Genomic DNA, 56,304 nt, shown 5'->3' with positions numbered 1-56,304 from the left:
CTGAAGACGGTCGACCACATCGCCCAGCTGGGCAACGAGCGGGCGGCGTGGTTCAACGACTCCGAAGGCAACGTGCTCTGCCTGCACGAGATCATGAGCTGACCCTCTGGGGGCGCGGGGGTGCCGCCGGCTATCGGCACCCCCGCGTGCGCAGCCATTCCTTCGCTGCGGTCTCGGCGTCCGCGGCCGGGTGGTCCGGTGGGATCGGCGTGTTGCCGTAGACCCGCCCGGTCCGGTCGACGTCACGGGCATCGGTCAACAGCAACCGCGTGCCACCGCCGAGGTCGATGACGTCGTTCCCGGTGGCGAAACCGGCGGTGGGACTACCGAACGACGGTGCGAGCCCGCGTAGCGCGATCAGCGACGCTTCGCCGGAACTCGCGGTGTAGCCGGATGTCAGCACCGCGATCGGCCGCCGCGGCAGCCGGACGGGGTTGGGCCGCGAGGACATGTTTCGGCCGTCGACCCAGAACTGCCCGTCGTGGATTTCCCAGGGCCATCGCTCGCCGTCCCACATCACGAACGAACCGGCCGGGCCGTCGCCGAGCAGCGGCGCGAGCACCGTCAGCATCGGGAACATGGTGCCGCCGATGTTCTCCCGCAGGTCGACGATCCAGCCGCACGGCGCCGGCACCCTCCCGAGCGCGGCGAAGCCGGCATCGAGGTAGCGGCGTTCTCCGGCTTCGTCGCCGATCAGGCCGGGAAGTTCGAGGGTCGCGATCCCGCCGTCGACCCGTGTCGAAGGTACCTTGATCACCGACGCGTCCGGCGCCACTCCCTGTCCCGGGTAGAGCAGCATCGTGTGCGGATCGTGCAACTCGCTGATCACGTACTGCAGGGCCGTCAGCGTCCCGACATCGGCCTGTGCGCCCCGCGCGAGGTAGGCCGCCCGCGCTTCGACGCGCGGCCAGTCGACCTGCGCGGAATCGATGGACCGCGCCCGGATCAAGGCGATCGTCCGGTTCAGGAACTCGGCAGGCGTGTGCGGGCGGACCGGTGCGGCGCCGCCCGCGAAGAAAAGCACGAACGTGACCACCAGCAGCAGAACACGGCCCCCCATGCACGCCAGGTTACGCGAGTGACGGCATCAGCTTGATCGCGTTCCCCGACAGCACCCCGCTCAGCACGTCTTCCGGCAGCCCCAGCCCGGTCAGGGCCCGGACGTTCCCCGCCACCGAAGGGACCCCGGGCCAGTCGGTCCCGAAGACGAACTTCCCGGCCAGCCGCGCGAAGTCGAACCGCTGGTAGTACTCCGGCAGCTTCTTCGGCGGCAACCCGGCGAGGTCCAGCCACACGTTGTCTCGCGCCAGCGCCAGGAACGCCGCCACGTCGTACCACCACCCGCGGCCGCCGTGGGCGAAGACGAACTGCAACGCCGGGAAGTCTTCGACCACATCGGACAGCAACTCCGGGTTGCCGAAACTGGTGCGGGACCCGGGAAAGCTCGACGTTCCGGAATGGAGGATCACCGGCACCCCGCGTTCGAGGCACAGCTGGTAGACCGGGTAAAGCTCCTTGTCCGCCGGGGAAAACGCGCCGTGCACCGGGTGGATCTTCAGCGCCACCGCACCGAGGTCCAGCTGCCGCGCGACCTCCGAAGCCGCCGGATGGTGCACGTACGGATTGACGTTCGCCACCAACCGGAACCGCGTGGGATTGTGAGAAACCAGGGGCAGGTTGTCCTCGATCGGCTGGATTCCGGTCGCCCGCGGGCTGTATTCGCAGAACAGCAGCACCCGGTCGACGCCTTCGGACTCCATCAGCTCGTCCATCGCGGCGGGGATCACCCCGCCGTCGGCCGAGTACACCGAACGCCACGGGTACGACCCCGCGAAGTCGTGCGCCCACTGCAGCCACGCGGGTTTGAGCGTCGGCAGCCGCGGCGCGTGGACGTGCGCGTCGACGACGAACCGGCCGTCGATCATGGGTGGGGGGCCACCACCCGCAGCACGTCGCGGACCTGCTCGCGGATCACGTTCCGGCGGATCTTGCCGGTCGCCGTCTTCGGCAGTTCGGCCAGCTCGACCACGCCACGCGGGCGCTTGAACGCCGCCAGTCCCTCGCGGCAGAACTCGATCAGCTCGGCCGGGTCGACCGCGAAGCCGGGCGCGGCCACCACGCACGCCACCGGCTTGTCGAGCCCGTCGGCGTCCGGCGCGGCCACGACCGCGACCTCCGCCACCGCCGGGTGCTGCCGCAGCCGTTCCTCCACTTCGGACGGCGACACCCAGATCCCGCCCGCCTTCAGCATGTCCCCGAACCGGCCCAGGCAGCTGTAGGTGCCGTCCTCGTTGCGGACGTAACTGTCGCCGGTCCGCAGCCACTCGCCCTGGAACACCAGTTTCGTCGCGTCGTACCGGGCCCAGTAGCCGGTCGCCGTCGACGGCCCGGCCACGAACAGCTCCCCCGGCTGCCCGGCGGCGTCGATCACCGCACCCGCCTCGTCGCGGAGCTGGACGTCGTACCCGTACACCGGGACGCCGGTGCTGCCCGGCCGCACCTGGCCGGGCCGGTTCGACAGGAAGATGTGCAGGGCCTCGGTGGACCCGATGCCGTCGAGGATCTCCAGCCCGAACCGGGCGCGGAACCGCTCGAACAGCGACGCGGGCAACGGCTCGCCGGCCGAAACCGCGTACCGCACCGAGGAAAACGAGTCATCTGGGACGTCGCTGGCGAGCAACGCGGCGTAGAACGTCGGCACGGCGAAGAACAACGACGGCTGCTCTTCGCGAGCACGCCGCGCGAACAACGCGGGCGTCGGACGCGAAGGCTCCAGCAGGGTCGTGCCGCCCGCGCCGAGCGGGAAGAAGCAGGAATTCCCCAGCCCGTAGGCGAAGAAGAGCTTCGGCACCGACAGGAACCGGTCCGCGGCCGACGCCGCCAGCACGTCACGGGCGTACGTCTCGCAGACCGCGCGAATGCTCGCGTGGCGGTGCATCGCCCCCTTCGGCTTTCCCGTCGTCCCCGACGTGTACAGCCACAACGCGGGCGAATCCGCCCATGTATGTCCACCGAGGACAGATCCATCCAAAGAGGACCAGTCGTGCGTCCGGACGGTGAACCCGGCCGCGTCGGCGCGGTCGAGCACGACGTCGGTGACCTCGGGGGCGAGCCCGAGCGCGGTCGTCGCCTGCTCGGCGAACTCGCCGGACACGCACAGCACGCGCGCCCGCGAGTCGGCGAGCACCTGACCCAGCTCCAGCCCGGTGACCATGGTCGAGACCGGCACGGCGACCGCGCCGGCCAGCATCGCGCCGAGGATGCCGGTGAGCAGCTCGACGTCGTCGACCATGCAGAACATGACGCGCTCTTCGGGCCGCACGCCGAGTTCGGCCAGGCCGCCGGCGACCCGGCGGGACTCGGCCGCCAGCTCGGCGTAGGTGAGCGAACGGCGGGGCGAGACGACCGCGGTCGCGTCCGGATGCCCGGCCGAGAGCAGGTACTCCGCGGCGTTGAACGCTGTCGGCACCAGTCCTCCTACGTGAGGTACACGTACTCGTAGTCGAAGGGCTTCCCGTTGATGCCCTGCCGCGGCGGCGCGACCCAGCTCGCGATCTTCCCCCGCTCGTACACCGGGTGCATCAGCGAACGGACGAACGTGAGGTCCTCGGTCGTGGGCAGCCACTTGCGTTTGCCGGCCTCCCAGGTCGCCTCGTCGACGATGGTGCCGTCGGGAGTGACGTGGTGGCCGGAGTTTATGCCCACTTCGCGGTTGAAGCCAGGGTGCGGCAACCGGAACGTGTAGTCGATGCCGGCTTCGGAGAGGATCTTGTTCCACCGGTTGACGCCGGTCTGGCAGTCGGCCATGTACTCGCTGCGCAGGTCCAGGTTGAGCAGCAGGATCGCCTGCATCTCCTCGGTCGTCCACGTGCCGTCGCCGTTGGGCCGTTCGACGGTGCGGGCATCCTCGGTGAGCTTGTGGTCGTCCTTGCGGCGGGTCTCCTGCCAGCGGCCCTTCAGCCCGGCGGTGTAGTAGTTCGCGGCGTTCGTCGACGTCTCGCTGCCGAAGAGATCCAGGGACACCGTGTAGTGGAAGTTGATGTACTTCTGGATGACGTCCAGCGGGATGCCGCCGTGCGGGCCGATGTCGTAGGTGTCGTGCTCGCGGATCAGCTCGGCACTGCGGGTCACCACGCGGTCGACGCCGGTGGTGCCGACCATCATGTGGTGCGCCTCCTCTTTGAGCATGAACTCGCAGGTGCGCGAGAGCGGGTCGAAAGAGCTTTCCTTGAGCGTGCCGAGCTGGTACTTCCCGTCGCGGTCGGTGAAGTAGGTGAACATGTAGAACGCCAGCCAGTCGGCGGTCTCCTCGTTGAACGCGCCGAGGATGCGGGGCGCGTCCGGGCTGCCGGAGTTGCGCAGCAGCAGCTCTTCGGCCTCGTCACGGCCTTCGCGGCCGAAGTAGGCGTGCAGCAGGTACACCATCGCCCACAGGTGACGGCCTTCTTCGACGTTGACCTGGAAGAGGTTGCGCAGGTCGTACAGGCTCGGCGCGGTGAGCCCGAGGAGTTTCTGCTGCTCGACCGACGCCGGTTCGGTGTCGCCCTGGATGACGATCAGCCGCTGCAGGTCGGCGCGGTACTCGCCGGGCACCTGCTGCCAGACCGGCTCGCCCTTGTGCTCGCCGAAGGCGATCCGCCGGTCCGGGTCGCGCTCGGCGAGGAAGATGCCCCAGCGGTAGTCGGGCACGTTGACGTGGTCGAAGTGCGCCCAGCCCTCGCGGCCGACGCTGACCGCGGTGCGCAGGTAGACGCCCTGGGTCTCCAGCGTCGGCCCCATCTCGCCCCACCAGTGCATGAACTTCGGCTGCCAGCCCTCCAGCGCGCGCTGCAGCCGCCGGTCCTCCGAGAGGTTGACGTTGTTGGGGATCTTGGCGTCGTAGTCGATCTTCTCGGGCATCTGCGCTAGACCCGCTTCCTGTCGAAGACGGCCTTCTGCCCCGTACCGTATCGGCGCAGCGCGCCTTCCGGGCCGGACGCGTTCGGCCGGGTGAAAATCCAGTTCTGCCAAGCCGCCAGCCGGCCGAAGATCTTGGTCTCGATGGTCTCGGGACCGACGAACCGGTGGTTGGCCTCCATCCCGGTGAGCGCGTCCGGGGACAGCGACGCGCGGCCTTCGAGCGCGATCCGGATCTCGTCCTCCCAGTCGAGGTCGTCCGGGGCGTCGGTGACCAGGCCGAGTTCGAGGGCTTCGGACGCGCTGAGCTCGCGGTTCTTCTCGCGCGCGAGCCAGGCGAGGTGGTCGTCGTCGCCGTAGAACCGCGCCTGCAGGCGGGTCAGGCCGTTGCCCATCGGGAACGCGCCGAAGTTGGCTTCACTGAGCCTGATCGACGCGCGTTCTTCGGAGTCTTCGTCGTCGATCGGCGGGCCGTCCAGGATGTACTGGCGGTCGGCGGCCAGCGCGATCTCCAGCAGCGCGCCGGCGAAGCAGCTGCCGGGTTCGATGAGCGCGATCAGGCTGCGGCTGGTGACGTCGAGGCGTTTGAGCGTGCGCTTGAAGTAGTGCGTGATCTCGTTGGCCAGCCAGTCCTTCCCGCCGAGGACGGCCTGCTCGTGCGCTTCGACCTTCGCGGGGTCGCCCTGGGTCCGCAGGATCCACGTGCCCGCTTCGACCTCGTTGGTGCGCAGCCGCAGGATGGCGTCGTCGAGTTCGCGGGTCATGGCGAGGAACCAGCCGTCCGCGCCCTCTTCGTGCAGGTCACCGGGGTCGTTCTCGGGGCCCTTGATGGTGATGGTGGCCTGGTCCTCGGCAACCTCGATGTCGACATAGCGATGTTTCAGCGGCGTCAGCTCGATACCGCGTTCGCCGGTCCGGCCGGACTCGCGCGCGATCTCGCGGGCCCGTTTCGCCACGGCCTCGCGGAACCCCTGACGCGGCACCAGTTCGTCGACCAGCCGCCAGTCGACCGCGGTCTTGCCCTTGACGCCGTCCGGGCGCGTCGCGAAGACGTCGGCGAGGTCCCGGCGCACGCGCCGCTTGTCGACGACCCGGGTGAGCCCGCCGGTGCCGGGCAGCACGCCGAGCAGCGGCACCTCGGGCAGCGCGACGGTCGAGGAGTTGTCGTCGATCAGCAGGATCTTGTCGCAGGCCAGCGCGATCTCGTAGCCGCCGCCGGCGCAGGTCCCGTTCACCGCGGCCACGTACGTCTGGCCGGAGTGCTCGGTCGCGTCCTCCATGCCGTTGCGGGTCTCGTTGGTGAACTTGCAGAAGTTCACCTTCCAGTGGTGCTCGGACGCGGCGAGCATGCGGATGTTCGCGCCCGCGCAGAACACCTTGTCCTTCGCGCTGGTCACGACGACCACGCGGACCTCGGGGTGCTCGAACCGCAGGCGCTGGGTGGCGTCGTAGAGCTCGATGTCGACGCCGAGGTCGTAGGAGTTGAGCTTGAGCTCGTAGCCCGGGACCAGCCCGCCCTGCTCGTCGACGTCCAGCTCGAGCCAGGCCACCTCCCCGTCGATCTGGAGCCGCCAGTGGCGGTACTCGTCCGGACGGCGGTCGAAGGTCACCGGTGTGGTGGTGGTCACTCTCCCGATTGTCTACATGAGCCAGACGAAGGTCAATATTGTGTAGAAACTTGATCTCGCGAGGTCACCCGGTTGACGGTCGCCCACGCCCACATCAGGAACACCCAGAGCGCCAGACCGGCCGCGGCGTCGGTGAAGATCGTCGCGAAGAAGAACGCCGGAATCCGGGGCACGCCGGTCAGGAAGTGACCGAGGGTGATCATCCCGGCCAGCGAATAGACCAGCAGAAACACGAGCGCCTGGTGGTAGCGGCCTTGCCGGTACGCGCGGTAGCCGAACCAGCCGAACGTCGTGAAGAGCACCCAGCCGAAGGCGACGACGATCCCCGCGGCGAGCGCAGGGACACCCGGCAGCTGCGGGTAGTCGGCGACGCGAATGGCGTTGTGTGCGTAGTGGATCGTCGTGCTGACCAGCGAAAAGCCCAGGATCACGCGAAGCGGCGTCAGTCCCTTGTCCATCATTGCCCCCGCATTTGATAGATCGCTCTAGCGACGGTACCGCCCGGCGGCCGCGCCCGGCAAGGCACGGCCGCCGGCGGTGTCAGACGAGGTCGATGCGGTGCTGGACCACCGGGTAGCCCGCCTTGGCGAAGTTCTTCGCCATCGGGACGTTGCCGACGTCGGTGCCCGCGACGATCCGGTCCGCGCCGTAGGAGACGAGGTCGTGCGTCGCCTCGACGAGCAGGTCGTAGGCGTAGCCGTGTCCCCGCTGCTCCGGCACGACGGCGATGTAGCCGATCACGGGGTCGTAGACGTTGCGGCTCGGCAGCGTGAGGCCGACGAGTTCGCCGTCGGGCGTGTACGCCAGCCGCCACCACTCCCGCGGCCCCGGCATCCACTTCATGATGTCGAGGTCCTCCTGCGCGGCCGCATCGAGGCCGTGCTCCTCGACCGTCTTGCGCGCGTGCGCGTCGAGGCTGCCGACGTGCACGCGCTTGAAAACGTCGAGGATGACGTCGTCGTCCGGCTCGGGCCGGAACTCGAGGCGGCCGGGCTTCTCCGGCAGGCCGTTCTCCGGGGTCCAGCGGAAGCGGTAGCGCTCGACGAGCTTGCGGTAGCCCGCCTTCTCGGCCGCCTCGACCCGGCCGTTCACTTCGCGGGCGACGTCCGGATCGTCCTGCCACCCCGGTGGGGTGTGCAGCGAATACTCCGCACGCAGCGGTGCCGTCTTCAGCAGCTCGACAGCCGCGTCGAAGTCGGTGAAGTCGAACCAGTCCAGGGCGACCGGGTCTCCGCCGGGCTTGGCCCACCAGGCGGCGCGGGCCACGACGACGTCGTCGCGCAGCGCGACCCAGACTCGCTCGGGCGGGTATTCGCCTCGCTTCGCCATCTCGATGAAGTCGTCGCCGAGCAGCTTGCGGCCGACGAGACCGCGGTCGGGCAGGGAGGTGAACAGTGCTTCTTCGCCCGCTTCGAGCGGGCGGATGACCAGTTCGGTCATGGAAATCCTTCCGGGAGCGCGCTCCCGGTCAGACAGCCGGCACCCTCGCGGCGGAGTGGGAGCGCGTGATCGATGGCGTGATCATCGGTCCCACCTCCTTTCGCCTGGTCGAGGGTGCGTGCGCCACTTTAGGGGGCTTCCCGTCGAAGATCAACGGATTTTCTGCAGCACCACCCGCGTGCTGAGCCGCGGATCGGCGTAGGAGTGCGACGCCTCCAGGACGTACTCGCCCGCGATGTGCTGCCAGCCGTCGCGCCAGGCTTCGACCGACCTCGGCGTGATGACGACGTCGGCATCGACGGCCTGGCCGGGCTGGGCTTCGACGCTCGCGAACCCGGCGAGCCAGCGGTGCGGCCGGTCGCCGCGCTCGGTCGGGGCCAGGTAGAGCTGGACGACTTCGCGTCCCTTGCGCCGCCCGGTGTTGCGCACGCGGACCCGGACCCGGGCGCCGCCTTCGTCGTCCGGGTAGGCGTCGAGTTCTTCGTACGCCCAGGTCGTGTAGCCCTGGCCGTGGCCGAACCAGTACGCGGGCTGCCGGTCGGTGCGGGCCCAGGCGCTGTAGCCGATATAGACGCCTTCGTCGTACTCGAGCGCGCCGTCTTCGGGCGTCACGTTGGTGACCGGCGCGTCTTCGAGCTTCGCCGGCCAGGTCGTCGGCAGGCGGCCGCCGGGTTCTTCGCGGCCGAAGAGGACGTCGGCGAGCGCGGCACCGCCGGCCTGGCCGGGGAACCAGGTGAGCAGCACCGCGGCGACGTCGTCGCGCCACGGCATCTCCACCGGGGAACCGGCGTTGACCACCACGACGGTGTTCCGGTTGGCTTCGGCGACCCGCGTGACGAGTTCGTCCTGCCGTCCGGGCAAGGCGAGCGAAGTCCGGTCGAAACCTTCGCTCTCGACCTCGGCGGTCGTGCCGACCACGACGACGGCGACTTCCGACTTCCCCGCCAGGGCAACGGCTTCCTCGATGGCGGCGTCGGGGTCGAGCACCGGGCCGCGGTGCCCGAGCGCGAAGGTGACCCAGGCGAAGGTGCCCCGGGCGAACTCCGCCATCTCCGACGGGATCCAGTAGGTCAGGCTGACGTCCACCGGCTCACCCGCGGTCAGTTCGATCTCGCGCCGCTGTTCGTGCACCTGCATGATCGACGTGAAGATGTCCCCGCCCTCCGGCAGGTTCACGCCGTCGAAGAGGGTCTGGCCGGCGACGGTGAGGCGGAGGTCGCCGGGGCCGGTGACGCCGAAGGTGTGCGTGCCGCTCTCCTCCGGCAGGAACGTGCCGGCGATCTCGACCGACGCGAGCGTGCCGATGTCGAGGCCGGCCGGGAGTTCCCCGATCCAGTCGATTCTGGCTTTTCGCAAGGGAAATTCAGCCAATCGGGTGCCATCGGCGGCCCGGGCCGTCGCGCGGAGCCGGAAATTGTCGGTGGCCGAAGGTAGCGTCGTTCGCGGATCGGCACCGGGGGTGTAGGTGAGCTCGGTGCCCGGGGGAACGGCCGCTTCGAGGCCGTCGAGAGGGGAGACGACGTGATCGGGAAACACCGTGGCGCTGCCACCACCGAGGATCTTCGGGTCCGCGGCCAGCGCGCCGATGAGCGCGATGCTCTGCGGCTCGCGCAGCGGCAGCAGGCCGGTTTCGTTGCTGAGCAGGACGAACGACCGGTGCGCGACCTCGCGCGCGAGCGCGTCACCATCCACATCGGACTGATCGGGGACCGGGCCGCCGCCGAGCGCGCCGGTCCGGTGGGCGAGCAGGAGCACCCGGCGGACCATGGCGTCGACGACGTCGGGGCTCACCTCGCCGCCGCGCACGGCTTCGGCGAGCCGTTCGCCGAACACCGTGCGGGGGCCGGGCATCGCGACGTCGAGACCGCCGTTGGCGGAGGCGACGGTGTCGCGCGCGGCGAGCCAGTCGGAGACGACGAAGCCGTCGAAGCCCCATTCACCGCGCAGCACGCCGTTGACGAGTTCGGCGTGCTGGGTCATCGTGACGCCGTTGACGCTGTTGTAGGCGGCCATGATCCCCCACGGCTTCGCCCGCCGGACGATGAGTTCGAACGGCGCGAGGTAGAGCTCGCGCAGCGCGCGTTCGCTGACGCGGACGTCGACGGTGAAGCGTTCGGTCTCGAAGTCGTTGGCGACGAAGTGCTTGACCGTGACGGCGACCCCGCCATCCTGCACGCCGGTGACGTAGCCGGCGCCGATCATCCCGGCGAGGAGCGGATCTTCGGAGTAGCACTCGAAGTGGCGGCCGCCCAGCGGCGAACGGTGGAGGTTGACCGTGGGCGCCAGCAGCACGTGCACACCCTTGCGCCGGGCCTCCTGCGCGAGCAGGCGGCCTGTCTTGACCGCCAAGCGCGGGTCCCAGCTCGCGGCCAGCGCCGTCGGGCTGGGCAGGGTGACCGAGGGGTCGTCCGGGCTCCACCGCGTCCCGCGGACGCCGACCGGGCCGTCGGAGAGCACCAGGGAGGCGAGGCCGATCCGGGGCAACGCGGGCAGGGACCAGACGTCCTGACCGGCGAGCAGGCTCGCCTTGGCGTCCAGGTCGAGTTCGGCCAGCAGCGCTTCGACGTCGAAGCTCATGCGCACCTCCGCGGTCCGTCCTGCCCGTCACCCTACCTGGCGGCGAGTAGTGAACGTTATGGTTCCGTGACGATTTCTCCCGTAGGCTCGGGATCATGAGCCGGGCCAGGGGCACCGACCGACGGGCGAGCATCGTGCGTGCGGCGTTCGAGGTGATCGCCGAACGCGGCTACCGCGGCACGTCGCTGGCGGCCGTGGCCGACCGCGTCGGGCTGACGCAGCAGGGGCTGATGCACTACTTCCCGACCAAGGAGGACCTGCTGACGGCGGTGCTGGAGACCCGGGACGAGTGGGACCTGCTGCACTTCGGCCACGCTCCGCCGGGCGAGGAGTCGGCGATGACGGTGAACCAGCTGGCCGACCTCGTGGACTACAACGCGACCCGGCCGGGGATCGTCCAGACGTACACGGTGCTTTCGGCGGACAGCGTCACGGAGGACCACCCGGCGCGGAAGTACTTCCACGACCGCTACACCCGGGTCCGGGCGGGCATGACCGAGATGCTCGAACGCCACCGCGACGAGCTGCCGCCGGGCACCACCCCGGAGCAGCTGGCCCCGATCGCGATCGCCGTCCTCGACGGCCTGCAGCTGCAGTGGCTCCTCGACCCGGAGGAGGTCGACATGCCCGCCGGGTTCCGCACCTTCCTCACCCTGCTGGGGATCAAGCCGGACTGACGATCAGCGCATGCCCACGCTCTGCCGCTCGGGTTCGATGAGTGCGACGACGCGCTGCTGCTCGCGCGAGTAGGGCCCGCCGATGTACTTGGTGGCGATCCGGTCGACGATCTCCCAGGCGGCGTCCCCCTCGATCCACTCGACGACCCGGCCGCGGATGATCACCGGCTCGAACGGGTTGTCGACCGGGGTCAGGGAGAGCGCGACGCGCGGGTCGCGGCGCAGGTTGCGGGCCTTGCGCGAGTCCGGGCCGGTGAGGATGGCGATGCGGTCGCCTTCCGGGTCGACCCAGACCGGCACGGCGTGGGGAGCGCCGTCGGGCAGGACGGTGGCGAGGTGGCCGATGGCGGTGGTGGCGAGGACGCGGCGGACGTCGGCGTCGAGCATGGTCATCTCCTTGGTGGTTTTCAGGCGACGGCGTAGTGGAGGTGGGTGACACCGGGAGCGGGAACGGCCTCGACGAGCCGGAGCCGCACGTGGCCGGGCAGATCCCGGAAGAAGGACCGGCCACCGCCGAGCAGCACCGGCACCTGGTGGAGGACGATTTCATCGACGAGGCCCGCGCGCAACGCCGAGGTCAGCACGCCACCGCCCATGAGGCCGACGTCCTTGCCGCCGGCGGCCTCCCGGGCGGCCGCGATCGCGTCCTCGACGTTGTCGAGCAGGGTCTGCTGCTCGGTCAGCTCCGGCGCCGGCCGGTGGCTGACGAGGAAGAGCGGTGCGTCCGGATGCGGGCTGCCGCCACCGAAATGCTCGGAGTCCTCGTAGGTGTTGCGGCCCGCCACGATCGCGCCCACCCGCCCGGCGAGGGCGTCGAAGACGCGGGCGCTCGGCGCGCTGAGCTCGAAGAAGTCGAACACCCGGCTCCGGGTGTCTCCGTCGGAGTACCAGTCGAAGAGCGTCCCGCCGTCACCGAGCCCCTGGCCGGGGCGAGCGCCGCGGCCGGCGATGTACCCGTCGACCGACACGGCGTGGGCGCTGAAGACCCTGCTCATCGCGACGTTCCCTTCTGGGTTCCTTCAGGAGACTCCAGAACCGTAGCAGTTGAAGTTCCTTGAGGGAACCCCAAGTGCTAATCTGGCCTCATGCAGCGCACGAACTTCAGCGACCTGGCCGCGTGCTCGATCGCGCGCACCCTCGACGTCATCGGGGAACCGTGGTCACCGCTGATCCTCCGGGACATCTGGGCGGGGTTCAGCCGGTTCGAGCAGCTCCAGGCGGACCTGGGCATCTCGCGCAAGGTGCTCACCGAGCGGCTCAACCACCTGGTGGACGAGGAGGTCGTCGAGCGCCGCCCGTACGACCGCCGGCCGCGCTACGAGTACGTGCTGACGGAGAAGGGCACCGAACTGGTGGACATGCTGATGGTGATGACCCGCTGGGGCGACAAGTGGCTGGCGGGCAAGGCCGGCCCCCCGGTGCTCTACCGCCACCACGCCTGCGGCGAAATCACCACGGTGGACCTGCGCTGCACGCACTGCGGCAACCCCATGCACGCGGGAGACATCGACTTGCTGCCCGGACCGGGCGCCACCGGGTGAGCCCGCCTCAGGACAGCCGCGGCTGGGCCACCACTTCCCGCAGCCGCCGCAGCGTGCGCAGAGTCGTCTCCAGATCCTCCTGCGACACCTGCGCCGCCGTCTCCTCCGCCCACTCGACCTGCGCCGCCCCCAACTCGCGCATCGCCGTGCGGGCCCGTCGCGTCAAGGACAACAACGGGGCCCGGGCGTCCGCCGGGTTCGGCAAGCGGTCCAGCATTCCGTTGCGCAGCAAGCGGTTCACCGTCTCCTGCACACTCTGCCTGCGCAACCCCCGGCGCCGGGCCACCTCCGCCACGGTGGCCGGGCCGTCCTCGAGGAAGCCGAGCACCTGCCACTGCGCCGCCGTCAGGCCGAAGGGCCGCGTCAGCGCGTCGCCGACCACGAGGAACCCTCCGTTGCACGCGAAGACCGCGTCGATCACCCGGGTGAACGTCTCGGCTCGATGGGACCGCATGCGTGCTAGTCTCGCACATCGACAGGCACCTGTCGAAATGGAGACGACCATGGACATGCCCCGCCTCGGCCCCGCGCACGACGCGCTCAAAGCCTTCGTCGGCGACTGGACCGGCACCGAAGAACTCGCGGCCTCGCCGTGGGCGCCGGCCTCGACCGCGCACGCCGACTGCGAATACCGCTTGGCACTCAACGGTTTCGCCCTGATCCAGCAGTACCGCCAGCGCCGCGCGGACGGATCGGAGTTCCTGGGCCACAACGTCTTCACCGCCGATCCGCGCACCGATGAGACGCTCTGGTACGGCTTCGACAGCTATGGCTTCCCACCCGATTCACCGGCGCGCGGCACCTGGTCCGGCGCGACACTGACCCTGGAGAAGCAGACCGCTCGCGGCGTGGCCCGGCACCGGCTCACGCCGGACGGCGACGCCCTGACCCACGAAATCGACGTCCGGCTGGGCGAAGACAACGATTTCAGTCCGTTTCTGCGTGCTCGATACACCCGGAAGAACGGGTAGAGGAAACGGGCGACGCCCCTCCCCCCTTTGCACGAGGACGTCACCCGTTTCCGGTCCCTGCCAAGCACATCCGCAGACCTGTTACTCCAGGCGAGTGTGTCCCCGATGGCGGCGGAGGCCCAGGGAAATCGATTACTTTCACCCGAACGGCCGAACCGCGATCCAGAACGTGCCCGAAACTGTCGGACCCCCGGAGTACAGATGAAGGGGTGACCGGATCCGCCGAAACCACCACGGACCCGCCCCCGCTGATCGGGGTCGAAAACGTGAAGATGCCCGAGTGGGCCCGCGTCGACGAACGCGTCGCCGCGGCCGGCTTCGGGCAAGCCGTGCGCGCCTTGCCGTCCGCCATCGCGGTCGTGCTGAGGCTCGCGTGGCGGACGTCGCCGCGGCTGACGCTGCTGGCCGCCGTCGTGCACGTCGTCTCGGGCTGCGTCACGGCGTTCGGGCTGCTCGCCACCGCGAACGTCTTCACCGCGCTGCTCGAACAGGGCCCGACGCCGGACCGGGTGCTGCAGTCGCTGCCGGCGATCGCGGTCGTCACCGGGTCGTACGCCGCGCGGGCGTTGCTCGACGCGGCCGTCGCCGCCGTCGAAGGCGCGCTGCGGCCGCGTGTCACGGCGGCGGCCGACGACGCGGTGACGGCGGCAGTCGTGCGCGTCGGGTTGATCGCGTTCGAGGACGCGGACTTCCGGGAGCTCGCCCGCCAGGGCGCGCGGTTCGGCGTGCGGGCCATCGAAACCAGCCTGCGCCGGCTGGCGGACCTGACGTCGTCGGCGATCTCGCTCGCGGCGGCGATGATCACGGCCGGGCTGCTCAACCCGTGGCTCGCGCCGGTCCTGCTGCTCGCCGCGGCGGCCGACGGCTGGGCCGCCGCGCGCGTGGCGAAGCTGAACTACCGGCACTTCATCGACACCGTCGGGCGCAACATCCGCAAGTCGGTCGTCGAGGAGGTCGCCACCTGGCGCTCGATGGCGCTCGAACGGCACGCCCTGACGCTGCAGGAGCCATTGCTCGGCGAGTACCGCCGCATCTCCCGCAGCCTCACCCGGGAGGAGGTCCGGCTGGCGCACCGCAGCAACCTGGTCCGCACCACCGGCCGGGCGGCGGCCGGTTTCGGCACGGCCGTCGCGTACCTGGTGCTCGGCTGGCTGCTCTACACCGGCTCGATGGAGCTGGCCCTGGCCGGCACGGCGGTCCTGGCGATGCGCACGGCGTCGACAGCGCTGTCCAACACCATGCGCGCGGTCAACTCGCTGTACGAGGACTCGTTCTACATCGGGTTCTACAACCAGCTCCTCGTCGAGTCGGTCAAGCTGCGACCGCCGGCGACGACGGTGACGGCGCCCGCCAACCCCGCCGAGATCCGGCTGGAGGGTGTCACGTTCACGTACCCGGGTCAGGAAAACCCGGCCCTGCGGGACGTCTCGCTGACGATCCGGCGCGGCGAGGTCGTGGCGCTCGTCGGGGAGAACGGCTCGGGCAAGACCACCCTCGGCAAGCTGCTCACCGGGCTGTACCCACCGGACGAGGGCACCGTCCGCTGGGACGACGTCGACCTCGCGCGGGCCGACCCGGCGTCGGTCCACACGAACATCGCGGTGATCGCGCAGGAACCCGCGGAGTGGCCGATGACCGCGGCGAACAACGTCACGGTGGGGCGGCTCGGCCGGCCGGACCCGGATCGGCGGGCGTGGCGCGAAGCGGTCGACTACTCGGGCGCGGACGAGGTGATCGCCTCCCTGCCCGCCAAGGAGGACACGGTCCTGTCTAAGAAGTTCGACGAGGGCCACGACCTGTCCGGCGGCCAGTGGCAGCGCATGGGCATCGCCCGCGGCATCTACCGCGACGCCTCGGTCCTGGTGGCCGACGAACCGACGGCGGCGCTCGACGCCCGCGCCGAAGCCCGCGTGTTCGCCGGGCTGCAGCACGCGAGCACGTCGGGCCGCGGCCGCCGCACGACCGTGCTGGTGACGCACCGGCTCGCCAACATCCGGTCGGCGGACCGGATCCTGGTCCTGGAGAAGGGGCGGTTGATCGAAGAAGGCACCCATGACGAGCTGATCCGCGCGGGCGGGGTCTACCACGAGCTGTACGAGATCCAGGCCCGCGCCTACCGGGACGGACCACCATGACCGAGCACCTGACCCGCGTCAACGGCCTCGAGCTGTGCCACGAGACGTTCGGCGACACGGGTGGGCGGCCCCTGCTGCTCGTGATGGGCCTCGGCGCGCCGATGATCTGGTGGGACGAGGAGTTCTGCGAAAACCTTGCCGCGCAAGGGTTCCGCGTGATCCGGTTCGACAACCGGGACACCGGGCGGTCGAGCCGGCTGCGCGGCCGGGCGAACCTCGCACAGGCGTACCTGCTGCGCAGTGCGCCGTACACGCTGGCGGACATGGCCGACGACGCCGCCGGGCTGCTGGACGCGCTGGAGGTCCCCGCCGCGCACGTGGCCGGGGCGTCGATGGGCGGGATGATCGCGCAGACGCTGGCCTTCCGGCACCCGGAGCGGGTCCGGTCGCTGACGTCGATCATGTCGAGCACCGGCGGGCGGCTGGTCGGACGGCCGAGCCCGCGGGCGATGTCGATGCTGCTCGCCACGCCGCCGCGTAGCCGCGCGGACTACGTCGAGATGCTCGTCCGCACGTTCCGGCTGATCGGCTCGCCCGGCTACCCGTTCGACGAGGCCCGGATGCGGGACAGGGCCGAGCGCACGTACGACCGCGGCGTGCACCCGGGCGGCACCCTCCGCCAGCTCGCCGCGATCATGGCCGAGCACGACCGCGCGCCGCGGCTGCGGAAGGTGCGGGTGCCGGCCCTGGTGGTCCACGGCGCCCGCGACCCGCTGGTCCACGTCTCGGGCGGCCGCGCCACGGCCCGCGCGATTCCCGGCGCGGACCTCGACGTCGTCCCCGGTATGGGCCACGACCTCCCCCGGGCGGTCTGGCCGCGGCTGGTCAAGGGCATCACCCGCGTCGCCGACCGCGCCGAAGCAGCGACCTGACGTGGATCTCGCGTGATTGAAGGGACATCACTCGTGATTGGGGGGTCGACACGGTCAGGTGGCGAGGGTTAGCGAGCCCAGGTGGGAGAAGTGGGTTGCGACTCGGGAGCCTGGGCGGAGCGGGATCGCGTCCGTCATGCCGCCCGTCAGGACCAGCCAGCCCGGTTCCAGGGCCAGGCCTCGCGCGCCCAGCGCGTTGGCCGCCAGGGCCAGGGCCTCCGCCGGGTGGCCCTGGACCGCCGCTCCGGTCGCCGTGTCGACGATCTGGCCGTCGACCTCCAGCAGTGCCGCTTCCAGGGACAGGTCCAACGACGCAGGCGGCAGGCCCACCGGGCCGAGGCTGAAGTACGCCGACGAGCCGTTGTCCGCGACGGCGTCCGGGAGCGTGAAGCGGTAGTCGGCGTACCGGCTGTCGATGACCTCGATGCCGCCGTACACGCGGTCGACGGCGGCCAGCGCCGTCGCCGCCGTGACGCCGGGGCCCGCCAACCGGCGGCCCAGCACGAACACCAGCTCCGGCTCGGCGCGCGGGTGGATCAACGACGGCACGGGGACGCCCGCCGGCAGCACCATCGCGTCGGTGAGCCAGGCCAGCAGTGGCGAGTCGATGCCCATCCGCTGCTGCTTGGCCCGGGACGTCAGGCCCAGCTTCACCCCGATCAGCGTCTCGCCACGGGCCCGGCGCTGCCGCAGTGCCTCGTCCTGGATCGCGTACGCAGTGTCGACGTCCAGGTCCGGCCAGTCGGCGGACAGCGGGGCCCGCTCCGAAACCGTCGCCAGCAGGGAAGCCGCTGCCTCGCGCACGTTCATGATTCCTCCGAAGCGGGAGCGAAGACCGCGGTGACGCTGCCGATGCCGGCGATGGTCGTGACGATCGTGTCGCCCGGCGACACCGGGATCGCCCGGGTCATCGAGCCGGGCAGCACGACGTGCCCCGGCTCGAGGGTGACCCCCAGCGGGCCGACCGTGTTCGCCAGCCACACCAGCGAGTTCAACGGCGACCCGAGCACCGCGCCGCCCGCGCCGGTCGCGGCCACCGAACCGTTCTGGTACAGCACGCAACCCGCCAACCGCAGGTCGGCGGCCGAAAGTGCCGTCGGGCTGCTGCCCAGCACCACCCCGCCGGAGGACGCGTTGTCGGCGATCGTGTCGAACAGCGAGATCTTCCAGTCCTGGATCCGCGAGTCGACGATCTCCAGCGACGGCAGCACGAAGTCGACCGCGCGCACGGCGTCGGCGACCGTGACGCCCGGGCCGCGCAACGCCGAGCCGAGCACGAACGCGATCTCCGGCTCGATGCGCGGCTGCAGGAACGCCGACGTCGGGATCGGCTGGTGCTCCAGGTGGAACATGCTGCCGGTGAGGTGCCCGTAGTCGGGCTGGTCGACGCCCATCTGCCGCTGCATCGCCGCCGACGCGAGGCCGACCTTGTGCCCGCGGACGGCGTCGCCGGCTTCGACCCAGCGCCGCACCTGCTCCTGCTGGATCCGGTACGCGTCCTCGACCCCCGCGTCCGGGTAGGTCTTGATCAGCGGCTCGATCGGCTCACGCTCGGCATAGGCCCGCGCCAGTACGGCGGCGGCCTCCTGCACCCTGCTGACGTCCACCTCGGGAACTCTGCCGGGCGTGCACCCGGGACACAAGCGCCAATGTTCCACCCAGTGGAACTCTCGCCATACAACCTCTTGCGCGCGAGATAAATTGAGCGTAGCTTGAAGGCACACCAGGAAGGGACGTGAGGGACATGGCACCGACTCAGGCCGAGGTCGCCAAGCTCGCCGAGATCCGTGACGAGCTGCGCGAGCGTCACCTGCACCCCGCCGCCGAACGGCCGGCGACGAACGGCCGCGGCATCCACCACACCGCGCTGATCTCCAGCGACGTCGAGCGGACCATCGAGTTCTACCAGGACCTGCTCGGCTTCCCGCTCACCGAGCTGATCGAGAACCGGGACTACCCGGGCTCCAGTCACTTCTTCTTCGACGTCGGCAACGGCAACGCGGTCGCCTTCTTCGACCTGCCCGGTCTGGACCTCGGCCCGTACGCGGAAGTCCTCGGTGGACTGCACCACCTGGCGCTGTCGGTCACGCCCGAACGGTGGAGCGTCATCAAGGACAAGCTCGACGAGGCCGGTGTGCAGTACCTGCTGGAGAGCAAGACCTCCATCTACCTGTCCGATCCGGACGGTGCCCGCGTCGAGCTGATCTCCGACCCGCTCGGCGAGATGTACGGCGAGAAGATCGGCTGAAAGCGTGGTCCGGGCGTCGTCGGCGAACTAGCCTGTGCGCGACGCCTGGAGGTCCGATGCCCGACTGGTCGCTCTCCCGCGCGAAGGCGCGGCTCGATCACCGCGAGAAGCTCGACGAGCTCACCGCGCGCACCCGGTTCGAGGTGCGGCTGCACCTGAACGAGCCGGCGACGAACGGCGCCTACGACGAGCTCACGAGCATCTTCGCGATCGGGCACGGCGAATGCGCCGCGCTGCTCCAGCACCACCGCCTGCTGCCGTGGTGGGAACGCTCGCTGCTGTTCCGGTACGCGCGGCGCATGCACGGCAAGGCCATCTTGCGCAGTGTCGGCGTGGTTCCCGCCGAGGTCGCACCGCAGGCGGCGCGCGCCTTCGGCGCCGAAATCGCCGAACTGGCTCCCGGCGCCGGCGACACCGGCGCGAAGTACGACCTGCAGGGCCGCGGCCTGCTGACCGTGTTCCGGATCGCCATCGGCGCCAAGGGCGCGACCTGGCCGGACCGCCACGAGGTCGCGACGACGTCCGCCCGCAACATCCTGACGTGTGCGGCGACCTTCGCCCACCGCAAGCCGTGGCACGTCGTCTGGCCGGTCTACCGGGTGCGCGGCCTGCGCTTGTGGAAGCTTTGACGGCCGCCGCGCGTTCCACCGGTATGAACGCGGAGCAGATCCTCGAGAGCGCGAAGACGATCGCCGTCGTCGGCCTGAGCCGGGACCCGGCCAAGGCCGCGCACGGCGTCCCGGCGGTGCTGCAGGCGCACGGCTTCCGGATCATCCCGGTGCACCCGACCGCGACCGAGCTGCTCGGCGAGAAGGTCTACCGGTCGCTGAAGGACATCCCGGAACCGGTCGACCTCGTCGACGTCTTCCGGCCGTCCGCCGAAGCACCCGGCATCGCCCGCGACGCCGTCGAGATCGGCGCCAAGGCATTGTGGCTGCAGCAGGGCATCGTCTCCGCCGAAGCACGCCGCATCGCCGAAGAAGGCGGGCTGGACTACGTCGAGAACCGGTGCACCGCCGTGGTCCGCGCGACGGCCGCGATCTCGAAGAACTAGCGTCGCAAGCCGGGCCGCTGCCGACGAACCTCGGACACGCGACACTAGCCGGACGCTCCGAAGTGGACGATGCGGTGGTTGCCCGTCTCGGCGACCCAGACACCGCCCGCGCCGTCGTCGGCCATGTCCCTCGGTGAGCCGATCGGCTCGGCCGTGTCGGACAGCGCGGCGCCCGTGCGGGTGCAGAACCGGGCCACGCGGCCGGTGTCGTCGACCAGCAGCCGCCCGGCGTGGTCCAACGCCACCGCGCGGGGCCTGACCAGGCCGCCGAACTCGCGCACGAACCCGCCCCACCACGAGAACTGCACCACGCGGCGGTTTCCGGTGTCGGCGACGTAGACATTGCCCGCCGCGTCGACCGCCACCCCTTCCGGTGCCTTGAGGCGCCCGGCCAGGACGCGTACGAGCGAGCCGTCGTGGGTGAACGCCTGGACTCGGTCGTTGCCGGTGTCGGCCACCCACACGCGGCCGCGGGCGTCGACGGCGATCCCCGACGGCGCGCGAAACTGCCCGGGCCCGGCGCCGGGCCCCCCGAACGCACGCGGGAGCGCGGCGAGTTCGCTGCTGGTCACGGCACCAGGATCACCGGGCGCGAGCCACGGCGGCCAGGGCCGGGACGAGTGTTCAGCGACTGTTCCGCCCCCGCTCACCAGCTCCAGCGCGAGCACGTCCGCCGGTCGAGGAAGCTGTACGCGGGCAGCGGCCCGACCCACTCGGCCTGGACGCCACCGTCGCCGAGCCCGGCGACGGCGTCGCGGACGACGAGCAGGTCGCCCAGCCCGACCAGGAACGCCCACCGCTCGTCGGCGGACTCGCCCGCCGGCAGGCAGACCGAGTCGCGGGCCCGTTCGGCGACCTCCGAGAGCAGTACGTCGGAGCGCGCCGCCCGCCACGCCGACCCGGGCTCGGTGAACCGCAGGCAGACGTGCACCTCGGCCAGGCCGTCGAGCCGGTCGAGGTCGGCGCGGTAGGCGTCGGCCGACGGGGCCAGCACCTCGGCGCGGACGGCGTCCTCGTCCTCGGCCACCGTGCCGAACCGGACCGGCAGCACCGGGCCGCCCTCGACGAGCGCGGACACCACCGCGAGGTGCGTCGCCGGATCGGGCTGGGCGGGCGCGTCGCCGACGACCATCGCCAGGTCCTCCCAGCACACCGTGCGCGGGGCGCGCGGATGCCCGGCCCGGACGACGCCGTACAGCTGCAGCGTCACGACTGCTCGACCGGCACCGCCGGCTCCACCGGCACCGCCACCGCGGGCGTCGGCGGCGGGGGCGGGATCAGCCCGACGGTCTGGTCTATCCCGATCGAGACCTGCCCGGGGTTGGGCATCTTCGCCTGGGCGTTCACCCGCTGCATCGCTTCGAGGTAGCGGATGTAGGTGTCGACGCTGGCGATCACGATCCGGGCCTCGATCGCCAGCAGCTCGATCCCGATCAGGGACACCTTCACCGAAGCGTCGATGACGAGTCCCTTGTCCAGCAGGATGTTGAGGGTGTCGGCGAGCCCGCCGCCCGTCTGTCCGGGGTTGGTCACTGCGGTCTTCGTCCTTCCGTTTCCAGGATGCCGGCCGGGATTTCGTCGAGGGCCGCGCGGATTTCGGCGAACCGGAGCTCCAGCCCGATCAGGGCCTGGCCGAGCTCTTCGATCTGGTCCGGGGTGAGGGTGCCGGCGTCGAGGCGCCGCAACGCCTGCCGCTCCAGCACTTCCTTGAGGATGTCGAGCACGGTGACGACCAGGTGGCCGAGCCCGCGGCCGGCGTCGGCGGCGATCCGGACGGGCTCGCTCATCCCGGCGGCCCCTCGATCCCGAGCAGCAGCAGCCGCAGGTCGAGCCGCACCAGGTCGATGCCGGCGAGCGAGATGATCACGTCTCCGTTCACCACGGCACCGCGGTGCACGACCCGGTCGAGCAGGTCCGCGACGGCCTCGACGGCGTTGCCGCGGCCGATCTCGACGATGTCGGGGTCAGCCACGGGCGGCCGCCCCGAGTTCGACGTCGGTGAACGAGTACGGCGGCCAGGGCCCGGAGGTCTCGACCGTCGCGCCCACCTCGCGCAGCTCGCGGGCGAACCACTCGAACTCGGCGTGGAACGCCGCCTCTCGCCCGGTTTCCACCAGGTAGGCGGTGTTGACCAGGACACCGTGCGGCCGGGCCCGCCCGACGCTGTCGGCGGCGTGCCGGCGCAACGCGTTCTTGAGCCGCCCGGCGGCGCCGACGACGTCCTCGCGGGCCCGCTGGATCGCCTTCAGCCGTTCGCGCCGCCGGACGAGGTACTGCGTGCCGGTCAGGCCCGCGGAATCGGGCCGGCTGGTGGCGGCGGGTTCGGTGTGCCGCACGCGGACACCCCACTCGCGGTGGCCCGCCACCTCGTCGAGGCAGTCGCGGGCCTGGTCGTAGGCGGTCTCCAGGAGCCGGAGCGCAGCCGCCTCGCCGTCGATGACCGTGCCGAACCGCAACGGCAGCACGGGTTCGTGGCGGAACACCGCGCGCACCACGGCGTCGTGCTCGCGGGCCAGTTCGGCGAGCGCGCCGTCGACCGGATCGAGCGTGTCGATGCGGTCGAAGCGCGCCGGCGCCACGTCGGCGACGACGACGCCGAGGTCGCGGTAGCCGATGAGCCGGGGTGCCGGGGTCAGGTCCAGTTCGGCCGGGCGGTTGCGGGTGATCGCGTACGCGCACAGCCAGTTGCGGGTGCTCACCGCGGTTCGTCCCTCCCGCCCGGCACGGGCAGCCGGGCCTCCAGCTCGGCGACGCGCGCCGCCAGGTCGCGCCTTCCGACATCGCCGTCCAGCTCGCCGCGGGCGGCATTCGGCGAGAAGAACGGGTCGTTCGTCCACCAGTCCATGCCCATTTCGCGGGCGGTCTGCGCGGAAGCGATGAACAGCCGGATCCGCAGGGTCAGCAATTCGACGTCGACGACGCTCACGCCGATGTCACCGGCTATCACCACGCCCTTGTCGAGCACGCGTTCCAGGATGTCCGCCAAGGAATCGGACGAAGTGCCCAATCTGTCGACCTTCCTTTCAGGAATCGGTGGCACCCCGGGTGAACCGCCGCAACCGCTCGCACGCGCTGAGTTCGCCGTCACCGTCGACGTCCACCCGGTAGGTGGCCATCACGCTGGTGGAGTCCGGGATCCTGGCCAGCTCGACGACGTCGACGAGCACGGACCAGCCACCACCGGGGCGGCTCCGGACCCCGGTCACGGCGTGCGGGGTCAGCCCGGTCACCAACCCGAACTGGGCCTTCGCCACACCGATGGCGTCGACGAGCCGCAGCCCGGAAACGGATTTCCCGGCGGCTTCGGAAGAATTGTTATTTTGGGCAGGGAACGGCAGAGGCGATTCCGTCATCGCTTTCCTTGTCGGGGGTGGTGCCCACCGTAGCAACAGCGACGACTACGCGCAGCGCGGACGCGGGACGGTATTTTTCACCGGTTCGCGGTAACGGTTGGGCAATCCGCGCCAGCCGGTGAGGGCAAATGGCCCAAGGCACGGACACCCAGCGGAACCAAATTGCCGCGAAACGGCCATTGGATCACGATCGGGTAACGTCCACCAGGCGGTAGCCCACGCCGCGGACCGTCTCGATGGTGTGGGTGCCGAACGGCGCGTCGATCTTGCGCCGCAGGTACCCGATGTACACCTCGACGACGTTCTCGTCGCCGTCGTAGTGCGCGTCCCAGACGTGGCCGAGGATCTCGTTCTTCGACAGCGCCGTTCCCGCCCGGCGCAGCAGGAACTCCAGCAGCCCGAACTCGCGCGCGGTCAGCTCGATCCGCTTTTGTCCCCTGTGGACGGTCCGGGCGGAGGGGTCGAGCCGCAGGTCGCCGGCCTCGAGCACGGCCGGGCGGGCCGGGGCACCGCGGCGCAGCAACGCCCGGAGCCGGGCGATGAGCACGACGAAGGAGAACGGCTTGGACAGGTAGTCGTCGGCGCCGAGGTCGAACGCGTCGGCTTCGTCGTATTCGCCGTCCTTCGCCGTCAGCATCAGCACCGGCGTCCAGTTCTCGGCCGCCCGCAGGCGTTTGAGCACCTCGTAGCCGGACAGCTCGGGCAGCATGATGTCGAGCACCACGACGTCGTATTCGTGCTCGGTCGCCCGCCAGAGGCCCTCGCGTCCGGTGTGGGCGACGTCGGCGGTGAACCCCTCGGCGACCAGCCCGCGCCGCAGCGTCTCCGCGAACTCGCGCTCGTCCTCCACGATCAGCAGGCGCACTACTCCTCCTTCGGCAGGGCGATCACCGGCAGCTCGATCACGAACCGCGCGCCGGGCTCCTCCGACGCGGCGTAGCGCGCCCGGCCGCCGTGGCGCGCCGCGATGCCGGCGACGATCGGCAGGCCCAGCCCGGTGCCGCCGTGTCCGCGCTGCCGCGACGCGTCGAGCCGGACGAACCGTTCGAAAATCCGTTCCCGGTCGGCTTCCCCGACGCCGGGACCGTCGTCGCTCACCTCGACGACGGCGAGGTCGCCGCGCACCGCGCTGCTGACGCGGATGCGCGAGCGCGCGTGCCCGCGGGCGTTGTCGACCAGGTTCCGCACCGCCCGCCGCAGCTGGGCCTCGCTGCCGTGCACCTTCGCCGGCCCGGCCCGGACCTCGACGTCCGCCGTGGTCTCGCCGCGAACCCGCTCGGCTTCGGCGCGGACGATGTCGTCGAGGTCGACCTCGGTGCGCTGCGGCCGGTCGGTCGTGTCGTCGGTGCGGGCCAGCATGAGCAGGTCGTCGACGAGCTCGCGCAGCCGCGCGGTCTCGCGGGCGATCACCGGCACCAGGTCCGTGGTGCTTTCCGGGTGGCGGCCGGAGACGTCGAGAGCAGTGCTGATCGTCGAGAGCGGTGATCTCAGTTCGTGGCTGGCGTCCGCGACGAACCGGCGTTGCGCGGCCTGCGCCGACGCGAGCCGGGACAACATCTCGTTGAGCGTCACGGCCAGGCGCTGCACCTCGTCGCCGCCCGGCGGCAGCGGCACGCGCGCGGCGAGGTCGCGGGTCGAGATCTCGGCGACGGTCCGGCGCATCCGCTCGACCGGCCGCAGCGCCGAGCCGACCGCGCGGTACACCGCGAGCCCGGCGATCGCCAGCAACGGCACGGCGATCAAGCCGAACAGCAGCGTCAGCCGGGTCGAGGCCTCCGCGACCGGTTCCAGCGAGCGCGCGGAGATCACCGTGAACGGCCCGCCCGGCCCGTTCACTTCCTGCGACACGACGCGGTAGTCGGCGCCGTCGCCGTTCAGCCCGAGCGGCAGCGTCTCGATGGTCTCCTGCCCGACGGCCGGGCGCGCCGTGGTCAGCGGCGGGTGCCCGACGATCGCCGGGTCGCTCGCGATGGGCCTGCCCCGCGCGTCCAGCACCTGCGTGACGGCTTCGGTGTCGCCGGTGCTGGCGACGTCGCTCGCGCTCAGGTCACGCGCGCCTTCGCGGACGAGCTGGATGGCGACCTGCCGTCCGGTGCTGCGGGCACTCTCGGTGACACTGCGGTCGAGCGACTCCTCCAGCAGCAGCACCACGACCACCCCCGCGGCGGCGATGGCCAGCGCGAGCGCGAACACCGCCACCGCGGTCGTGCGCATCCGGACGCCGGTCGCGGCGATCACCCTGCCGAGTCTCACCAACGCAGCGTAACGACCGGCCCAGAACCGGCCCGACCCAAGCGCCCCAATGTGGCGTTGGATGACACAGCGGCGCGAAGCGCCTCCGTTGAGGGTGGTGGTGGGGGCATGGGAGGAGCACCGAACGCCACATTGGGTGCGTTGGACGCACCGAACGCCACATTGGGGCGCTGGCGAGTGGCCAACAGCGGCGGCCGGGCGCGGTGGCTGGACCACGGGCTCACCGGCGGCGGCGCGGGGTGACGAGCCGCTCTTCCCGCAGGCGGTCGACCTCGGGCAGGGTGAGCGGGCCGAGCGGGTGCCCGGCCGTCCAGGACAGCAGCAGGTCGGCCAGCGCGGGGTTGCGGGCGAGCGCCGGGCCGTGCAGGTACGTGCCGACGACCCGGTCGGTCACCGCGCCTTCGGTGCCGTCGCCGTTGCCCGTGCCGCGCACGACGTGCCCGAGCGGTTCGCTGTCGGCACCGAGCTTGCTGACACCCAGGTGGTTCTCGAACCCGGTCAGCGACTCGCCGTCCAGGAGCCGCGAGGGCGTCGCGACCAGTTCGGCGACCGCGCGGCGCTCGCCGGGTTCGGTGGTGACGTCGAGCAGGCCGAGCCCGTCGTGGTCGACGCCGTCGAGGCCGCGGAAGCGCGTGCCGAGCACCTGCAGGCCGGCGCACACGCCGAACACCACCGCGCCGGCGGCGACGGCTCGTCGCAGGCCGGGGTACTTCCGCAGGTGCGCCGCGGCCAGCGTCTGGGCGCCGTCCTCGCCGCCCCCGAGCAAGTAGATGTCCAAAGTGGACGGCACCGGCTCGCCGAGCCCGACCGGGACGACCTCCGCGTCGAACCCGCGCCACTGCAGCCGCTTGCTCAGCACCTGCGCGTTGCCGGTGTCGCCGTAGGTGCCGAGCACCTCCGGCAGCAACAGTCCGATGTGGACGACCGAGTCAGGCATCGGCCAGCCTGCCCACCAGGTCGCGGAACGCGGTGTAGTTGGCGACCAGCTCGACGGCGCCGGGCGGCAGCGCGTCGATCGCGGCGACCGGGTCCGGCTCGGCCCAGTGCGCGACCTCGGCGTAGCAGAGCCGCACGGACAGGTCGGCGCCGCGCTCGCCGGTCACGACCACCTGGCGCCCGCGGAGCCGCTCGAAGTGCACGTCCCAGAGCCAGGACAGGTCCCGGCCGTCGGCCTCCTGGGCGTTCACCGCGACGACGACCGGGGTGTCCTCGTCCAGCACGCGCAGCGTCTCCACCCAGCCGGCCGGGTTCTTCGCCAGCATCAGCCGCACGGAGTGCCGCGACCGGCGGACGGTCCGATAGCGGCCGCCGATGTCGGTGATGGTCCGCAGCCGCGTCGCGGCAGTGTGCGGCGGCACGCCGAGCCGGTGCGCCGCGGCGAGCGCGAGCGCGGCGTTGGCGCGGTTGGCGTCACCGGGCAGCCGCAGGTCCAGGTCGACTTCGCGGCCGCCGGGCGTGCGGACGAGGTCGCCGTCGAGCGTCCAGGCGGGCTCCGGCCGGGCGAGCCCGCACGCGCAGCCCCAGTGCCGGTCGTGGGTTTCGACACGGCCTTCGCACCGCGGGCACGCGGTCGAGTCGCCACTCCAGCGTTTGCCCGCGGCGACCCACACCGGCTTGGCGGCCACGCTCGCGGCCGACGTCACCAGGACGTCGTCACAGTTCGCGACGACCACCGTGCCGGACAGCTGCGCGATCGCGGCCCGGAGGTCACGTTCGGTGGCGCGGACCTCGCCGACGCGGTCCAGCTGGTCGCGGCTGAGGTTGAGCAGCACCAGCACCGCGGGCTGGACCTGGTCGGCGACCCAGGGCACGTAGGTTTCGTCGACTTCGAGGACCGCGTACGGCGCGTCCGGCCGGGCGGTGAGGGCGGCGAGGACGCCGTCGGGCATGTTGGCGCCGTCGCTGTTGGCGGCGACCTCGGCCAGGGCTTCGAGGGCGCGGGTGAGCATCAGCGAGGTCGTGGTCTTGCCGTTGGTGCCGGTGACGAGCACGACGGTGCGTTCCCGCCCGAGGCGCCGCAGGGCACGCGGATCGAGCGCGAGGGTGACGCGGCCGCCGATCATGCCACCGCGGCCGAGCCCGGAGCTGCGGGACAGCCAGGCGGTCAGCCGCCCGGCGGCCACGGACGCGCGGGTACGGAAGGGGCTTCGGACGCTCACCGGCGCATGGTGCGTGTTGGGCGCTGTGAGTTTCCTGAGTCCGTGACGCCGCTCTCTGACGCCGCTGTCCGCGGCTCAGCCTCACCGCCCGGCCCAGCGCACCGCCCGCCGGTGTCGCGTCCGAGATTCGTTGCCGGCGGCTCGGTGATGCGCCCCGATGAGGTTTTCTCACTGGCGGGCTGCGTGGGTCGGCGTGGCAGGCCACTCCGCCGGCTGCGACCCGCTCATGTCTTGAACGACTCGTTCAGGACCTGGGGTGTCTTGAACGACTCGTTCAAGACACCCGCAGCCCGCGGGATTCACTGCTGCCGCTGGCCACAGGAGCTCGCCGGGTGCAGGTAGCCGCGCCAGGCAACCTAGAAGGTGACGACGACCTTGCCGTGGACGTGCCGCCCCGCCTGCAAGGCGACCGCGTCACGGATCCGCTCGACCGGGAACACCGCGGCGATCGGCACGGTGAGTTCCCCGGCGAGGATCGCCTCGGCGATCCTCGCCATGGCGCCCGGCTCGGCGTCGGCGCCCCCGGTGGCGCGCACCCCGCCCGGCGGCTGGGGCCCGGCGGCGATCGTGGCGATCCGCTCGGGCGGGACGCCGAGCGCCAGCGCGGCCTCGGCCGTCTCCGTGCCGAACAGGTCCGTCGCCGCGGTCACGCCACCCAGTTCCCGCACGCGGTCCGCGAGTCCCGGCCCGTAGGCCACGGGCTCGGCGCCGAGCTTCCGCAGGAAGGGGAACGTGCCCTCCGAGGCGGTGCCGATCACGGTGGCGCCGGCGAGCTTCGCGAGCTGGACGGCGAAGATGCCCACGCCGCCGGCGGCCCCGCCGATCAGGACGGTGTCCCCCGCCCGCAGGCCGACCGCGGCCAGCGCGGCGGCCGCGGAGGAGCCGGCCACCGGGAGCGTGCTCGCCACCTCGTCGCTGATCCCGGCCGGCGTGGGGAAGAGCCCGTCGGGTGCCTGAGCGGGTGCTTTGAGGACCACGAAGTCGGCGACCGCCCGCCCGAGCGCGCCGCCGTGGACGCGGTCACCCACGGCGAAGCCCGTGGCGCCGGGGCCGGCCTCGTCGACCACGCCGGCGAAGTCGTACCCGAAACCGGACGGCAGGGTGATGCCGAAGTTCGCCGCCGCCTCGGGCCGCGAAGCGAGGCCCCAGTCCATCGGGTTCAGCCCGGCGGCCGTCACGCGGACCCGCACCTCACCGGGGCCGGCGTGCGGCTCCGGCACGTCTCGCAGCTCCAGCACCTCGGGACCGCCGAACTTCTCGTAGCTGACGGCTCTGCTCATGGGGACCTCCCGTTGATGAGACTTGGTCCCATCACCGTACACCGACGACGGGACCAAGTGCCGTAAACTGCTGCCATGGCCCGCTGGGAACCGAACGCGCCGGAGCGGCTGAGCAAGGCCGCCCTCGAACTGTTCGCGGAACGCGGCTACGAGAACACGACGGTGATCGACATCGCGCAGCGCGCGGGCCTGACGAAGAGCACGTTCTTCCGGCACTTCCAGGACAAGCGCGAAGTGCTCTTCGGTGGCGGCACCCTGGCAGGCCTGCTCGCCGGCGCGATCGCCGCGGCACCGGCGTCCGCCACTCCGCTCGAAGCGGTGACCCACGCCATGGACGCGGTAGGCCGCGAAGCCTTCACGCCGGACCGCCGCGAGTACACCGCGCTCCGGCGGACGGTGATCGCCGCCAATCCGGAACTGCGGGAGCGTGAAGCGTTGAAGGGCCTGGCGCTCACCGCGGCGATGACCGGCGCACTCGAGCAGCGCGGCGTCCCGCAGCTGACCGCTTGCGTCGCCGCGGAGTTGGGGGCGCTCGCCATGAAGATCGCTTATGAGCGCTGGAGCGGCACAGCGGACGCCGGCTTCGGCGAAGTCGCACGGCGAGCCCTCGACGAGATCCAGGCAGCGATCGCCATCGAGCAGTCCGAGCCCGCCGACCGTCGTCAATGACTCATTCCCGTCACCGGACGACAGGAATGAGCCATTCACGTCTTCCAGGACCCGCCGTCCGCCCTGCCGACCACTCGCGTGCACATTCACGGACCTGAACGACAACGTTGTCGAACTTGTCGAAAGCCGCTGTCCGTGAGCCCGCAACCGCCATAGGTAGGAAACTTAACCATCGGATGTTGTACCAATTAGCGTCCGCAAGTACCGCCATTGTTCCGAGTTTTCGCAAGATCTTCCGCTGATTCATCGGAGGTGTTACCGTCCAACCCCACCCAGCGGAAAGGCGTACCGCTGAGCGGAAAACCGGGAACGTCCAACGGAGGACAACGTGGGACCGGAGCGCGGGCTGGAACAGAGCGGCACTCTCGAACGCGGGCTGGCGGTGCTCGAGCACGTGGGCCGGCACCAGGAGATTTCCACCAATGCGATCGCGCGGCAACTGGGACTTTCCCGCAGTGCCGCCTACCGCATCGTCGGCACCCTCAAGAACCTCGAGTACCTCGAAGCCGACCAGGTCACCGGCCGGGTCAGGCTCGGGACGCGGCTCGTCGAGCTCGGGGCCCGGGCGATGGCCGCCACCGATCTGCACCGATGCGCGCCGAGGTATCTCGCGTCGCTCGCCGAACGGTCCGGTGAAACCACCTATCTCGCCGTTCCCGACAACGACACCATGGTCTACGTCGCCACCGAACGCAGTGCCAGCGCCGTCACCCTCGCCTGCCGGCTCGGGACGCGGCGGCCGCAGCACGCGACGTCGCTCGGCAAGGCCTGGCTGGCCGCGCTGCCCGAAGCCGACCGGGCCGAACGCGTCCGGCGGATGAAGCTCGATCCCTTGACGCTCAAGACGATCAGCGATCCGCACCGGCTGCTCGACGAGCTGGCGAAGACGAGCCGTCGCGGGTGGGCGATCGACGAGGTCGAGAACGAGCCGGACGTCGGCTGCGTCGCCGCCGCCGTGCGGGACCACTCCGGACGGCCGATCGCCGCCATCAGCATCGCCGGGCCCGCGCCTCGGGTGCTGCGCCGGCTCGACGAGCTCGGCGCCTCCGTCGCCGGGACCGCCGCCGCCCTTTCCCTCCGGCTCGGGTACGTCCGGGGCCGGCCTGCCTGAGCACACCGGCAAAGGAGCCGACCGTGACCTGGATCCAGGACTACCAGCCGGCGGGCGGGCTGTGGGTTTCCGCGCTGCTCGCCGCGCTCCCCATCATCGTGCTGCTGGTTTCGCTCGGGGTGATCCGCTTCTCCGCGCACCTTTCGGCGGCGCTGGCGCTGGTCACCGCGCTCGGCGTGGCCCTGCTGCTGTACCGGATGCCGGCCGCGCTGGCGTTCGACTCCGCGGCGATGGGCCTCGTGTTCGGCGTGTGGTCGGTCGCCTGGATCGCGTTCCACGCCGTCTACTTCCACAACATCACGGTCGCCACCGGCCGGTTCGACGCGATCAAGCGGGTGCTCGCCGGGTTCAGCGAGGACCGGCGGCTGCAGGCGCTGCTCATCGCGTTCAGCTTCGGCGCGCTGCTCGAAGGCGTCGCGGGCGGCGGATCGCCGATCGCGATCACCGCGGCGATGATGGCCGCGCTCGGGTTCCCGCCGGTCAAGGCCGTCGTGCTGGCACTGCTGGCGAACACCGCGCCCGTCGCGTTCGGCGGGCTGGGCAACCCGCTGATCGTGCTCGGCAGGCTGACCGCGCCGATCATGCACCTCAAGCAGGACCAGGCGACCGAGCTGTTCTCGGCGATGGTCGGCCGCCAGGTCCCCGTGCTGGCGCTGATCATCCCGGCGTTCCTGGTCGTCGTCCTGGCCGGCTGGAAGCGCATGCTCGAGGTGTGGCCCGCGGTGCTGACCGCCGGGCTCGCGTTCGCGGCCATGCAGTTCGTCGCGTCCAACTACATCAGCGCCAGCCTGGTCGACGTCCTCGCCGCGCTCACCGCGATGGCCGCGTTGTGGGTCCTGACGCGGTTCTGGCAGCCGGCCACGGTGTGGCGCTTCGACGGCGAAGAAGCGCCCGCAGCCGCCAAGAGCCTCGGCGCCGCCCAGGCCGAACGCGGCGCGCTCTACGCGTGGATGCCCTACATCATCCTGATCCTGGCGATCTTCCTGTCGCGGATCGGCACGATCTTCAAGAACCTGCCCGCCTGGCTGGACCTGACCAAGCTGCTGCACAAGGCGGACTGGGTCTTCGCGTGGCCGGGCCTGCACAACCACGTCGTGCAGCACCCGCCGATCACGGCGAAGAACGCGCCGTACGCGGCGACGCTCACCGTCGACTTCCTGTTCTCCCCGGGCACCGTCGCCCTGATCGCCGCGGTGATCGCCGGCTTCGCGATGGGCGCGCGGCCGGGCCTGCTGCTCAAGACGTACCGCAACACGCTGTTCCAGATGCGCTGGGCGCTCGCGACGATCTTCATGATCCTGGCGATCGCGTTCGTGATGAACTACTCGGGCGCGACGCAGACGCTCGGCCTCGCGCTGGCGACGACCGGCGCGGTCTTCCCGCTGTTCTCGGCCTACATCGGCTGGCTGGGCGTGTTCCTGACCGGCTCGGACGCGTCGACGAACAGCCTGTTCGGCCCGATGCAGGTGATCTCGGCGCAGCAGCTGAACCTCAACCCGATCCTGGCGGGCGCGACGAACACGTCCGGCGGCGTGATGGGCAAGATGATCTCGCCGCAGAACCTCTCGATCGGCGCGACGGCGATCGGCCAGAGCGGCAAGGAGGGCTCGCTGCTGCGGCAGACGTTCCTCTGGTCGCTGCTGCTGACCGCGGTGGTCGGCGTGATCTCCCTGCTCCAGGCGACGATCCTGACGGCGATGATCCCGTCGCCCTAGGCTGGGCGGCATGACTGAGTCACTGGCGTCCTTCGGCTACGAGCTGGGCCTGCTCAAGCGCGTCCGGCGGTCGGGCTGGTGGCACGCGGGGGTCCGCGACCCGGAGTCGGTCGGCGAGCACAGCCTCCGCGCCGCGCAGCTGGCCGCACTGATCGCGGCGGAGGAAGGGGCGTCACCGGAGCGGGCGGCGTTCCTGGCGGTCTGGCACGACACGCAGGAGACGCGCACGGGTGACCTGCCGCTGACGGCGGTGGACTACCTGCGCAAGCCGGAGCCGCGGGAGATCACGGCCGACCAGACGGCCGCGCTGCCTCCGCGTTCGCGTGACGTGGTGCGCGAGGCCGTCGACGAGTACGAGACCCGCTCCTCGGCCGAAGCGCTGTGCGCGAAGGACGCCGACAAGCTGGAGATGCTGTTGCAGGCGCTGGAGTACCGGGACATCGGCGTGCGGCCGGTCGACGAATGGATCGAGTCCGCGCGGAAGGGGCTCAAGACCGAGACCGCGCGGAAGATCGCCGAAGCGGCGCTGACGTTGTCCCCGCTTTCCTGGCGGAGCCGCTAGGAAAGCGGGTGAACCGCCAACCCCCAGGCGTCCGCGGTCAGGCAGAGGATCAGGGTGCGGTCCGGGAGTGCGACAGCGCCGAGGAGGTCGGCTTCCAGAGCGAGCGGGCACGGCAGCTCGGAACCGTCGCGCAGGTCCCACATCGCCGTGTTCTCGTAGCCGACGGCGACGGCGACCGGGGTGCCGTCCGGCAGCGACGTGCACACCACGGCTTCTTTCGTGTGGGTCATGCCGGTGATGGTGTGGAGCGAGGTACCGCTCCGCAGGTCCCAGACGCGGGCCGTCTTGTCCCCGCTCACGGACACGGCGATCGGCGTGCCGTCGGGCAGCACCGTGGTGTCGATCGCCCTGATGGGGTGGGTGTGACCGCGCAGCTTGCCTTTCGTCTTCCCGTCCTTCAGGTTCAGCACCTTGATCAGGCCATCCCAGTCGGTCGCCAGCGCGAGCTGCGTCCCCTCGGGGAGCACCACGGGGTGAACCATGTCGAAGAAGTCGTCGAGCGAGGCGAAAGCGATCTTGCCGAGCTGCTTGCCGTCCCGCAGGTCCCACATCTCGATCGCCTCGGCCGTGTTGTGGATGACCGCGACCGGAGTGCCGTCGGCCAGCGACAGGCAACGCACGCCCTGCGGCCCGCGGCCGCATTTCACCGGCGAGCCGCGCAGCGAGCCGTCGGTCAGGTCCCATACCCTCGCCGTCCGGTCCTCGCTGACCGTCACCGCCACCGGGACGCCGTCCGGCAGGACCATGGCCGCGACCCCGACCACGTCGTTGGTGTGCCCTCTGAGCGTGTACCGCAGCGAGCCGTCGGACAGGCCCCACACCTTCGCGGTGTTGTCCCGGCCGCCGGTGATCGCCACCGGGCTGCCGTCCGGCAGGACCAGGCCCGTCATGGCGAGGAGGCCACCCTTGTGCTCACCCTGCACCCGTTTGATCGGCGCCTTCGCCCCTCTGGCGACCGGCTTTACTTTTGCCGGCTTCACCTTTACCGGCGCCGGTCCCCGATCCGGCTCCAGGGCCAGCCGCTGAACCCCCAGCGAGGAGTAGTCGTCGGCCAGGCCCACGATCAAGGTGTGGTCCGGAAGTGCGAGAGCGCCGAGGGTGCCGCCCCGCAGGGCGCGCCGGTACGGCAGGACGGCACCGTCCCGCAGGTCCCACGCCATCGTGTTCTCTTCCAAGTCGGAAGCGACCACGACCGGGGTGCCGTCCGCCAGGGACGTGCACACGACGGCCTCCTTGGCATGGACCATGCCGGCGATGGTGTGGACCAGGGTGCGGCGCCGCAGGTCCCAGACGCGGACCGTCTTGTCGGTGCTCGCGGACACGGCGACCGGGGTGCCGTCGGGGAGCACCGCGGTGTCGATCGAGCTGACCCGTTCGGTGTGGCCGGTCAGCCGGAACCGCGTCTTTCCGGACTTCAGGTGCACCGCCGTGATGTTCCCGTCCCAGTCCGAGGTCAGCACGACCGGCGTGCCGTCGGGGAGCACCACCGGGACCGCTTTTTCGAACGTGGAGTCGTAGGAAACGTCGTGGAGCCGCTTGTTGTCTCGCAGGTCCCACGTCTGGATCTTGTCGATCCCGGCGTGGGTGACCGCGACCGGAGTGCCATCGGCCAGGCGCAAGCACCACACCGCGCACCCGTGGTCGGCCAGTTTCAGCGGTACCCCGCGCTGCGATCCGTCACGGAGGTCCCACACCCTCGCTGTCCGGTCCGCACTGACGGTCACCGCGACGGGCACACCGTCCGGTAGCACCATGGCCGAAACACCCCGCACGTCGTGAGTGTGCCCGCTGAGCGTGTGCCGCAGCGAGTCGTCCGTGAGGTCCCAAACCTTCGCGGTGTTGTCGCAGCCGCCGCTGATCGCCACCGGGGTGCCGCCGGGCAGCACCAGAGCCGTCACTGACGCGAGGCCGCCCTCGTGCTCGCCCAGCAACCGCTTGCGCGGCGGCGTCTTCTTCCGCCGGGCAACCGGCGCCGGTTCGGCAGGCACCGGTTCCACGACCGGACGAAACAGATCCACGGGCGGAGGAGCGTCGATCTCGGCAATGGCCGCCGTCGTGGTGCGGCGGGCCCACACCACGAGCGCGACGAACACGACCGCCCACACCGACCCCACCACGATCGCCGGTGCGGTGAAACCCAGCATGCCCAAGACGATCACGATGCCGACCATGGGGACCATGCCGACCGCGGCGACCACGGCGGCGGTCATGCCTGCTCGGAACGACGGCTTCCGCGGGGGAAGGTCGATCGGCGGCGCCGGCGGCAACGAAGTCAGTGGCGCGCGCGGGCCCGGGGACGGCAGGTCCGCCACCACCCTCGCCAGCTCGTCACGCAACCGCGCCGCGTACACCGCACGCACCCGCTCGTCGAACTCGGGCAGCTCGAGCAGACCCGCCTCGACGGCGTCGTGCAGCTGCGCGACAACGGCTTCCCGGTCGGCGTGCGACGCGCGCGGCGAACGCGCCGGGCCCGCACCCGCGGGCAAATCGGCCACCAGCGCCTCGAGCTGAGCATCAGTCGCCGCCCGCCGGACGGCGGCCACCCGGTCATGCCGCTCGGCCGGATCCAGCAGCCCACCCGCGACCGCGGCCTCGATCCGCGCGATGGCCTGGTCGCGTTCGGCGTGGCTCGCCTTGGCGTCCAGGTTGCCGACGACGGCGTCGACATCGGCGTACGTGACGGCTCGGTTCAGCAGTACCTCGGCGTCGGCGTAAGCGCTTGCTGAAAGCCGCCCGTCGGTCAAGGCGTCGGCCAGCAGGACCAACGCCCGCTCGCGGTCCGCCGCGGAGATCCGGGCGGGCAGATCGGCGATCGCCGGTGTCAGGTCCTTGCGCACGCGGGCGGCCTGGACGACCACCACCCGCCGCTCGTACTCGGCCAGATCGATCCGGCCTTCCCGCAACGCCTTGTCCAGCTTGCCGGTGGCCTCCGCGCGGGCCTCGTGTCCGATCCGGACGTCCGCGCGAGGTGCTCTGCCTGCCATCGCGGGAGCATAGCGAGCCAGACCACGCCGTTGGCGCGGTTTTAGCGACCCACCGCCGTCGCGCGGTCCAGCAGCAGCGCGCGCTCGCGGGCGTTCTCCGTCATCTTCGCCGCCCGCAGGAACTCCTGCTCGGCCTCCTCCAGCCGGCCCAGTTTCTGCAGGAGGTCACCGCGGACGCTCGGGAGCAGGTGGTACTCCTTCAACGCCGGGTCGTCCGCGACCGCGTCGACGACCTCCAGGCCCGCCGCCGGGCCGTACGCCATCGCCACCGCGACCCCGCGGTTCAGCTCGATCACCGGGGACGGCTGGAGCTTGCCGAGACCTTCGTAGAGCGCCGCGATCCGGGCCCAGTCCGTCTCGCCGGCCGTGCGGGCCCTCGCGTGGCAGGCCGCGATCTCCGCCTGGGCGGAGTACGGCCCGTACGCGCCTTCGGCCAGCTGCGCCGACAGGGCCAGCGCCGCGAGGCCGTGCTGGATCAGCAGCCGGTCCCAGCGGGAACGGTCCTGGTCCAGCAGCAGCACCGGCTCGCCGTTCGGGCCCGTGCGGGCCTTCGCGCGGGACGCCTGGAGCTCCATCAGCGCGACCAGGCCGTGGACCTCCGGCTCGCCCGGCATCAGCCCGGCGAGCACGCGGCCGAGCCGCATCGCCTCCTCGCACAGCGCCGGCCGCATCCAGTCGTCGCCGCGGGTGGCCGAGTAACCCTCGTTGAACACCAGGTAGATCACTTCGAGCACGGACGACAGCCGCGCGATCCGCTCCTCGCCCTCCGGCACCTCGAAGGGCACCTTCGCCGCGGCGAGGGCCTTCTTCGCCCGGACGATCCGCTGCGCGATCGTCGATTCGCGGACCAGGAAGGCGCGCGCGATCTCGTCGGTGGTCAGGCCGCCGAGCATGCGCAGCGTCAGCGCGACCCGCGCCTGCGTGTTCAGCACCGGGTGGCAGGCGACGAACAGCAGGCGCAGGACGTCGTCCTCGATGTGGTCGTCGAGCGCGGCGTCGAAGTCGGGCAGCACGCCCTCGCCGAGCTGCTGGTCGCGCCCGACCTCCTCGAGCTTCTCCGCGTACCGCTCGTTGCGGCGGAACTGGTCGACCGCGCGGCGCTTGGCGATGGTCATCAGCCACGCGCCGGGGTTGCGCGGCACGCCGGACTCCGGCCACTGCTCCAGCGCCGCGACCAGGGCGTCCTGGGCCAGTTCCTCGGCGAGACCGACGTCGCCGCGGGCCATCCGGGCCAGGCCCGCGATGAGCCGCGGCGCCTCGATCCGCCAGACCGTTTCGACCGTTCTGTGGGCGTCCGCAACCGTCACCCGGCCATCAGACAGGGTGATCCGGCGCGGTGCAACCCACTACTCGTCGATCGGGCGGATCTCCAACACCCCGCGCGGCGCGTCGAAGCACGGCGCGCGCTTCATCACCTCGACGACGTCTTCCAGCGATTCGCCGTTCAGCAGCCAGACCCCGGCGATCAGCTCCTTCGTCTCCGCGAACGGCCCGTCGATGACCTTCGGTTCCGCGTGGCCTTCGAACAGGACGCGCGCGCCCTCCGAACTCGGCGTGAGCCCTTCGGCGAACACGATCCGGCCCTCGGCGTGCAGCTGGTCGTTGAACCGCGCCATCGTGGCCAGTTCCTCGGCGCTGGGCCCGATCCCGGCCTCGGAGTCGGCGTTGGCCTTCACCATCACCAGGAACCGCACGGCGTCACGCCTCCCCGGCGGACTGCGCCCGCAGCCGGCCTTCCATCGCTTCGATTTCCGGCGTCATGTTGTCGAAGTCCGACGCCTCCGCGACGCGCCGGATCTCGACGACGCCGGCCTGGCCGTCGGGGTTGGGCATCCGCTTGATCCACTCGATGCACTCCTCGCGGTCGCGGCACTGGAGGATCCAGAACCCGCCGACGAGCTCCTTCGTCTCGGCGAACGGGCCGTCGACGACCTTGGGCTCTTCGGTGCTCGAGAAGACGATCCGCGCGCCCTGCGAGCTCGGCGTGAGGCCCTCGCCCGCCAGCAGCACCCCGGCCTTGACCAGCTCTTCGTTGAACTTCGCCATCTCGGTCAGCAGTTCCGCGCTGGGGCCCTTGCCCGCTTCGGAATCCTCGTTGGCCTTGACGATCACCATGAACCGCACAGCGGTCTCCTTTCGCTCGCTCTCGCCTACGCGTCGAACGGCCACACGCCGGATCGACAGCCGCCGCCAAAAACTTTTCGCGCCGGAAACTAGCAGCTCAGGGTCGCCCCGGTGGGGACAATCCGGACAGGGGAGAATCAGCGGCCGTGGCGGTTCTCCCCGACGACCTTTCCTCCGCGCTCGACGAAGAGCTGGCCAGGCACCCCGTGGCCCGGCTGGCGCAGTCCGTCGACCGGCTCAGCACGCGCTACCGCCAAGGTGACGCGGCGACTTCGCCGATCCTGAGTTCCGAAGCCGACGTCGCCGCGTACGCCGGCTACCGCATGCCGGCGACCTACGCGGCGGTACACGCTGTGCTCGCCGAAGCCGCTTCACGCGCTCCCGGCTTCGAGCCGCGTACGCAGATCGACGTCGGCGGCGGCACCGGGGCGGCGGTGTGGGCGGCCGCGGCCGTGTGGCCGTCGCTGGCGAAGTGCACGGTGCTGGAGCAGGTCGCCGGCGCGATCGGGCTCGGCAAGCGGCTCGCCGCGGGAGCCGGCCTCGCGGCGGTGCGGGACACGGAGTGGCGACGCGGGTTCGTCGACCCGGCGGCGCCGTCGCCGGAGGCCGACCTCGTCACGCTGTCGTACGTGCTCGGCGAGCTGCCGGACGCCACGCGTGCCGACGTCGTGCGCTGGCTGGCGGGCGCGGCCGGCACGGTCGCCCTGATCGAGCCGGGCACTCCCGCGGGGTACGAGCGCATCCGCGCCGCCCGCGCCCAGCTGGTCGAGCTGGGCCTGAGCGTGGTCGCGCCGTGCCCGCACGACGCCGCGTGCCCGATCGTGCCCGGCGAGGACTGGTGCCACTTCGCCGCGCGGCTCCCGCGGTCGGGCCTGCACCGGCGGCTGAAGGCGGGCACGCTCGGGTTCGAGGACGAGAAGTTCGCGTACGTCGTCGCCTCGCGGACCGAGCCGGAGCGGCCCGAAGCGCGGATCATCCGGCACCCGAAGAAGCACAAGGGCTGGGTCGCGCTGGACCTCTGCACGGCTTCCGAAGGGCTGAAGCCGGGAGTGGCGGTTTCGAAGAAGCAGGGCCCGCGCTACCGGGCGGCCCGGGACGCCGAATGGGGCGACGGCTGGTCTTCCGCCTGATCCACTGGCAGGGTGACGCCCCATGGGGAGAGTCATCGCGGAGATCAGCATGTCGGCGGACGGCATCGTGGCCGGCCCGGACACCAGCACCGAGCACCGCCTCGGCCGGGACGGCGATCTGCTGCACGAGTGGATGTTCGAGGGCACGGAGGCCGACGCGGAGGTCGCGGCCCGGCTGTTCGACGGCGCCGGCGCGTTCGTGCTCGGCCGGTCGATGTTCGACATGGGCGTCGACCCGTGGGGCGAGGACGGCACGTTCAAGAAGCCGTGTTTCGTGGTCACGCACCGGCCGGCCGAGCCGGTGGTGAAGGGCCCGACGACGTTCACTTTCGTCACCGACGGCCCGGAAAGCGCCCTGCGGCAGGCGAAAGCCGCGGCAGGCGGGGAGAACGTGGTCGTCATGGGCGGCGGCACGACCATGCGGCAGTTCCTGCGGGCCGGGCTGGTCGACGAGCTGCGCCTGCACGTGGTCCCGCTGCTGTTCGGCGCCGGCGTCCGGCTGTTCGACGGTCCGGTGGGCGACCACGTCCGGCTGGAACACGCGGCCGTGACGGAGACGCCGAACGCCACCCACCTGACCTACCGGGTGCTGCCGCCGGCCTGAGGGGCCCGATCTATCTTCTGCGGATGGCCCGGTTCTTGCCCCGGTCGACCCGGGTGCGGGTCGCCCTCTTCGCCGCGCTCGCCTCCGCGCTCCTTCTCGGGCTCGGTTCGTACTGGTTCGTCCAAGCCCTGCGAAGCGGCCTCGAGAACAGCGCGCGGGCCTTGGCGAGCGACAAGGTCTACGCCGTGCTCGCCCTGCTCAACTCCGGTGTCGCGCCCGCCGACGTGCCCAAGCAGCTGGACAAGGGCGGCGGGTACATGATCAGCCGGGACGAGGTGAACCGCTGCTCGACCGGCCTCCCGTCCGTGCCGTTCGAGGGCCGCGCCCAGGTGTTCTCGCCGGACTGCGTCATCGCCCTGCCCTACGGCTTGACGGACCAGGTGTACGTCGGCTCGCCCACGGCGGACCGGCGGTACTTCGTCGACGCGGCCGAGTTCCTCGATCCCGTCGGCCTCCAGACCGTCGACACCGCCCAGCGGATCCTCTGGGGTGGCGTGCCCGCGGCGGCCCTGTTCATCGGCGGGGTGGCCTGGTTCGCCGTGCGGCGGTCGCTGCGCGCGGTCGGGGCCATCCGGGCCGAGGTGGACGGCGTCCGCGCGGCCGACCTCGGCCGCCGCGTCCCGGTGCCCGACTCCGGTGACGAGATCACCGAACTCGCCGTGACGATGAACGAGATGCTCGCGCGGCTCGACCGGTCCGTGCGGCGGCAGAGCCAGTTCACCGCGGACGCGTCGCACGAGCTGCGGACGCCGCTGGCGTCGATGCGCACCCAGCTCGAGGTGCAGCTCGCCCACCCGGACCGGCTCGACTGGCGGCGCAGCTTCGAAAACGCCGTGCTCGACGTGACGCGGCTGGAGGCGCTGGCCGGCGATCTGTTGCTGCTCAGCAAGCTGGACGCGGACCAGCACGCGCGGCACGACCCGGTCGATCTCGCTGACCTCGTGACCCGGCACGCCGCCACGCGGCTTCCCCGGGACGGCGTCGAAGTGACCGTCGGAATCGAGGCCGCGCCGGTGGTCCCCGGCCACGCGGGACGGCTGGAGCGCGTCCTGCGCAACCTCGTCGACAACGCCGAGCGGCACGCGAAGAGCCGCGTGACGATCACGCTCGCCGCGTCCGGCGACCAAGCCGTCCTGAGCGTCCAGGACGACGGCCCCGGCATCCCGGCCGAGGACCGCGAACGCGTCTTCGACCGCTTCGTGCGGCTCGACGACGACCGTGCCCGCGAAGACGGCGGATCCGGGCTGGGCCTGGCGATCGCCGCGGAGATCGCGCGGACGCACGGCGGCACGCTGAGCATCGCCGACAGCGTGTCCGGCGCCCGCCTGGAACTCCGCCTGCCGCTTGCCTGAAGACTTCTTCAGCTCGCTTAAGCTTCCGTTCAGCGTGGCCGCCCGAGCATCCCGCCATGCTGATCGATCTCGCGCCCTCCCCCGCGCGCACGCGCGAAACCCGCGCGATCCCCTACGTCGTCGCCGCGATCGCCTTCGCCGGATATGCCGCGTGGTCGCTCCAGCGGCTCCGGACCTTCGACTCCAGCGGGTTCGACCTGGGGATCTTCGAGCAGGCGGTGCGGTCGTACGCGCACGGGCGGTGGCCGGTGTCGGACCTGCTCGGCGCGGACTTCCCGACGCTCGGCGATCACTTCCACCCGATCCTCGCGCTGCTGGCGCCGTTCTACCTGCTCTGGCCGTCGCCGGGCTGCCTGCTGGTCGCGCAGGCCCTGCTGTTCGCGGTCTCCGCCGTGCCGGTGACGCGGTGCGCGGTCGAACTGCTGGGTGCGCGACGGGGTGCGGTCGTCGGTGCCGGGTACGTGCTGTCGTGGGGGCTGCTGTCCGCGGTCAACTTCGACTTCCACGAGGTCTGCTTCGCCGTCCCCATGCTGGCCTTCGCCACCGAACACCTGCTGCGCGAGCGGTGGCGGGCCGCGGTCTGGTGCGCGCTGCCGCTGGTGCTGGTCAAGGAGGACCTGCCGCTGACGCTCGCCGCCGTCGGCGTGGTGCTCGTGCTCAACCGGCAACGGCGGCTCGGCTGGACGGTGATCGTCTTCGGCGTCGTCACTTCCGCCGTGCTGTTCCTGGTCGTGTTGCCGGCGCTGAACCCGGCCGGCGCGTACGCGCACAACGGCGGCTTCAACCCCTTCGGCGGGGCGATCGTCAAGGTTTCCATGCTGCTGGCCCTGCTCGCGCCGACGGCGTTCGCGGCCCTGCGGTCGCCGCTGCTGATCCTGGCCGTGCCGACGCTGCTGTGGCGGCTGGTCTCGGCGAACGACCGCTACTGGGGCATGGGTTACCACTACAGCGCGGTGCTGATGCCGATCGTGTTCATCGCCGGCGTCCACGGCGCCCGGCGGCTCGGGCGGTGGCTGCCGGCGTGTGCCCTGGTGCTCGGGCTGGGGTCGTTCGGCCTTCAGGTGGCGCACCTGACCAGCGGCGTCTGGACGCCCGCGCAGCGGGACGGCATCGACGCCGTGCTGGCCCGGATCCCGGACGGCGCGACGGTCATGGCGTCCAACCGGCTGGCCCCGCGCCTGACGTCCCGCTGCACGGTGCTGTTCTTCGACGGCGTGTCGCCGCTGCGGCCGGAGTGGGTGGTCGTCGCGAACCCGGAACAGTCGTGGCCGACCACGCTGGCCACGAAGGCGGCGGCGCTGGCGGACCTGGAGAACACGGGATACCTGCGCGTCGACGGGACGGACTCCGTCGTGCTGCTCCACCGTGAGTAGGAAACTCGCAGCGGTAACCGGCCAGTCGGGGGGCGTGCCGGCCGGTTACCGCCGCACCGAGGAAGAGGGGACCCCGCGCCAGGAATGACGCGCGGCCCGATGCTTCACTCGATCGAGTGACGGGGAGGGTCAGGCCGGGTCGGCGAGGATGCCGTTGACCCAGCTGCCCGGGTGGGTCGCCGCGTCCTGGCGGAGCACCGGCAGGTTCGCCGGCCAGTCCGCGGTCAGCGCCGACGTCTGCCCGGCCGGGATGGTCTTCAGCTTCGACGGCGTCCACGCCTTCGCCCCGGCGGCGGGCTTCAGGACCGTGATCGTCGCCGAAGCCGTCGTCCCGGGGGTGACCTCGTTGTCCTTGACGCCGTTGTCCACCCGCGGCAGGTGGTAGACCGGGCCGAACGTCGGGTCGTCCGGGCCGATCAGGTCGACGCCCGGCACGCCGTACAGGCCGCAGGTGCGCTTCGAGATGTTCTTGTAGGTCAGCGGGACTTCGAACTGGCCCGGCGCGTCGCTCTTCTCGGCGGGCTTGCCCAGCGAGACCGAGAGGTCCGCCGTCGCGCAGCGAGGGGTCTTCGTCGCGGCGGGAGCGGCGACGGCGGGAGCGGCGGCCTGGCCGGCGGCGGCAGCGGCCGGGGTACCCGAGTCCGGCGAGCCCGCGGCGGTTCCGCCGGAGGTTCCGCACGCCGCCAGCGCGAAGACCCCCGCGACCGCCGTGACACCGATCGAAATGCGCTTCCCGAGCATGCCGTTCCTCCCTGCGCCGAAATGATCGAAACTCGCCAGGAAAGATGCCCGGGGCACCCCCGGGGATGCGCCGCCATGGGGTCGATCACCCGGAAGCAACCCCGGCGGGCCCGGGACGTCGAAAGAATCAGCTGCGGCCGAAGCAGACGAACGGCATCAGCGGTTCCGCCCGCGCCGCGTCGGCCAAGGCACGCGCAGGGGGCGTGCCCGCCGACAGGGCCCGGTGGAACGCCAGCATCACGCCGCCCGCGGTGCGGTCGTCGACCCGCGCCACGCTCGAGACCACCGTGCGGCTCCCGCCGTAGAGCAGCGCCGCCGTGAACCCGAGGACCTCGTCGCCGGCACGGACCACTGCCTGGCCGACGTCGCACGAGGACAGCACCACCTGCTCCGGCGCCGTCGCGAGCTGCTGGACGTCGTAGGCCATCAGCGGCCCGTCGGCCAGGTTGAGCCGGGAGAAGAGCACGTTCTCGTGCTCGTGGTGGCCGTGCGCGGCGAAGTGCGCCAAGCGGCAGCCGTCGAACGCCTTGAGCGTCGCCGCGACCGTCGCGTCCGGGCCGGTCAGCACCTCGGCCTCCGGGTACAGCGGGGCCAGCAGGGCGACCTCGGCTTCCGCGTGCCGCAGGTCCGAGCCCGCGACGAGCAGGGGCGCGCCGGCGGCCCGGCGGGGACGGCGGCCCGCGTCGAGCCAGGCCGACGACGACGGCGTGACCGTCACCGGGCGGCCGTGCAACGTCGGCAGCAGCCCCCACGGGATCGCCGAAAGCGCGCCGGTCGGCACGACGACGACGTCGAGGTCGCCGAGCCGGTCCGCCAGCGGCGCCAGCAGGATCGCGTCGAGCGCGGTCACCTGCGTCCGCACGGACCGGCGGATGACCTGGTCGAGCCGCGCCGGCAGCTGCCGTCCGCACAACGCGTCGAGGTCGCTGTGCAGCCGCGCGACCGGCTCCGCGACGGCCTCCGCCGGACCCAGCTCGACCAGCGCGACGCGGTGATCGGCGATCACTTGCGCGCACAACGCGCCGTGGTCGGCGAGGAAACACACCATCGCGCTGCCCGTGTCCGCCAGCTCGTCGCCGATCTCGCCGAGCTTCGCCTCGGGGTGGTCCGCGTCGGTGCCTTCGGCCTGCCAGCCCTTGGCGCGGATTTCCCGTTCCAGCGCGGCACAGCGCTTCACGGCCTGGGAGTCCGGCTTGCCGGCCAGCTCGCCCGAGCGGATCTGCATCGACAGGTACCGCAGCTCGGCGACGGCGTCGACGGTCTCCGGGTGCGCGGGCGGGCGCACCGGCCGGAACCGGAACGCCTGCGCGCGCGAGCGGTCGAGCCAGCGGAACACGACCCCGGGCGAGCGCTGCGCCATGGCCGCGGCCAGACCGGCGTCGGCGAGTTCCTTGCCCAGTGACGTCGTCCCGGTCTGCAGGTCGACGCTGCCGAACCGGCTGCGGTGGCGCTGCAGCTGCGTCAATCCCGCGCGCGCGTTGGCGAAGGTGACGCGCCGGTGGCCGCTCGCGGCACCGAGCTCGGCCAGCGCGAGCCGCCGCACCAGGCGGTTCTCCAGCGGCGCGGTCCGGCGGTCGCGCGGCGCGATGCCGGCGCGGGCGCCGTCCAGGTCGCCCAGGACGATCCGGGCCCGCGCGGCCAGCAGCGCCGCGATTTCCGCGTCGTTGCGCAGGCCCAGCCCGGTGAGCCGATCGGCCAGCGCGGTCGCCTCGGCGGCGACGCGGGCGATCCGCCGTCCGGCCGCGAAGTCCGCGCGCAGCACGGTCAGCTGCGCCACCGCCGCCCAGGTTTCGTTGCCCCGACGGCGAAAGCGGCGTTCGGCCCGCACCGCCCAGCTCCGCGCGGTCGACGGCTCGCCGCCCGCCAGCGCCGCGAGCGCCCTGGTCAGCTCGGCCTCGGCGTGTTCCTGGTTCATCCGCAGCCGCGGGAACTGCTCGAGCGCCGCGTCGAGTTCGGCGGCGGCCTCCTGCGGCAGCCCGGCGGCGAGCAGCGCCCGTGCCTTGTCGACGGCCAGCACGGGCAGCATCCCGACGCTCTGCTCGGCGTAGAACCCGCTCGCCGCGTCGAAGTCCCTGAGCGCGCCCGGGATGTCACCGGTGAGGACACGCGCCTGGCCGCGGCCGTGGGCGGCCTTGGCGAAGATCCTGGCCAGGCCTTCTTCTTCGGCTTGGCCGGCCCCGATCTGCTCGCACTGGTCGAGGTCGGCGAGCGCGAGCCGGACGCGTCCGGCGTACTGGTGCAGCATCGCGCGGTTGAGCAGCGTCCTGGCGAGCACGACGAACTCGCCGGCCTGCCGCAGCAGCGGGATCGCCTCGTCGAAGCACACGAGCGCTTCGTCCATCCGGCCGATCAGGATGAGCACGAGACCCCGTTGCTGGCGCAGGATCCCGCGCCCGGCGTCCGACACGAGGAGCTCGGCCTCGTCGAGCAAAGCCAGCCCGCGGGCGCTGTTGCCCAGCGCCGTTTCGACGGCCGCATACGTCCCGAGCACGCGCGTCGCGAGGTCAGGCCAGGACGGCCAATCCGGCGGGGGTTTCCCGGCGGGCAGGCCCAGAAGCCGCGCGGCCGAGCGGATCAGCCGCCCGCCGACCACCGGCTGCCCGTCGTTGGTCGCCGCGACCGCCCGCCGGTGCAGGTCGCGGACCCGGTCTTCGACCTTGGGAGACGCGACCAAGGGCTGACCTTCCGGCCGGGGCCGTCCCCCTCGGCCGAGAAGGACGTCCCGGATGGTACCTCCGGGCCGGTGGTGTCAGGGAGTTCCCGAAGGACACGCGGGGTTGCGGCCGTGGTCCGGGAGGTCGCGAATGACTCATTCGCGACCTCCCACGTCCCGAATGAGGTTTTCTCACTGGCGGGCTGCGTGGGTCGGCGTGGCAGGCCACTCCGCCGGCTGCGACCCGCTCATGTCTTGAACGAGTCGTTCAGGACTTGGGGTGTCCTGAACGACTCGTTCAAGACACCCGCAGCCCCGCAGCCCCGCGGGATTCACGGCTACCGCCGGCCACAGGAGCTCGCCGGGTGCAGGTAGACATCGACGCTACTGAGAAAACCTCAATGAGTCATTCGCGACGCAGGCGGCCGGCCCGCCTCCCCAAGGGGTCCGGGCTACAGCTCGATGGCCGGCGTGCTCACCGTCCTCGACGTCCCGAGCGTGCGCACCAGCACCTGCACCATCCCGTGCGGGACGCCGCTGACAGCGAACCGCCCCTCCGCGTCCGAGGTGGTCGTCAAGGTGCCGTTCCTGGTGCGCACCTCGATCGGGTGCTCGGCCGGCGGGGTGAGCCAGCCGTCCAGGCGGATCGACCCGCCGGGCTCGGGGCTCACGTTCACCATGATGGTGAGGCTTTCGCTGTCGAACGTGATGAGCCTGCCCTGCTCGGCGGCACTCCGGGCGGTGGCCAGGCCCTCCTGTTCGCGGATCCGCATCACTTCCAGGTCGACGTCCTCCAGCTGGATCGCGAACCGGATCTGGTCCACCAGCGTGGCGGGCATCGGGTCGGCGTCTTCCCACAGCTCGCGCACTCCCGCCAGCAGCCGGAAGTCGAGCTCGTCCAGGGGCTCGTCAGCGCCTGGTGGTTCGACGGTGGTCACAGCCAATCTCCTTCGCCGTTGGCGAGTAGCTGTTCGCGCAGGCGCGCGAGGCAGCGTCCCCTGGTCGGGCCGATACTCCCCCTCGGCATCCCCAGCCGGGCGCCGACTTCGGCGTAGTCCGGCCGGTGCACGAACGCCACGATCCGCAGCAGGCGGCGGCAGCGTTCGGGCAGGTTGTCGACCGCGCGCCACAACCGCGCGCGCTGGTCGTCGCGCAGCACCCCCTCCTCGGGTGCCGGTGACGATTCGACGAGCCGCTCCGGAAGCTCCGGCAGCGGCCGTTCGGCCTGGCGTTTTTCCCCAGTCCGCCAGGCTTCCCGCTTGGTGACGGTGATCAGCCAGCCGGTCAGCGCGACCGGCGAGCGGATCTCCGCGAACGAGCCGAGCAGGCGCAGCCACGTCGTCTGCACGACGTCACCCGCCTGGTCGACGTCCAGGCCCTGGTCACGCGCCACCTGCCAGAGCAGCGGCGTGAGCAGGACGACCAGTTCGTCCAGCGCCGCGCGGTCGCCCTCCCGCGCGGCGCCGAACAGGGCCGCGACGCGGCCGTGGTCGGTCTTGGCCACGTTCACAATGAGCCCAGCGCGGTCCAGGCGCGCTTGACGACCGTGTCGCGGTCGACCGTGGCCAGGTCACCGGACTGCAGCAGGGCCTTGCCGAGTTCGGCGGCGGCGAGCGGCGCGGCGAACGACGTCCCGTCCCAGACCGCGAACCCGGCGCTGAAGTCGTCGGGGTCGAACGAGCTGCGGCCGTGGTCGGGCACCTCGTGGTCGGCGGCCGCGGTGCCGCGGACGTCGGTCGGGTACGTGCTGACGACACCCGCGCCGGTCGCCCAGCAGCGCACCCACGGGCCTTCGTTGGAGAACAGCGCCTTGCTGGTGGTGACGTCGGGGTTGAGCGCGCCGACGCTGATCACCCGCGGGCCGCAGCCGCCGCCGAGCGGCTGGTCGGCGAAGGCCGCCGGGTAGAAGCGGCGGGTGGTGGCGTCGTTGCCCGCGGCGGCGACGACGAGCACGCCGAGGCCGAGCAGCTCCGCGATGGCCGTGCCGAACTGGCCGGTGTAGGCGATGTCCGCCGGGTTCTCCTCGTAGTAGCCCAGTGACAGCGAAACGATGTCGACCATGTGCTCCGGCCGGTTGTTCGCCTGGGCGTCGCGGACGCGGTCGGCCAGCAGGTGCAGGGCGAGCAGCACGTCGGCCTCGTACGCGACGCCGTCGCTGTGCACGACGCGGATCGCGAGGGTGTCGGCCTCGGGGCACGCCTGCCGGATGATGCCGGCGATGAACAGGCCGTGCCCGGTGTCGGTGTCGATGTCGCCGATCAGCGGCTGGCCGGTCGTCGGCGCGTCCCAGTAGTCCGTCAGCAGCTGGGTGTGCACTGTGTTCCCGGTCGCGAGCTCGGCCTGCAGGATCGCCGCCTGGATGTCCGGTGCGACGGTGAGCCCCGTGCCGGCCGGCGGCGGCCCGCTGCGGTCGGCCAGCCCGAACCACGGGTGCGGGCCGATGCCGGTGTCCAGCACGGCGATCACCGGCCGCCGGTGGCCGGGCTTCTGGCTGCGGTAGGGCGGGGCCGCGGCGAGCGTCACCGGGATCCGGTTGGCGCCGCGCGTGCGCCCGTAGGAGCTGCCCGCGCCGAACCCGCTGGTCTCCCACGGCGTGCCGCCGAGGCCGCTGGTCTCCCACGGCACCCCGCCGAACACCGGCGTGGTGAAGAGCAGGTGCTCGGGCGACATCCGCGCGACGACGTCCGGGTCGACCTCGGGCCGCTCACCGGACGCGGCGGCCCGCAGCAGCTGCAGCGCCTTCCAGCAGTCGACGACGACGGGGTCGGAGTCCTCGCGGACGTGCAGCAGCGCACGGACCGGGAGCTCTTCGAACTGCCGCGCGCGGGAGGATTCCTTGCCGTCGCGACCTGCGGGCTCGCAGTAGAGACCGATGCGGGCGAGCACGCCGTTGATCGCGGCCAGGGTTTCCTGGTCGCGCAGGTACTTCTGGGGAATGAGGAACACGCCCGGCCGGTACACGGTCGTGCGCGGGACCGGCTGCCCGGCCGCGACGACGGCCGTCGCCGGGTCGAGCACGCGTGCGCCGTGCCGGTCGAGCAACTGCCGGGGCGGGGACGGGAGCTCGTTGAGCGTGCTCGCGTCCTCCACGGCCACTTCCGAGGTCTCGTCCCGCACGAACCTGACGACCATCCGGTCCACCCTCCTACTGCCCCCGTCATTGATCAGGTCTGGCACCCGGGAAAGACCCGTGAGCCGCAACTGGGATACGACACCCACGTCACGAACGCGTAACGGTGACGGCAAACGGGTGAAGACGTATCTGGGGCGCCCGCCTCACCCACTTGGCCCTGGAGAAGTCACATATCCACGCGGGGAGATCACCATGGTTCTGCTCCGGTCGGGTACGCCTGAGCCGGTCCGGCCCACATCGGTCGCCGGGGCTTTCGTCCCGGATCCCGCGACCGGCGGCGGCCGCTTCTCGGTGCCGCTCGACCTGCCGCCGGGCCCTGGCGGCCTCACCCCCGCGCTCGCGCTGCGCTACACGACCGGCGCGCCCGGCGGCCCGTTCGGCGACGGGTTCACGGTGCCGCTGCCGCACGTCCGGCCGTCCGGCGGCCGCGCGCGGCCGGGGACGGAAGGCCGGCTCGCCCGCGTCGGCGACACCTTCGTGCTCACCACCCGATCGGGCAAGCGGCACTTCCTCGCCCCGAGCGACGGGTCCGCCTGGTACCTCGAACGCACCGAGGACGCGCTGGGCACCACCGCGGCGTTCGACTGGGCGCACCACAGCGGGCAGGCCTACCTCACGCGCGTGTCCTACGGACCGTACGAAGTGGACTTCGCGTACGAGGCGCGGCCGGACGTGCTGCGCTGGGGTCGCGGCGGCACCCTCGTCACGACGGCGCTGCGCTGCACCCGGATCGACCTGCGCGTGCCGGGGGACGCGCGGCCGCTCGTCCGGCGGTGGGTCCTCGGCTACGACCTCGACGACGTCACCGGCGCGTCCCTGCTGACGTCGGTGGCGCTCACCGGGTTCGACGCGCACGGCGCCGAAGCGGCCGCGCCGGTGCTGCGGCTGGCCTACGCCCACCTGGACCCGCCGCCGGCCCGGCGGGTCCAGCTCGCCGCGCGAGCGCGGGCGGGGCAGGGCGTACTGCTGCTCGACGCCGACAGTTCGGTGCCGTACTACTCCCTCGAAGACCTGCCCCGGACCGGGCGGCTGAGCGAGATCGACAACGGCATCGGGCTGCGGACCGGGATCGAGTACGCGACCGCCGAAACGGTGCCGGTGGTCCAGCGCGTCTCGCTGCGCGAACCGGCGACGGGCCACGTGGGCGTGACCGAGTTCGACTACCACGACGGCCGGTTCGACGACGCGCGCGCGTTCACCGGGTTCGGCCGGGTCGTCCAGGACGAGCTCGGGGACGAGTACGCGCCGACGTTGCGGACCGTGCGCTGGTTCGGCGCCGGCGGGCTCCTGAGCAAGGAGGAGACCTACGGCCTCGACGGCTCGTCCGCCGCGGGCCGGCCGTACCGCCGGGTGGAGCACATCCGCCGTCCACAGTGGACACGTGCGGTGACGACGGAGTTCGAGCGGCGGGAGACGCCGGTTTCGGTCACCACGACCGACACGGCCTTCGACACCGCCGGGAACCCGACGCGGGAGGTGCGGACGATCGAGCGGCCCGGCCGCGCCCCGGTCGTGCGCGAGACCCGGACGACGTACGCGGCCGACGCCGAACACCGGTTCGCGGGCCTGCCCGCGCGGGTGCGCGAGGTGGACGGCGCCGGGAAAGTGCTGTCGGACCAGGTGTTCCGGTACGACGAAGAGCCCGACGGGAGGGCCGGTTCGCACGGCGTCCTCACCGCGCGGGAGGAGCTGGTGCTGACCGACGCGCTGGTCGCCGCCGTCTACGGCCGGGTCCCGCCGGACTTCCGGCACCACGGCTACCACCGCCGTCCCGGCGAGGACGGCTGGTGGATCACGACGTTCCACGGCCGGCTCGACACCGTCACCGGGCTGCGCACGACGACGACCGACCCGCTCGGCCACACCCGCGAGCTGCGGTTTTCGGCCGACCGCTGCTTCCCCGAGGCGGCCACGGACCCGCTCGGGAACGTGACGGTCACGCGGTACGACGTCCGGACGGCGGCCGTCTGCGAGCTGGTCGATCCGGCGGGCGCGGTGACGACGGTGACCCACGACCCGCTGGGCCGTCCCGCCACCGTCGTCCGGCCCGGCGACTCGGCGGACCTGCCGACGCTGCGGTACCGCTACGACCACAGCGGGCCGGTGCGGGTCACCACCGAGCAGCGGGCGGTGTCGGGCGAGGCGGAGGTGCTGGTGACCGCCGAGCTGCGCGACGGCGCCGGGCGGCTGCTGGAACGCCGGCACGCCGACCTGCTCGGCGACGTCGTCGACGAGCGCCACGAGTACTGCGCGCGGGGCCTGGTGTGCCGCACGAGCCGCGGCTTCCGCGACGGCACCCCACCATCCGCGCCTGCTGAATTCCACTACGACGCCCTCGGCCGCCCGCTCACCGCCGCGCCGGACCACGAGGATGCCCGCCACGGCCTTCACGACCTGCTGGGACGGGAGCTGCGGGGCGCGGACGGCGTCGTCTACGTCCGGGACGCGGCCGGGAACCCGGTGGAGGCGCGGACTCCGGACGGGCACACGGTGTTCCGCGTGCACGACGCGGCCTCCCGGGTGGTCGCGGTGCTCGTCGACGACCCGCGCGGCACGCCGGTCACGACGTTCACCCACCACGACCGCGGGCTGCCGGTGCCGCACGGCGCCGGGCCGCACAGCTGCGGGCGCCTGGTGCGCGTCACCGACGAATGTGGCGAGACGTTCTTCGGCTACGACGCGCTCGGCAACCCGGCGGAGACGCGCTGGCGTCCGGCGCACGTCGCCGTCGAGTACCGGCTGGACGTGCTGCGGCGGGCCGACGGGCGCCTGTCGGAAGTCACCTACCCCGACGCCGGCGACGGGCGGCTGACCGTCCACCACCAGTACGACGAGGTCGGCAGGCTGGTGAGCGTGCCGGGCTTCGTCGACGCCGTCCACTACGACCTGCTCGGCGAACGCACCGCGGTGCACTACGCGAACGGCGTCAGCGAGGTTTTCGCCGAGGGACGGCACGTCGTCACCGGCCCGGGCGGCTGGCTGCGCGAGATCGGATCACCGGCCGAAGCCTCGAAAACGCCGTCGGGGAGCGAAATCCGCGACGCGTTCGGCCGGCTGCGCGGAGTCCACGGCGACGACGGCGTCAACGCGCTGTACAGCTACGACCACACCGGCCGCCGCACCCGCACCCTGGTCACCGACCGCACGCGCATCCACGAAGTCCTGACCCCGGACGACCACTACGCCATCGAGGACGGCGAGCTGGTGATCGTGGTGGCGGACATGGTGCGCCAGTACCCGGACGGCAGACGCCGGTACCTGCACTTCGCCGAGGCGGGCAGGATCGCCCTGGTCACGGACGAAGCCGGCGCCGTCGCCGACGACGGCACCTGGCCCGTCCCGACGTCTTGAACGACTCGTTCCTGTCGCCGGACGTCTTGAACGAGTCGTTCAAGTCAGTCCAGCACCGCCAGGTCCAGCCGGCTGAGGCGCTCGGGGTCGGCGAGGATGTCGATCTCGACGATCCGGCCGCCCGCCACCGTGAACCCGAGCACCGAGAACGGGCGGCCCTCGCGCGTGGCGACCACGCCCGCCGCGCCGTTGACCAGCGCGCGGTGCACCACGCCGCCGCCGGCGCCGAGCCGCGAGAACGTCAGCGCCTGGTTCGCCACCGCCGCCGCGCCGCGGACCTCGGAGGAGCCGCCCTGGGCCGCGCCGCGGTCGGCGCGCAGCACGACCTCCGGGTCGAGGACCGAAACCAGCGCGTCGAAGTCGCCACCGCGGGCGGCCGCCAAGAAGGCGTCGACGACTTCGCGCTGACGGGCGAGGTCCGGGTCCGGCGCGACCGGCGCGCCCTGCACCCGCCGCCGGGCGCGGCTCGCCAGCTGCCGCGTCGCGGCCTCGGAGCGGCCGACGATCGACGCGATCTCGTCGAACGGCATCGCGAACATGTCCCGCAGCACGAACGCCAGTCGCTCGGCCGGGGTCAGCGTGTCGAGCACGACCAGCAGCGCGAGACCGACCGAGTCCGCCATCAGCGCCTCGTGCTCGGGGCCGTCGTCCTCGCGGCTGATGATCGGGTCGGGCACCAGCGCCTCCCACGGCTCTTCGCGCCGGGCCTTGCGCGACCGCAGCATGTCGAGGCAGACCCGCCCGACGACCGTCGTCAGCCACCCGGCCAGGTTTTCGACGGCCACCGTGTCGCTCCGGCTCAGCCGCAGCCAGGATTCCTGCACGGCGTCCTCGGCTTCGCTCAGCGAGCCCAGCATGCGGTAGGCGACGGACCTGAGGTGGTCTCGGTGGGTCTCGAAGCTGCGGGCCAGAAGGTCGGCGTTCACGGTTCGTCCTTTCGTCACCACCTTGACGTCTCGCGACCGGAAGTTGTGACAGATCGGACGACTGTGTGCCGATGAGCGGTATCTCCCCTTGACGTATGAGATATGACGAATAAATCATCGGATCTCTCCGGACGAGGAGGTCCTTTGAGAATCCGACTGCTTGCCTGCCTCGCCGCCGCCGTCGCGCTGGTGGCGAGCCTGGTCAGCCCCGCGAACGCCGAGCTCTACCACCCGCGCCAGGACTGGCTGCGGGCCTCGACCGCCGGGTTGTTCCTGCACTGGGGCATGTTCACCGCGCCACGGCACACCGACTGCGCCGCCTGGGAGCGCGACGTCACCGACGGCGGCTGGACGCCGGACTACTGGATCGACGAGGCGAAGAAGCTGGGCGCGTCCTACGTCGTCCTCACCACCTTCCACAGCCGGCTGGGGTACGCGCGGCCGTGGCCGTCGAAGATCCCCGGCAGCTGCGCGACGCAGCGCGACTTCCTCGGCGAACTGATCGCCACGGGCCGGGCCAAGGGCGTCCGCGTGATGCTGTACATGACCGACGACCCCCAGTGGCACAACGAAACCGGCCACGAATCCCTCGACTCGGCCGCCTACTCGGCGTACAAGGGCAAGCCGGTCGACCTGACCACCCGGCCGGGCTTCGGCGAGTACAGCTACGACCTGTTCGACGAGGTCATGGACCGCTACAGCGACCTCGCCGGGTTCTGGATCGACAACGACAACGAGTACTGGGAGCAGCACGGGCTCTACGAGCACATCCGCGAGAAGCGGCCGTCCTGGTTGCTGAGCAACAACAACGAAGACACGCCGATCATGGACACGGTCAGCAACGAGCAGAAGACCGGCATGACGCCGTCCTACGACTACCCGCAGGCGGTCTACACGCCGATGCCGCGGCTCACCGAGGCCGACTACAAGCTGCCGACCAACGGCGACTGGTGGTACAGCGGCGGCGACCAGGCCGTCGACTTCCGGCTCTCCACCGGCCGCTACATCACGAACGCGGGCTCGTCGATCAAGTCGCTGATGGCCGAAACCGCCATGCTGAACGGGAAGTTCCCGCCGCAGCAGGAGGCGTTCAACAACTTCATGGCGTCCTGGACCCAGCCGATCAAGGAGTCGCTGCAGGGCACCGAAGGCGGCGGCTACCTGTACGGCGGCCTGCAGCCCGGCTTCTGGAACGACGGCGCACACGGCGTGATCACCGTGAAGCCCGGCGCGCGGACGCAGTACGTGCACGTCGTCACGCGGCCGTCGACGAACCTGGTCCGCCTGCGCGACAACGGCTACCGCGTCACCGGCGTGTCCGACCTGCGCACCGGGAAGCCGATGCGGTTCGCGCAGTCCGGCGGTTATCTGTCCATCCTGGACATCACGAGCTGGGACGACTACGACACGGTGTTCAAAGTGGACACCGCCGGTCAGCAGTACTTCTACGACAAGAGCACCATCAAGGCGACCGCGTCATCGAACGGGTCCTCGGCGGCGAACCTCGTCGACGGCAGCTACCTGAACTACTGGGACGCGGGCGGTCAGCTGCCGGTGTCCGTCACGCTGGACCTGGGCCGGAAGCGGTCGACGGCCTACCTGGCGGTGCACGAGCGCGAGTCGTCGCCGACGTACGCGCGCGAGTCGTTCGGCCGCGCCGAGGATTCCGCCCGCATCAAGGACTACCGCGTCGACGCCAGTGACGACGGGAAGAACTGGCGCACAGTGCGCACCGGCGCCCTGCCCAGCGCCCGCGGCGTGCAGTTCATCGACGTCGGCGAGGTGCACGCGCGGTACCTGAAGCTCGAGGTGCTGAACACGTGGTCCGGCCCGCAGGCCAAGCCGTTCTACCGGCAGCTCGCGCTCGACGAGATCGACGTCGCCTACGGCTACCCCGACCCGCGCGGCGAGGTGCCCCTGGAAGCGGAGTCGTGGCGCAACGGCTTCGAGGGCAAGGCGACGCCGGTGTGGTGCGAGGCGTGCTCGGGCACGAACGCGGTGACCGGCCTCGACCGCGGCGCGGTCGTCTTCCGGGACGTCCAGGCCACGGGTCCGTCCCGGCTGCAGCTGGACACGACGGGTCCCGGCACGCTTTCGGTGAGCATCAACGGCGCGGCGCCGATCACGGTCAGCGCTCCGGGGGCGATCGCCGCGCCGCTGACCGCCGGGGCCAACACCATCAAGGTCTCCGGAACCGCCGACCTCGACCGGATCGCGGTGGCGCCACTGCCACCGGAGTCGTACACGCCGAGGACGACGTTGACCGTGCAACCCGCCGGCGTGCAGTGGGTCTCGCCGGGTCAGCAGTCGCTGAAGATCACCGCGTCGCTGCGGCTGGACGTCGACGACCCGGTCGACCAGGTGTCGCTGGCGCCGGTCGTCCCGGCGGGCTGGACGCTCGAGGGCGCCCCGGTGACCGCGGCGAACCTGCGGCTCGGCCAGGTGCTGAGCGGGTCGTGGACGGTGACGGCCCCGGCCGCCCAGGCCGCGGCCATCCCGGTGACGGCGTCCTTCACGACGCTCGGGCGGGCCAAGTCGGTGAGCAAGCCGGTGCAGGTGAAACCGCGCCCCGCGGACCGGGTGTTCATGCGGGAGGCGGAGGACTCGGCGAACGACATCGGCGACGCCGGCGTCACGAGCTGTTCGCCCTGCTCGGGCGGGCAGAAGGTGCGCAACATCGGGGGCAGCGCCGGCGCGGCGGTCACGTTCCCGGACGTCACGGCCGGCGCGGCGGGCCAGTACACGCTGTACCTCGACTTCACGGTCAACGGCGACCGCTCGTACTTCGTGTC

At 71.6% G+C, this 56,304-nt stretch carries 55 protein-coding genes (2 of these 55 running past the window's edge); 19 read left to right on the top strand and 36 right to left on the bottom strand.

All coding sequences use genetic code 11. From position 1 onward, the window contains the following. Nucleotides 1-102, top strand: partial view of a VOC family protein gene (locus AB0G28_RS23190; RefSeq protein WP_361092362.1) — the final stretch only. 279 nt of this gene lie to the left of the window's left edge; only the last 102 of its 381 coding nucleotides appear in the window; its start codon lies off the left edge, out of view; the stop codon is at nt 100-102. Nucleotides 103-130: 28 nt separating this feature from the next. Here AB0G28_RS23190 and AB0G28_RS23185 read toward each other — a convergent pair whose 3' ends face one another. The 8 genes from AB0G28_RS23185 to AB0G28_RS23150 all read right to left on the bottom strand — a co-directional run bounded on the left by AB0G28_RS23185 (nt 131) and on the right by AB0G28_RS23150 (nt 10,541). Continuing rightward, nucleotides 131-1,060 (bottom strand): S41 family peptidase, encoded by a 930-nt coding sequence (locus AB0G28_RS23185; RefSeq protein ID WP_361092360.1) that lies wholly within the window; start codon nt 1,058-1,060, stop codon nt 131-133. 10 nt (nt 1,061-1,070) lie between these two features. After that, nucleotides 1,071-1,925: an amidohydrolase family protein gene (locus tag AB0G28_RS23180; RefSeq protein WP_361092357.1), complete on the bottom strand. Its 855-nt coding sequence runs from the start codon at nt 1,923-1,925 to the stop codon at nt 1,071-1,073. Continuing rightward, entirely contained in the window at nt 1,922-3,469 is a 1,548-nt protein-coding gene (locus tag AB0G28_RS23175) for a benzoate-CoA ligase family protein (RefSeq protein ID WP_361092354.1), read from the bottom strand. The genes AB0G28_RS23180 and AB0G28_RS23175 overlap by 4 nt, the downstream gene beginning before the upstream one ends. A gap of 8 nt (nt 3,470-3,477) precedes the next feature. Next, nucleotides 3,478-4,899 carry a benzoyl-CoA 2,3-epoxidase subunit BoxB gene (gene boxB / locus AB0G28_RS23170; RefSeq protein ID WP_361092351.1) on the bottom strand — a complete coding sequence of 474 codons (1,422 nt, stop codon included), beginning with the start codon at nt 4,897-4,899 and terminating at the stop codon, nt 3,478-3,480. Between the two features lie 5 nt (nt 4,900-4,904). Beyond that, nucleotides 4,905-6,524 (bottom strand): 2,3-epoxybenzoyl-CoA dihydrolase, encoded by a 1,620-nt coding sequence (gene boxC / locus AB0G28_RS23165; protein ID WP_361092348.1) that lies wholly within the window; start codon nt 6,522-6,524, stop codon nt 4,905-4,907. A 32-nt stretch (nt 6,525-6,556) separates the two neighbouring features. Further along, a complete protein-coding gene (locus AB0G28_RS23160; protein WP_361092345.1) occupies nt 6,557-6,982 on the bottom strand; it encodes a hypothetical protein in 426 nt (141 codons plus the stop codon). 82 nt (nt 6,983-7,064) lie between these two features. Further along, entirely contained in the window at nt 7,065-7,964 is a 900-nt protein-coding gene (locus AB0G28_RS23155) for a GNAT family N-acetyltransferase (RefSeq protein WP_361092343.1), read from the bottom strand. Nucleotides 7,965-8,114: 150 nt separating this feature from the next. After that, entirely contained in the window at nt 8,115-10,541 is a 2,427-nt protein-coding gene (locus AB0G28_RS23150; protein ID WP_361092340.1) for a glycoside hydrolase family 3 C-terminal domain-containing protein, read from the bottom strand. Nucleotides 10,542-10,636: 95 nt separating this feature from the next. Between AB0G28_RS23150 and AB0G28_RS23145 the strand changes: the two genes are divergently transcribed. Continuing rightward, complete coding sequence (locus AB0G28_RS23145; RefSeq protein WP_361092337.1) at nt 10,637-11,218, top strand: TetR/AcrR family transcriptional regulator; 582 nt, start codon at nt 10,637-10,639, stop codon at nt 11,216-11,218. A 3-nt stretch (nt 11,219-11,221) separates the two neighbouring features. Here AB0G28_RS23145 and AB0G28_RS23140 read toward each other — a convergent pair whose 3' ends face one another. Together AB0G28_RS23140 and AB0G28_RS23135 are read right to left on the bottom strand one after the other, a co-directional pair. Next, nucleotides 11,222-11,605: a TIGR03618 family F420-dependent PPOX class oxidoreductase gene (locus AB0G28_RS23140; RefSeq protein ID WP_361092427.1), complete on the bottom strand. Its 384-nt coding sequence runs from the start codon at nt 11,603-11,605 to the stop codon at nt 11,222-11,224. 20 nt (nt 11,606-11,625) lie between these two features. Next, on the bottom strand, nt 11,626-12,213 hold the full coding sequence (locus AB0G28_RS23135) for a dihydrofolate reductase family protein (RefSeq protein ID WP_361092334.1): 588 nt from the start codon (nt 12,211-12,213) through the stop codon (nt 11,626-11,628). A 90-nt stretch (nt 12,214-12,303) separates the two neighbouring features. On the opposite strand from AB0G28_RS23135, the gene AB0G28_RS23130 reads away from it, so the two are divergent. Continuing rightward, on the top strand, nt 12,304-12,759 hold the full coding sequence (locus tag AB0G28_RS23130) for a helix-turn-helix domain-containing protein (RefSeq protein WP_361092331.1): 456 nt from the start codon (nt 12,304-12,306) through the stop codon (nt 12,757-12,759). Between the two features lie 7 nt (nt 12,760-12,766). Here the strand turns inward: AB0G28_RS23130 and AB0G28_RS23125 are convergent, their stop codons facing one another. Beyond that, a complete protein-coding gene (locus AB0G28_RS23125; RefSeq protein WP_361092328.1) occupies nt 12,767-13,213 on the bottom strand; it encodes a MarR family transcriptional regulator in 447 nt (148 codons plus the stop codon). A gap of 49 nt (nt 13,214-13,262) precedes the next feature. Here AB0G28_RS23125 and AB0G28_RS23120 point away from each other — a divergent pair, with 49 nt between their 5' ends. The 3 genes from AB0G28_RS23120 (at nt 13,263) to AB0G28_RS23110 (ending at nt 16,737) form a co-directional block, all read left to right on the top strand. Next, entirely contained in the window at nt 13,263-13,730 is a 468-nt protein-coding gene (locus AB0G28_RS23120; RefSeq protein ID WP_361092325.1) for a DUF1579 family protein, read from the top strand. Between the two features lie 272 nt (nt 13,731-14,002). Then, nucleotides 14,003-15,865, top strand: coding sequence for an ABC transporter ATP-binding protein (locus AB0G28_RS23115; protein ID WP_361092424.1), 1,863 nt, complete (start codon nt 14,003-14,005; stop codon nt 15,863-15,865). Beyond that, nucleotides 15,862-16,737: an alpha/beta hydrolase gene (locus tag AB0G28_RS23110; RefSeq protein ID WP_361092322.1), complete on the top strand. Its 876-nt coding sequence runs from the start codon at nt 15,862-15,864 to the stop codon at nt 16,735-16,737. The genes AB0G28_RS23115 and AB0G28_RS23110 overlap by 4 nt, the downstream gene beginning before the upstream one ends. Before the next feature lie 54 nt (nt 16,738-16,791). On the opposite strand, the gene AB0G28_RS23105 is transcribed toward AB0G28_RS23110, so the two are convergent. Both AB0G28_RS23105 and AB0G28_RS23100 read right to left on the bottom strand, forming a co-directional pair. Continuing rightward, nucleotides 16,792-17,547 carry a fumarylacetoacetate hydrolase family protein gene (locus AB0G28_RS23105; RefSeq protein WP_361092319.1) on the bottom strand — a complete coding sequence of 252 codons (756 nt, stop codon included), beginning with the start codon at nt 17,545-17,547 and terminating at the stop codon, nt 16,792-16,794. Then, complete coding sequence (locus AB0G28_RS23100; RefSeq protein WP_361092316.1) at nt 17,544-18,344, bottom strand: fumarylacetoacetate hydrolase family protein; 801 nt, start codon at nt 18,342-18,344, stop codon at nt 17,544-17,546. Before AB0G28_RS23100 ends, AB0G28_RS23105 begins: the two co-directional genes overlap by 4 nt. Nucleotides 18,345-18,481: 137 nt before the next feature. Between AB0G28_RS23100 and AB0G28_RS23095 the strand changes: the two genes are divergently transcribed. Genes AB0G28_RS23095 through AB0G28_RS23085 form a run of 3 tightly spaced genes read left to right on the top strand, consistent with a single transcriptional unit; the run spans nt 18,482 to nt 20,039 of the window. After that, complete coding sequence (locus tag AB0G28_RS23095) at nt 18,482-18,985, top strand: VOC family protein (protein ID WP_361092313.1); 504 nt, start codon at nt 18,482-18,484, stop codon at nt 18,983-18,985. 56 nt (nt 18,986-19,041) lie between these two features. Further along, entirely contained in the window at nt 19,042-19,614 is a 573-nt protein-coding gene (locus AB0G28_RS23090; RefSeq protein ID WP_361092310.1) for a hypothetical protein, read from the top strand. 23 nt (nt 19,615-19,637) lie between these two features. Further along, the gene (locus AB0G28_RS23085) at nt 19,638-20,039 is read left to right on the top strand and encodes a CoA-binding protein (RefSeq protein WP_361092307.1); all 402 of its coding nucleotides are present in this window, start codon (nt 19,638-19,640) and stop codon (nt 20,037-20,039) included. Nucleotides 20,040-20,083: 44 nt separating this feature from the next. Here the strand turns inward: AB0G28_RS23085 and AB0G28_RS23080 are convergent, their stop codons facing one another. The 13 genes from AB0G28_RS23080 to AB0G28_RS23020 all read right to left on the bottom strand — a co-directional run bounded on the left by AB0G28_RS23080 (nt 20,084) and on the right by AB0G28_RS23020 (nt 29,084). Beyond that, complete coding sequence (locus tag AB0G28_RS23080; RefSeq protein WP_361092304.1) at nt 20,084-20,611, bottom strand: NHL repeat-containing protein; 528 nt, start codon at nt 20,609-20,611, stop codon at nt 20,084-20,086. Between the two features lie 74 nt (nt 20,612-20,685). Beyond that, entirely contained in the window at nt 20,686-21,249 is a 564-nt protein-coding gene (locus AB0G28_RS23075) for a GvpL/GvpF family gas vesicle protein (RefSeq protein WP_361092301.1), read from the bottom strand. Next, nucleotides 21,246-21,572 carry a gas vesicle protein GvpJ gene (gvpJ, locus tag AB0G28_RS23070; protein ID WP_361092298.1) on the bottom strand — a complete coding sequence of 109 codons (327 nt, stop codon included), beginning with the start codon at nt 21,570-21,572 and terminating at the stop codon, nt 21,246-21,248. The genes AB0G28_RS23075 and gvpJ (AB0G28_RS23070) overlap by 4 nt, the downstream gene beginning before the upstream one ends. Then, nucleotides 21,569-21,826: a gas vesicle protein K gene (locus AB0G28_RS23065; protein WP_361092295.1), complete on the bottom strand. Its 258-nt coding sequence runs from the start codon at nt 21,824-21,826 to the stop codon at nt 21,569-21,571. The genes gvpJ (AB0G28_RS23070) and AB0G28_RS23065 overlap by 4 nt, the downstream gene beginning before the upstream one ends. Further along, a complete protein-coding gene (gvpJ, locus tag AB0G28_RS23060) occupies nt 21,823-22,011 on the bottom strand; it encodes a gas vesicle protein GvpJ (RefSeq protein ID WP_361092292.1) in 189 nt (62 codons plus the stop codon). The genes AB0G28_RS23065 and gvpJ (AB0G28_RS23060) overlap by 4 nt, the downstream gene beginning before the upstream one ends. After that, nucleotides 22,004-22,738, bottom strand: a complete 735-nt coding sequence (locus AB0G28_RS23055; protein WP_361092289.1) for a GvpL/GvpF family gas vesicle protein — start codon at nt 22,736-22,738, stop codon at nt 22,004-22,006. Before AB0G28_RS23055 ends, gvpJ (AB0G28_RS23060) begins: the two co-directional genes overlap by 8 nt. Beyond that, entirely contained in the window at nt 22,735-23,046 is a 312-nt protein-coding gene (locus AB0G28_RS23050; RefSeq protein WP_361092286.1) for a gas vesicle protein, read from the bottom strand. The genes AB0G28_RS23055 and AB0G28_RS23050 overlap by 4 nt, the downstream gene beginning before the upstream one ends. A gap of 16 nt (nt 23,047-23,062) precedes the next feature. Continuing rightward, nucleotides 23,063-23,392, bottom strand: coding sequence for a gas vesicle protein GvpO (gene gvpO, locus AB0G28_RS23045; RefSeq protein ID WP_361092283.1), 330 nt, complete (start codon nt 23,390-23,392; stop codon nt 23,063-23,065). A 184-nt stretch (nt 23,393-23,576) separates the two neighbouring features. Beyond that, nucleotides 23,577-24,257 carry a response regulator transcription factor gene (locus AB0G28_RS23040; RefSeq protein WP_004558522.1) on the bottom strand — a complete coding sequence of 227 codons (681 nt, stop codon included), beginning with the start codon at nt 24,255-24,257 and terminating at the stop codon, nt 23,577-23,579. Continuing rightward, the gene (locus AB0G28_RS23035) at nt 24,257-25,645 is read right to left on the bottom strand and encodes an ATP-binding protein (RefSeq protein ID WP_361092279.1); all 1,389 of its coding nucleotides are present in this window, start codon (nt 25,643-25,645) and stop codon (nt 24,257-24,259) included. The genes AB0G28_RS23040 and AB0G28_RS23035 overlap by 1 nt, the downstream gene beginning before the upstream one ends. Nucleotides 25,646-25,865: 220 nt before the next feature. Continuing rightward, on the bottom strand, nt 25,866-26,582 hold the full coding sequence (locus tag AB0G28_RS23030) for a glutamine amidotransferase (protein ID WP_361092276.1): 717 nt from the start codon (nt 26,580-26,582) through the stop codon (nt 25,866-25,868). Beyond that, complete coding sequence (locus tag AB0G28_RS23025) at nt 26,575-27,768, bottom strand: MurT ligase domain-containing protein (RefSeq protein WP_361092421.1); 1,194 nt, start codon at nt 27,766-27,768, stop codon at nt 26,575-26,577. Before AB0G28_RS23025 ends, AB0G28_RS23030 begins: the two co-directional genes overlap by 8 nt. A gap of 392 nt (nt 27,769-28,160) precedes the next feature. Next, the gene (locus AB0G28_RS23020; protein ID WP_361092273.1) at nt 28,161-29,084 is read right to left on the bottom strand and encodes an NADP-dependent oxidoreductase; all 924 of its coding nucleotides are present in this window, start codon (nt 29,082-29,084) and stop codon (nt 28,161-28,163) included. Between the two features lie 75 nt (nt 29,085-29,159). Between AB0G28_RS23020 and AB0G28_RS23015 the strand changes: the two genes are divergently transcribed. From AB0G28_RS23015 to AB0G28_RS23000, 4 genes are all read left to right on the top strand, one after another. Next, entirely contained in the window at nt 29,160-29,753 is a 594-nt protein-coding gene (locus AB0G28_RS23015) for a helix-turn-helix domain-containing protein (RefSeq protein ID WP_361092270.1), read from the top strand. 328 nt (nt 29,754-30,081) lie between these two features. Further along, on the top strand, nt 30,082-30,864 hold the full coding sequence (locus AB0G28_RS23010; protein WP_093953488.1) for an IclR family transcriptional regulator: 783 nt from the start codon (nt 30,082-30,084) through the stop codon (nt 30,862-30,864). Between the two features lie 23 nt (nt 30,865-30,887). Further along, nucleotides 30,888-32,579 (top strand): lactate permease LctP family transporter, encoded by a 1,692-nt coding sequence (locus AB0G28_RS23005; RefSeq protein WP_361092266.1) that lies wholly within the window; start codon nt 30,888-30,890, stop codon nt 32,577-32,579. A 10-nt stretch (nt 32,580-32,589) separates the two neighbouring features. After that, on the top strand, nt 32,590-33,141 hold the full coding sequence (locus tag AB0G28_RS23000; protein ID WP_361092263.1) for an HD domain-containing protein: 552 nt from the start codon (nt 32,590-32,592) through the stop codon (nt 33,139-33,141). Here the strand turns inward: AB0G28_RS23000 and AB0G28_RS22995 are convergent. Genes AB0G28_RS22995 through AB0G28_RS22980 form a run of 4 tightly spaced genes read right to left on the bottom strand, consistent with a single transcriptional unit; the run spans nt 33,138 to nt 38,249 of the window. Then, the gene (locus AB0G28_RS22995) at nt 33,138-36,125 is read right to left on the bottom strand and encodes a DUF1707 domain-containing protein (protein ID WP_361092260.1); all 2,988 of its coding nucleotides are present in this window, start codon (nt 36,123-36,125) and stop codon (nt 33,138-33,140) included. The genes AB0G28_RS23000 and AB0G28_RS22995 overlap by 4 nt on opposite strands. 41 nt (nt 36,126-36,166) lie before the next feature. Continuing rightward, a complete protein-coding gene (locus tag AB0G28_RS22990; protein WP_361092256.1) occupies nt 36,167-37,432 on the bottom strand; it encodes an RNA polymerase sigma factor in 1,266 nt (421 codons plus the stop codon). A 39-nt stretch (nt 37,433-37,471) separates the two neighbouring features. Then, nucleotides 37,472-37,819, bottom strand: coding sequence for a YciI family protein (locus tag AB0G28_RS22985; RefSeq protein ID WP_361092253.1), 348 nt, complete (start codon nt 37,817-37,819; stop codon nt 37,472-37,474). Between the two features lie 4 nt (nt 37,820-37,823). Next, nucleotides 37,824-38,249: a YciI family protein gene (locus AB0G28_RS22980; RefSeq protein WP_361092250.1), complete on the bottom strand. Its 426-nt coding sequence runs from the start codon at nt 38,247-38,249 to the stop codon at nt 37,824-37,826. A gap of 146 nt (nt 38,250-38,395) precedes the next feature. On the opposite strand from AB0G28_RS22980, the gene AB0G28_RS22975 reads away from it, so the two are divergent. The 4 genes from AB0G28_RS22975 to AB0G28_RS22960 are packed head-to-tail and all read left to right on the top strand — an operon-like array spanning nt 38,396 to nt 42,708. Then, on the top strand, nt 38,396-39,379 hold the full coding sequence (locus tag AB0G28_RS22975; RefSeq protein WP_361092247.1) for a small ribosomal subunit Rsm22 family protein: 984 nt from the start codon (nt 38,396-38,398) through the stop codon (nt 39,377-39,379). A gap of 22 nt (nt 39,380-39,401) precedes the next feature. Continuing rightward, nucleotides 39,402-39,983: a dihydrofolate reductase family protein gene (locus AB0G28_RS22970; protein ID WP_361092244.1), complete on the top strand. Its 582-nt coding sequence runs from the start codon at nt 39,402-39,404 to the stop codon at nt 39,981-39,983. Nucleotides 39,984-40,006: 23 nt separating this feature from the next. Beyond that, nucleotides 40,007-41,335 carry a HAMP domain-containing sensor histidine kinase gene (locus AB0G28_RS22965; protein WP_361092241.1) on the top strand — a complete coding sequence of 443 codons (1,329 nt, stop codon included), beginning with the start codon at nt 40,007-40,009 and terminating at the stop codon, nt 41,333-41,335. A gap of 56 nt (nt 41,336-41,391) precedes the next feature. Then, on the top strand, nt 41,392-42,708 hold the full coding sequence (locus AB0G28_RS22960; protein ID WP_361092238.1) for a DUF2079 domain-containing protein: 1,317 nt from the start codon (nt 41,392-41,394) through the stop codon (nt 42,706-42,708). Nucleotides 42,709-42,837: 129 nt separating this feature from the next. On the opposite strand, the gene AB0G28_RS22955 is transcribed toward AB0G28_RS22960, so the two are convergent. The 5 genes from AB0G28_RS22955 to AB0G28_RS22935 form a co-directional block, all read right to left on the bottom strand. Beyond that, nucleotides 42,838-43,449 carry a DUF4232 domain-containing protein gene (locus AB0G28_RS22955; RefSeq protein ID WP_361092235.1) on the bottom strand — a complete coding sequence of 204 codons (612 nt, stop codon included), beginning with the start codon at nt 43,447-43,449 and terminating at the stop codon, nt 42,838-42,840. Nucleotides 43,450-43,576: 127 nt separating this feature from the next. Then, nucleotides 43,577-46,123 carry a CHAT domain-containing protein gene (locus AB0G28_RS22950; protein ID WP_361092232.1) on the bottom strand — a complete coding sequence of 849 codons (2,547 nt, stop codon included), beginning with the start codon at nt 46,121-46,123 and terminating at the stop codon, nt 43,577-43,579. Between the two features lie 431 nt (nt 46,124-46,554). Next, nucleotides 46,555-47,040, bottom strand: coding sequence for a hypothetical protein (locus AB0G28_RS22945; protein WP_361092229.1), 486 nt, complete (start codon nt 47,038-47,040; stop codon nt 46,555-46,557). Further along, on the bottom strand, nt 47,037-47,606 hold the full coding sequence (locus AB0G28_RS22940) for a sigma-70 family RNA polymerase sigma factor (RefSeq protein WP_361092226.1): 570 nt from the start codon (nt 47,604-47,606) through the stop codon (nt 47,037-47,039). Before AB0G28_RS22940 ends, AB0G28_RS22945 begins: the two co-directional genes overlap by 4 nt. Before the next feature lie 2 nt (nt 47,607-47,608). Beyond that, nucleotides 47,609-49,234, bottom strand: a complete 1,626-nt coding sequence (locus tag AB0G28_RS22935) for a S8 family serine peptidase (RefSeq protein ID WP_361092224.1) — start codon at nt 49,232-49,234, stop codon at nt 47,609-47,611. Nucleotides 49,235-49,427: 193 nt separating this feature from the next. Here AB0G28_RS22935 and AB0G28_RS22930 point away from each other — a divergent pair, with 193 nt between their 5' ends. Then, complete coding sequence (locus AB0G28_RS22930) at nt 49,428-52,586, top strand: SpvB/TcaC N-terminal domain-containing protein (RefSeq protein ID WP_361092221.1); 3,159 nt, start codon at nt 49,428-49,430, stop codon at nt 52,584-52,586. Nucleotides 52,587-52,630: 44 nt separating this feature from the next. On the opposite strand, the gene sigJ is transcribed toward AB0G28_RS22930, so the two are convergent. After that, complete coding sequence (sigJ, locus tag AB0G28_RS22925; RefSeq protein WP_361092218.1) at nt 52,631-53,512, bottom strand: RNA polymerase sigma factor SigJ; 882 nt, start codon at nt 53,510-53,512, stop codon at nt 52,631-52,633. 144 nt (nt 53,513-53,656) lie between these two features. Between sigJ and AB0G28_RS22920 the strand changes: the two genes are divergently transcribed. Then, a protein-coding gene (locus tag AB0G28_RS22920) for an alpha-L-fucosidase (protein ID WP_361092215.1) crosses the window boundary here: on the top strand, nt 53,657-56,304 show its 5' portion. 163 nt of this gene lie beyond the right edge of the window; the window shows 2,648 of its 2,811 coding nt (coding positions 1-2,648); it begins with the start codon at nt 53,657-53,659; the stop codon falls past the right edge of the window.

This window comes from Amycolatopsis sp. NPDC021455 (assembly GCF_040640995.1).
Lineage (GTDB): Bacteria > Actinomycetota > Actinomycetes > Mycobacteriales > Pseudonocardiaceae > Amycolatopsis.
This window is presented reverse-complemented; position numbering and strand designations above follow the sequence as displayed.

Excerpts from the sequence above, each read along its gene's own strand:
- AB0G28_RS23185 (WP_361092360.1), bottom strand. The coding sequence starts at position 1,060 with ATGGGGGGCCGTGTTCTGCTGCTGGTGGTCACGTTCGTGCTTTTCTTC.
- AB0G28_RS23180 (WP_361092357.1), bottom strand. The coding sequence starts at position 1,925 with ATGATCGACGGCCGGTTCGTCGTCGACGCGCACGTCCACGCGCCGCGG.
- boxB (WP_361092351.1), bottom strand. The coding sequence starts at position 4,899 with ATGCCCGAGAAGATCGACTACGACGCCAAGATCCCCAACAACGTCAAC.
- AB0G28_RS23160 (WP_361092345.1), bottom strand. The coding sequence starts at position 6,982 with ATGGACAAGGGACTGACGCCGCTTCGCGTGATCCTGGGCTTTTCGCTG.
- AB0G28_RS23155 (WP_361092343.1), bottom strand. The coding sequence starts at position 7,964 with ATGACCGAACTGGTCATCCGCCCGCTCGAAGCGGGCGAAGAAGCACTG.
- AB0G28_RS23150 (WP_361092340.1), bottom strand. The coding sequence starts at position 10,541 with ATGAGCTTCGACGTCGAAGCGCTGCTGGCCGAACTCGACCTGGACGCC.
- AB0G28_RS23145 (WP_361092337.1), top strand. The coding sequence starts at position 10,637 with ATGAGCCGGGCCAGGGGCACCGACCGACGGGCGAGCATCGTGCGTGCG.
- AB0G28_RS23140 (WP_361092427.1), bottom strand. The coding sequence starts at position 11,605 with ATGCTCGACGCCGACGTCCGCCGCGTCCTCGCCACCACCGCCATCGGC.
- AB0G28_RS23135 (WP_361092334.1), bottom strand. The coding sequence starts at position 12,213 with ATGAGCAGGGTCTTCAGCGCCCACGCCGTGTCGGTCGACGGGTACATC.
- AB0G28_RS23130 (WP_361092331.1), top strand. The coding sequence starts at position 12,304 with ATGCAGCGCACGAACTTCAGCGACCTGGCCGCGTGCTCGATCGCGCGC.
- AB0G28_RS23125 (WP_361092328.1), bottom strand. The coding sequence starts at position 13,213 with ATGCGGTCCCATCGAGCCGAGACGTTCACCCGGGTGATCGACGCGGTC.
- AB0G28_RS23120 (WP_361092325.1), top strand. The coding sequence starts at position 13,263 with ATGGACATGCCCCGCCTCGGCCCCGCGCACGACGCGCTCAAAGCCTTC.
- AB0G28_RS23115 (WP_361092424.1), top strand. The coding sequence starts at position 14,003 with ATGCCCGAGTGGGCCCGCGTCGACGAACGCGTCGCCGCGGCCGGCTTC.
- AB0G28_RS23110 (WP_361092322.1), top strand. The coding sequence starts at position 15,862 with ATGACCGAGCACCTGACCCGCGTCAACGGCCTCGAGCTGTGCCACGAG.
- AB0G28_RS23105 (WP_361092319.1), bottom strand. The coding sequence starts at position 17,547 with ATGAACGTGCGCGAGGCAGCGGCTTCCCTGCTGGCGACGGTTTCGGAG.
- AB0G28_RS23095 (WP_361092313.1), top strand. The coding sequence starts at position 18,482 with ATGGCACCGACTCAGGCCGAGGTCGCCAAGCTCGCCGAGATCCGTGAC.
- AB0G28_RS23090 (WP_361092310.1), top strand. The coding sequence starts at position 19,042 with ATGCCCGACTGGTCGCTCTCCCGCGCGAAGGCGCGGCTCGATCACCGC.
- AB0G28_RS23085 (WP_361092307.1), top strand. The coding sequence starts at position 19,638 with ATGAACGCGGAGCAGATCCTCGAGAGCGCGAAGACGATCGCCGTCGTC.
- AB0G28_RS23065 (WP_361092295.1), bottom strand. The coding sequence starts at position 21,826 with ATGAGCGAGCCCGTCCGGATCGCCGCCGACGCCGGCCGCGGGCTCGGC.
- gvpO (WP_361092283.1), bottom strand. The coding sequence starts at position 23,392 with ATGACGGAATCGCCTCTGCCGTTCCCTGCCCAAAATAACAATTCTTCC.
- AB0G28_RS23030 (WP_361092276.1), bottom strand. The coding sequence starts at position 26,582 with ATGCCTGACTCGGTCGTCCACATCGGACTGTTGCTGCCGGAGGTGCTC.
- AB0G28_RS23020 (WP_361092273.1), bottom strand. The coding sequence starts at position 29,084 with ATGAGCAGAGCCGTCAGCTACGAGAAGTTCGGCGGTCCCGAGGTGCTG.
- AB0G28_RS23015 (WP_361092270.1), top strand. The coding sequence starts at position 29,160 with ATGGCCCGCTGGGAACCGAACGCGCCGGAGCGGCTGAGCAAGGCCGCC.
- AB0G28_RS23000 (WP_361092263.1), top strand. The coding sequence starts at position 32,590 with ATGACTGAGTCACTGGCGTCCTTCGGCTACGAGCTGGGCCTGCTCAAG.
- AB0G28_RS22995 (WP_361092260.1), bottom strand. The coding sequence starts at position 36,125 with ATGGCAGGCAGAGCACCTCGCGCGGACGTCCGGATCGGACACGAGGCC.
- AB0G28_RS22970 (WP_361092244.1), top strand. The coding sequence starts at position 39,402 with ATGGGGAGAGTCATCGCGGAGATCAGCATGTCGGCGGACGGCATCGTG.
- AB0G28_RS22965 (WP_361092241.1), top strand. The coding sequence starts at position 40,007 with ATGGCCCGGTTCTTGCCCCGGTCGACCCGGGTGCGGGTCGCCCTCTTC.
- AB0G28_RS22960 (WP_361092238.1), top strand. The coding sequence starts at position 41,392 with ATGCTGATCGATCTCGCGCCCTCCCCCGCGCGCACGCGCGAAACCCGC.
- AB0G28_RS22955 (WP_361092235.1), bottom strand. The coding sequence starts at position 43,449 with ATGCTCGGGAAGCGCATTTCGATCGGTGTCACGGCGGTCGCGGGGGTC.
- AB0G28_RS22935 (WP_361092224.1), bottom strand. The coding sequence starts at position 49,234 with ATGGTCGTCAGGTTCGTGCGGGACGAGACCTCGGAAGTGGCCGTGGAG.
- AB0G28_RS22930 (WP_361092221.1), top strand. The coding sequence starts at position 49,428 with ATGGTTCTGCTCCGGTCGGGTACGCCTGAGCCGGTCCGGCCCACATCG.